The 57,671-nt window shown below is 36.5% G+C and carries 50 protein-coding genes (2 of these 50 running past the window's edge); 12 read left to right on the top strand and 38 right to left on the bottom strand.

What is annotated here, in order from left to right; genetic code table 11:
• Together KBW87_RS00835 and KBW87_RS00830 are read right to left on the bottom strand one after the other, a co-directional pair.
• Positions 1-119: the start of an SLAP domain-containing protein gene (locus KBW87_RS00835; protein ID WP_057809333.1), read on the bottom strand. Its footprint begins 982 nt before the window's first position; 119 of the gene's 1,101 nt are visible here — the first part of the coding sequence; its start codon is at positions 117-119; its stop codon lies beyond the left edge, outside the window.
• Positions 120-162: 43 nt separating this feature from the next.
• The gene (locus KBW87_RS00830) at positions 163-1,371 is read right to left on the bottom strand and encodes an SLAP domain-containing protein (RefSeq protein WP_057809331.1); all 1,209 of its coding nucleotides are present in this window, start codon (positions 1,369-1,371) and stop codon (positions 163-165) included.
• 549 nt (positions 1,372-1,920) lie between these two features.
• On the opposite strand from KBW87_RS00830, the gene KBW87_RS00825 reads away from it, so the two are divergent.
• The 3 genes from KBW87_RS00825 to KBW87_RS00815 all read left to right on the top strand — a co-directional run bounded on the left by KBW87_RS00825 (position 1,921) and on the right by KBW87_RS00815 (position 6,872).
• Entirely contained in the window at positions 1,921-3,423 is a 1,503-nt protein-coding gene (locus KBW87_RS00825; protein ID WP_255807129.1) for an SLAP domain-containing protein, read from the top strand.
• A gap of 1,153 nt (positions 3,424-4,576) precedes the next feature.
• Complete coding sequence (locus KBW87_RS00820; protein ID WP_157055121.1) at positions 4,577-4,729, top strand: hypothetical protein; 153 nt, start codon at positions 4,577-4,579, stop codon at positions 4,727-4,729.
• Between the two features lie 391 nt (positions 4,730-5,120).
• Entirely contained in the window at positions 5,121-6,872 is a 1,752-nt protein-coding gene (locus tag KBW87_RS00815; RefSeq protein WP_255807127.1) for an SLAP domain-containing protein, read from the top strand.
• A 576-nt stretch (positions 6,873-7,448) separates the two neighbouring features.
• Here the strand turns inward: KBW87_RS00815 and KBW87_RS00810 are convergent.
• The 3 genes from KBW87_RS00810 to KBW87_RS00800 form a co-directional block, all read right to left on the bottom strand.
• Positions 7,449-9,155 carry an SLAP domain-containing protein gene (locus KBW87_RS00810; RefSeq protein WP_255807126.1) on the bottom strand — a complete coding sequence of 569 codons (1,707 nt, stop codon included), beginning with the start codon at positions 9,153-9,155 and terminating at the stop codon, positions 7,449-7,451.
• 512 nt (positions 9,156-9,667) lie between these two features.
• Positions 9,668-9,916 carry a DUF2922 domain-containing protein gene (locus KBW87_RS00805; RefSeq protein WP_057810281.1) on the bottom strand — a complete coding sequence of 83 codons (249 nt, stop codon included), beginning with the start codon at positions 9,914-9,916 and terminating at the stop codon, positions 9,668-9,670.
• A 51-nt stretch (positions 9,917-9,967) separates the two neighbouring features.
• The gene (locus tag KBW87_RS00800; RefSeq protein ID WP_057810279.1) at positions 9,968-10,192 is read right to left on the bottom strand and encodes a DUF1659 domain-containing protein; all 225 of its coding nucleotides are present in this window, start codon (positions 10,190-10,192) and stop codon (positions 9,968-9,970) included.
• A gap of 186 nt (positions 10,193-10,378) precedes the next feature.
• Here KBW87_RS00800 and KBW87_RS00795 point away from each other — a divergent pair, with 186 nt between their 5' ends.
• The 4 genes from KBW87_RS00795 to KBW87_RS00780 all read left to right on the top strand — a co-directional run bounded on the left by KBW87_RS00795 (position 10,379) and on the right by KBW87_RS00780 (position 15,773).
• On the top strand, positions 10,379-10,951 hold the full coding sequence (locus KBW87_RS00795; protein ID WP_057810277.1) for a hypothetical protein: 573 nt from the start codon (positions 10,379-10,381) through the stop codon (positions 10,949-10,951).
• A gap of 246 nt (positions 10,952-11,197) precedes the next feature.
• Positions 11,198-12,352 carry an RNA-guided endonuclease InsQ/TnpB family protein gene (locus KBW87_RS00790; RefSeq protein WP_255807125.1) on the top strand — a complete coding sequence of 385 codons (1,155 nt, stop codon included), beginning with the start codon at positions 11,198-11,200 and terminating at the stop codon, positions 12,350-12,352.
• Positions 12,353-12,548: 196 nt separating this feature from the next.
• Positions 12,549-12,971 (top strand): hypothetical protein, encoded by a 423-nt coding sequence (locus tag KBW87_RS00785; RefSeq protein WP_057810203.1) that lies wholly within the window; start codon positions 12,549-12,551, stop codon positions 12,969-12,971.
• Positions 12,972-13,736: 765 nt separating this feature from the next.
• On the top strand, positions 13,737-15,773 hold the full coding sequence (locus KBW87_RS00780) for a KUP/HAK/KT family potassium transporter (protein WP_057810202.1): 2,037 nt from the start codon (positions 13,737-13,739) through the stop codon (positions 15,771-15,773).
• 147 nt (positions 15,774-15,920) lie between these two features.
• On the opposite strand, the gene tnpA is transcribed toward KBW87_RS00780, so the two are convergent.
• Positions 15,921-16,385, bottom strand: coding sequence for an IS200/IS605 family transposase (tnpA, locus tag KBW87_RS00775; protein WP_057810388.1), 465 nt, complete (start codon positions 16,383-16,385; stop codon positions 15,921-15,923).
• 99 nt (positions 16,386-16,484) lie between these two features.
• Between tnpA and KBW87_RS00770 the strand changes: the two genes are divergently transcribed.
• Positions 16,485-17,816 carry an RNA-guided endonuclease InsQ/TnpB family protein gene (locus tag KBW87_RS00770; RefSeq protein ID WP_255807124.1) on the top strand — a complete coding sequence of 444 codons (1,332 nt, stop codon included), beginning with the start codon at positions 16,485-16,487 and terminating at the stop codon, positions 17,814-17,816.
• A 182-nt stretch (positions 17,817-17,998) separates the two neighbouring features.
• On the opposite strand, the gene KBW87_RS00765 is transcribed toward KBW87_RS00770, so the two are convergent.
• From KBW87_RS00765 to KBW87_RS00690, 16 genes are all read right to left on the bottom strand, one after another.
• Complete coding sequence (locus tag KBW87_RS00765; protein ID WP_057809425.1) at positions 17,999-19,939, bottom strand: M13 family metallopeptidase; 1,941 nt, start codon at positions 19,937-19,939, stop codon at positions 17,999-18,001.
• 78 nt (positions 19,940-20,017) lie between these two features.
• Positions 20,018-21,238, bottom strand: coding sequence for an MDR family MFS transporter (locus tag KBW87_RS00760; protein ID WP_057809422.1), 1,221 nt, complete (start codon positions 21,236-21,238; stop codon positions 20,018-20,020).
• A gap of 73 nt (positions 21,239-21,311) precedes the next feature.
• A complete protein-coding gene (locus KBW87_RS00755) occupies positions 21,312-22,598 on the bottom strand; it encodes a PAS domain-containing protein (protein ID WP_057809420.1) in 1,287 nt (428 codons plus the stop codon).
• A gap of 144 nt (positions 22,599-22,742) precedes the next feature.
• Positions 22,743-23,942: a DUF438 domain-containing protein gene (locus KBW87_RS00750; RefSeq protein ID WP_057809419.1), complete on the bottom strand. Its 1,200-nt coding sequence runs from the start codon at positions 23,940-23,942 to the stop codon at positions 22,743-22,745.
• Positions 23,929-24,498, bottom strand: a complete 570-nt coding sequence (locus KBW87_RS00745; RefSeq protein WP_057809416.1) for an iron-sulfur cluster assembly protein — start codon at positions 24,496-24,498, stop codon at positions 23,929-23,931. The genes KBW87_RS00750 and KBW87_RS00745 overlap by 14 nt, the downstream gene beginning before the upstream one ends.
• Positions 24,499-24,554: 56 nt before the next feature.
• Positions 24,555-25,268: an anaerobic ribonucleoside-triphosphate reductase activating protein gene (gene nrdG / locus KBW87_RS00740; RefSeq protein WP_057809414.1), complete on the bottom strand. Its 714-nt coding sequence runs from the start codon at positions 25,266-25,268 to the stop codon at positions 24,555-24,557.
• A complete protein-coding gene (gene nrdD / locus KBW87_RS00735) occupies positions 25,268-27,469 on the bottom strand; it encodes an anaerobic ribonucleoside-triphosphate reductase (RefSeq protein WP_057809412.1) in 2,202 nt (733 codons plus the stop codon). Before nrdD ends, nrdG begins: the two co-directional genes overlap by 1 nt.
• 197 nt (positions 27,470-27,666) lie before the next feature.
• The gene (locus KBW87_RS00730) at positions 27,667-28,938 is read right to left on the bottom strand and encodes a carboxylate--amine ligase (RefSeq protein ID WP_057809410.1); all 1,272 of its coding nucleotides are present in this window, start codon (positions 28,936-28,938) and stop codon (positions 27,667-27,669) included.
• Positions 28,939-28,960: 22 nt separating this feature from the next.
• On the bottom strand, positions 28,961-30,910 hold the full coding sequence (asnB, locus tag KBW87_RS00725; RefSeq protein ID WP_057809408.1) for an asparagine synthase (glutamine-hydrolyzing): 1,950 nt from the start codon (positions 30,908-30,910) through the stop codon (positions 28,961-28,963).
• Positions 30,911-31,034: 124 nt separating this feature from the next.
• Positions 31,035-32,432, bottom strand: a complete 1,398-nt coding sequence (locus tag KBW87_RS00720) for a metallophosphoesterase family protein (protein ID WP_057809405.1) — start codon at positions 32,430-32,432, stop codon at positions 31,035-31,037.
• 54 nt (positions 32,433-32,486) lie between these two features.
• Positions 32,487-32,972 (bottom strand): hypothetical protein, encoded by a 486-nt coding sequence (locus KBW87_RS00715; RefSeq protein WP_057809403.1) that lies wholly within the window; start codon positions 32,970-32,972, stop codon positions 32,487-32,489.
• A gap of 71 nt (positions 32,973-33,043) precedes the next feature.
• Positions 33,044-33,856 (bottom strand): phosphonate ABC transporter, permease protein PhnE, encoded by an 813-nt coding sequence (gene phnE / locus KBW87_RS00710; RefSeq protein ID WP_057809401.1) that lies wholly within the window; start codon positions 33,854-33,856, stop codon positions 33,044-33,046.
• Positions 33,856-34,653, bottom strand: a complete 798-nt coding sequence (gene phnE / locus KBW87_RS00705; RefSeq protein ID WP_057809399.1) for a phosphonate ABC transporter, permease protein PhnE — start codon at positions 34,651-34,653, stop codon at positions 33,856-33,858. Before phnE (KBW87_RS00705) ends, phnE (KBW87_RS00710) begins: the two co-directional genes overlap by 1 nt.
• Positions 34,646-35,413, bottom strand: coding sequence for a phosphonate ABC transporter ATP-binding protein (gene phnC, locus KBW87_RS00700; protein ID WP_004039628.1), 768 nt, complete (start codon positions 35,411-35,413; stop codon positions 34,646-34,648). The genes phnE (KBW87_RS00705) and phnC overlap by 8 nt, the downstream gene beginning before the upstream one ends.
• A 13-nt stretch (positions 35,414-35,426) precedes the next feature.
• The gene (locus KBW87_RS00695) at positions 35,427-36,362 is read right to left on the bottom strand and encodes a phosphate/phosphite/phosphonate ABC transporter substrate-binding protein (protein WP_057809397.1); all 936 of its coding nucleotides are present in this window, start codon (positions 36,360-36,362) and stop codon (positions 35,427-35,429) included.
• A 312-nt stretch (positions 36,363-36,674) separates the two neighbouring features.
• The gene (locus KBW87_RS00690; protein WP_057809395.1) at positions 36,675-37,166 is read right to left on the bottom strand and encodes a universal stress protein; all 492 of its coding nucleotides are present in this window, start codon (positions 37,164-37,166) and stop codon (positions 36,675-36,677) included.
• Between the two features lie 140 nt (positions 37,167-37,306).
• Here KBW87_RS00690 and KBW87_RS00685 point away from each other — a divergent pair, with 140 nt between their 5' ends.
• Positions 37,307-38,110 carry a tyrosine-protein phosphatase gene (locus KBW87_RS00685; RefSeq protein ID WP_057809393.1) on the top strand — a complete coding sequence of 268 codons (804 nt, stop codon included), beginning with the start codon at positions 37,307-37,309 and terminating at the stop codon, positions 38,108-38,110.
• A gap of 30 nt (positions 38,111-38,140) precedes the next feature.
• Here KBW87_RS00685 and KBW87_RS00680 read toward each other — a convergent pair whose 3' ends face one another.
• The gene (locus KBW87_RS00680) at positions 38,141-38,620 is read right to left on the bottom strand and encodes a PTS sugar transporter subunit IIA (protein WP_057809391.1); all 480 of its coding nucleotides are present in this window, start codon (positions 38,618-38,620) and stop codon (positions 38,141-38,143) included.
• Positions 38,621-38,740: 120 nt separating this feature from the next.
• On the opposite strand from KBW87_RS00680, the gene KBW87_RS00675 reads away from it, so the two are divergent.
• Positions 38,741-39,217, top strand: a complete 477-nt coding sequence (locus KBW87_RS00675; RefSeq protein WP_004039635.1) for a nucleoside 2-deoxyribosyltransferase — start codon at positions 38,741-38,743, stop codon at positions 39,215-39,217.
• 411 nt (positions 39,218-39,628) lie between these two features.
• On the opposite strand, the gene nagA is transcribed toward KBW87_RS00675, so the two are convergent.
• The gene (gene nagA / locus KBW87_RS00670) at positions 39,629-40,783 is read right to left on the bottom strand and encodes an N-acetylglucosamine-6-phosphate deacetylase (protein ID WP_057809389.1); all 1,155 of its coding nucleotides are present in this window, start codon (positions 40,781-40,783) and stop codon (positions 39,629-39,631) included.
• Positions 40,784-40,937: 154 nt separating this feature from the next.
• Between nagA and KBW87_RS00665 the strand changes: the two genes are divergently transcribed.
• Positions 40,938-43,964, top strand: coding sequence for a glycoside hydrolase family 31 family protein (locus KBW87_RS00665; protein ID WP_057809387.1), 3,027 nt, complete (start codon positions 40,938-40,940; stop codon positions 43,962-43,964).
• Between the two features lie 29 nt (positions 43,965-43,993).
• Here the strand turns inward: KBW87_RS00665 and KBW87_RS00660 are convergent, their stop codons facing one another.
• From KBW87_RS00660 to KBW87_RS00640, 5 genes are all read right to left on the bottom strand, one after another.
• The gene (locus KBW87_RS00660) at positions 43,994-44,809 is read right to left on the bottom strand and encodes an alpha/beta hydrolase (RefSeq protein ID WP_057809385.1); all 816 of its coding nucleotides are present in this window, start codon (positions 44,807-44,809) and stop codon (positions 43,994-43,996) included.
• Positions 44,781-45,569 (bottom strand): YibE/F family protein, encoded by a 789-nt coding sequence (locus KBW87_RS00655; RefSeq protein WP_057809383.1) that lies wholly within the window; start codon positions 45,567-45,569, stop codon positions 44,781-44,783. The genes KBW87_RS00660 and KBW87_RS00655 overlap by 29 nt, the downstream gene beginning before the upstream one ends.
• The gene (locus KBW87_RS00650; RefSeq protein ID WP_057809380.1) at positions 45,566-46,675 is read right to left on the bottom strand and encodes a YibE/F family protein; all 1,110 of its coding nucleotides are present in this window, start codon (positions 46,673-46,675) and stop codon (positions 45,566-45,568) included. The genes KBW87_RS00655 and KBW87_RS00650 overlap by 4 nt, the downstream gene beginning before the upstream one ends.
• Positions 46,676-46,753: 78 nt before the next feature.
• Positions 46,754-47,494, bottom strand: coding sequence for a MerR family transcriptional regulator (locus KBW87_RS00645; protein ID WP_057809378.1), 741 nt, complete (start codon positions 47,492-47,494; stop codon positions 46,754-46,756).
• A gap of 30 nt (positions 47,495-47,524) precedes the next feature.
• Positions 47,525-48,607, bottom strand: coding sequence for a D-alanine--D-alanine ligase family protein (locus KBW87_RS00640; RefSeq protein WP_057809376.1), 1,083 nt, complete (start codon positions 48,605-48,607; stop codon positions 47,525-47,527).
• A gap of 150 nt (positions 48,608-48,757) precedes the next feature.
• Between KBW87_RS00640 and KBW87_RS00635 the strand changes: the two genes are divergently transcribed.
• Complete coding sequence (locus tag KBW87_RS00635; protein ID WP_057809374.1) at positions 48,758-50,017, top strand: CAP domain-containing protein; 1,260 nt, start codon at positions 48,758-48,760, stop codon at positions 50,015-50,017.
• 49 nt (positions 50,018-50,066) lie between these two features.
• Here the strand turns inward: KBW87_RS00635 and KBW87_RS00630 are convergent, their stop codons facing one another.
• The 9 genes from KBW87_RS00630 to KBW87_RS00590 all read right to left on the bottom strand — a co-directional run.
• A complete protein-coding gene (locus KBW87_RS00630; protein ID WP_057809372.1) occupies positions 50,067-50,804 on the bottom strand; it encodes an amino acid ABC transporter ATP-binding protein in 738 nt (245 codons plus the stop codon).
• A complete protein-coding gene (locus KBW87_RS00625) occupies positions 50,797-52,233 on the bottom strand; it encodes an ABC transporter substrate-binding protein/permease (protein ID WP_420896550.1) in 1,437 nt (478 codons plus the stop codon). The genes KBW87_RS00630 and KBW87_RS00625 overlap by 8 nt, the downstream gene beginning before the upstream one ends.
• A gap of 152 nt (positions 52,234-52,385) precedes the next feature.
• On the bottom strand, positions 52,386-53,222 hold the full coding sequence (locus KBW87_RS00620) for a hypothetical protein (protein WP_057809368.1): 837 nt from the start codon (positions 53,220-53,222) through the stop codon (positions 52,386-52,388).
• Positions 53,223-53,236: 14 nt separating this feature from the next.
• Complete coding sequence (locus KBW87_RS00615; RefSeq protein WP_057809366.1) at positions 53,237-53,923, bottom strand: TetR/AcrR family transcriptional regulator; 687 nt, start codon at positions 53,921-53,923, stop codon at positions 53,237-53,239.
• 138 nt (positions 53,924-54,061) lie between these two features.
• Positions 54,062-55,048: a ribose-phosphate diphosphokinase gene (locus KBW87_RS00610; RefSeq protein WP_004039652.1), complete on the bottom strand. Its 987-nt coding sequence runs from the start codon at positions 55,046-55,048 to the stop codon at positions 54,062-54,064.
• Positions 55,049-55,175: 127 nt separating this feature from the next.
• Positions 55,176-55,586, bottom strand: coding sequence for a hypothetical protein (locus KBW87_RS00605; RefSeq protein ID WP_057809426.1), 411 nt, complete (start codon positions 55,584-55,586; stop codon positions 55,176-55,178).
• Between the two features lie 74 nt (positions 55,587-55,660).
• Positions 55,661-56,323: a hypothetical protein gene (locus KBW87_RS00600; RefSeq protein WP_057809364.1), complete on the bottom strand. Its 663-nt coding sequence runs from the start codon at positions 56,321-56,323 to the stop codon at positions 55,661-55,663.
• A gap of 109 nt (positions 56,324-56,432) precedes the next feature.
• A complete protein-coding gene (locus KBW87_RS00595; protein WP_057809362.1) occupies positions 56,433-57,071 on the bottom strand; it encodes an NAD(P)H-binding protein in 639 nt (212 codons plus the stop codon).
• 75 nt (positions 57,072-57,146) lie between these two features.
• On the bottom strand, positions 57,147-57,671 hold the 3' portion of the coding sequence (locus KBW87_RS00590) for an alpha/beta fold hydrolase (protein ID WP_057809360.1). The gene runs 132 nt beyond the window's last position; the window shows 525 of its 657 coding nt (coding positions 133-657); the start codon falls outside the window, past its right edge; its stop codon occupies positions 57,147-57,149.

Below are 57,671 nucleotides of genomic sequence, written 5' to 3'. Positions count from 1 at the left end.
TATTGTTGTGCAATACTGTTCATGGTGGCTGCGTGCACTTTGGAAGTATTAGCTCCAAGGCCAATAGCGGTCAAACTACCAGCAGCTAACACTGCAAGCATTATTTTTTTAAATTTCATTCCATTTCTCCTTAATTCCCAACTGAGAAACTTCAATTTTTAATTAAAAGTTTGCCTTCTTAACGTATTCGTGAACACCAACCTTGTAGTATTTCTTACCTAAAATCTTTACTGCACTACCGTACGTGTTGACAGCTTGACCTTTCTTATACTTCAAATCGTTGTCGCGATTTGCGTATTGGTTGTAAACATAGGTGTTGTGTTTAAGAACTCTCATAGTTCCATCAATATTGCCAGCTGCAATGTATTGATTTTCGCCGATACGGTAGTACTTTTTGTTCTTGATAGTCTTAGTGCCATAAGTTGGAATGACATTGTCTTCTTGCAAAAGTTTAATATCTTTAATGCGTTCGCCCTTTTCATTGTAAACATAGGCATTGTGCATCAAGTTCTTTTCGACCTTAGTTGCACCCTTTGGCGCTTCTGAAGATGGAGCTGCTGGAAGTTGGCTGTCTTTTTCAAAAACAGTAGAGTTTACCCAACCCTTACCAGCAATGTGCATCCGCCGAGAACTATTGTAGTAAGTGATAGTCTTATCAACAGTTACCTTGTCGCCTTTGTTAATGGAACTTTCCTTCTTAGCCACTGAATGATCGGTTGGCCAGTTGTAAGTGTCAGCATTTTTAGAAACTGTGTAAGTTTTTGCTTCATTAGAAATCTTTGGGTCGTATTGGGTTAAGTCGTAAGTAGCAATTCTGTTATCAAGCATCTTGTTGTAATTACCGGCTGTGGCATAAGTCCCAGTCAAGGCCTTAGTTACAGCTTGATAAGAGTTAGCATTTTCAATCCAAGCACCCTTATAACGATTTGCGTCCCAACTTACGCCGTTTCTAAGCTTGTTGCCATTATCATCGAAAGATCCTTCATAAGTTGGATACTTTCTAAATGCGGCATTAATATAGTAGCTTTTACCGTTGCTTTCTTCGCGAGTTCTAGAAGTGTAGGTTTCGCCAGTCCAACCATCACCAGCTTTAATTCCGAAAAGATTATTAGCACTAGTAGCTAAACCTGAGCGACCCCAATCAGATTCAACGATTGCTTGGGCAATCATTACTGATGGGTATACACCATACTTCTTAGCTGCTTTTTGAGCTTGGCGTGAAGCTTTATCTAAAAAAGCTTGTTCAAAATCAGTAGCTGCTTTTGTTTGATGAGCATTTGCAGATTGAGCAAATGGCATCTCGTTAAGAACAGGTACAGCGGAAGTCAATAGCGCTGCTGCAGCGACACCTGCAAAAAATTTAGTCTTCATGAATTTAAAAGTCCTCCTTATAATGACAACTCTATTGTATATGCCTATTTGCACTAACACAATAGGTGCACGCTTTTTGTATCATAAAAGAAATGTATGCGCGTTCTTTTTAACAAAATTTTGTACTTCCATAATTAAATCCGCTATTTTCATTTGTGGAAATTTTAGCAAAACAAAATCGATACTTAGGGTGGAGGTCTAAGTATCGATTTTTTCTAATATAGGAAACCGTAAATACTATATTAGCTTAAGTACAGGTTCTTTCATCACCTGCTTCTTCATCTTATCACGTTTTTTCTTATTATATCCACAATCGCGCCACATTAAATTCTCGAGTACAATATTTCTCTCGCGCAACAGACCTAAAAAATCGCACCATTGTCTCTACCCACCTCCCCTCCCCACTTCAGCATGTTCAACTACCTCAGGAGAGTTATAAACTCCTGCCTCATGCTCGAATGGTTTTGTACATTATAGACCCTTTTTTTACTTGCTGAAGCCTTCTGCTCCTATTGCTAGTTTTTTGTTTTTCAAGGAGGATTTGACCACATGAAGAAAAATTTAAGAATCGTTAGCGCTGCTGCTGCTGCCCTCTTGGCTGTCGCTCCTATCGCTACTGTTGCTGTTTCAAATAACTCTGCTGTTGTTCAAGCTGCTGATGCTACTAACAGTACTTCAGACTTTTCACACATTAACTTGGGTGGCTCCCAACCTGAAAAGTACGTTGCTAACGTTAACCCAAGCTTTACCTTAAACGGTGCTACTGTAAATTCTAACAACCAAATCGTTGCTGATGGTAACCTTACTGGTAGTGTAACTGCAAATGTAGGTGGTGTTACTGCTACTGCCAACTTAGTTGATGGTGTTCACGGAAAGAGTGACGTTAAACTCTCATCTGTTAGTGCATACACTATTGGTACTCAAAGTGTAGCTGCAGGTACTACTATTTATGATGGTACTACTAGTGGCCCAGCTACTTCTCACTTCAACCTTGTAAAGGCTGGTCAAAAGTACACAATTACCATTCCTCAAGTTGGTTTTAACTTCGGTGCTAACAATGCTGGTAAGAAAGTAACTCTTGCATTACCTAAGAATATTGACGTTAAGTTTTCTAGCAACCGTTCTGGTTGGGCTGTAAGTGCAGATGGTAAAACTGCAACTGGTATTTTGGATAACAACGGTACTGTTAACGGCTTAACTATTACTGAAACTGTTACTGCATTTGATGCTTCAAATGTTAACAACCCAGTATTCTACAATGTAGCAACTGGTGAACAAGTAAATGATGGTACTGCAATGGTACTTGCAAACTACAATGGTCAACTTAACATTTCAAACCTTGTTTCAACTGTTAAGAGTAACTTTGTAGCTATTCAACGTACTACTACAACGGGTGATAACAACCAAAATGGTTCCGAAAACCAAAACCAATTTGTTTCAAGTAACGATCCTAACAGCCAACTTCCAATTGTAACTACTCAAGCTGAAGTTAAGGATCAATTAGAAAAGGCTGGTATTAAGGTTGATGCAGCTGGTAACTTTACTGCTCCTCATTCATTCAAGCTTACTGTAAAGGCAACTTCAGACATTAACGGTAAGAGTGCAGAATTACCTGTAACTTTCACTGTTGCTAACGTTGCTGCACCTAAGACTGAAGAAAAAGGTGTAGACAAGACCATTATGCACAATGCTTACTACTACGACAAAGATGGTCAACGTGTAGGTAAAGGCAAGATTACTCGTTACGAAACTGTTTCAGTTGTAGAAAAGACTGTTTCAATCAACGGTCAATCATACTACAAGTTAGCTAATACTACTATTGATGGTAAGGACGTTTACGTAAACGCTGATAACATTGATGGTACTAAGCGTACTTTGAAGCACAATGCATACGTTTACGCAACTTCAAAGAAGCGCGCTAACAAGCAAGTATTGAAGAAGGGTACTGAAGTAACTACTTACGGTGCACCTTACACATTCAAGAACGGTAAGAAGTACTACAAGATTAACAACGACAAGGTTAAGACTTACGTTAAGGCTTCAAACTTTTAATTAAGTAGTAATCTAATAAGAAACGAGACTTCGGTCTCGTTTTTTATTGCTAAAATTTCCTAGGAAATAAAAAGGCGGTGAATTTTGTTCACCGTCTTTTGCTCTCTAATTGGATAAGTTATAATAAGGATTAGGTTTTGCGAGTAATTAACGCAAAACTTAGTAACTATCATGGCTGCACACCCCTCAAAGATTTTCGAGTTACCGAGGTGAGAGCTATGACACAAATGGATAGACTGGAGGAACCCGGCTAATGATTGCTACTGCGATTGCAGTCAGTATCATTTTAGGTTCTGTTGGGAATTTGACAATTCGCTTGGCAAAAGCTTACGCGATAATCAAAAAAGCTAACCATAAAGGCTAGCTTCCCCAACATTAGTCATTCAAGTTACGCTTGGAGATAGGAAGTACCAGTTCCTATCTCCTTTTCTTTTTCATTATACTAAGAAATGAAAAATTGCGCAATTATTATTTATGACGTTTGTATTTTCAATAAAAAACTAGTAAATAAGCACTAATAAGTTTCTCTCTAAAAATCGCAAAAAAATTTTATAAAAGATAAAATCAGAAAACTGATAACAATGTTTTTTATAAAAAATCGAGACAGCTACACTAAATGTATATTGAGCTTATCGTAATTTGATACCGAAGTAGTAGATGGGATAGAAATCAAATATTTGCTAGATTAGTTGTTGGAAGAATAATTATTATTTGTTCAGAACTACTTCTAAAAATGGACAAAATAAAAACCGTTACTCTAAACGTCGAAATGAGTAACGGCTTTTTATATCTTCTAAAAGATACATTTTTGGCAAACTCTGATTGAGTTTATATTTGTGCAAATTTTGGTAAATTTAAATTCTCATGTTCGTGAGAAGCTAGCTGATCATTACCAAGCGCACAAAAAAGATAAAAGCAAAACCGTTACTTCAATTTGAGCTATATGAAGTAATGGCCTTTTAAAAATGTAAGCAAGTTCTAATACTTACATTAGTATAATACCACAGAAATTTGTGTAGATAATACAAATTTTGCCAGATTTCTAGTAGCACATGTTTCCTAGTGAAAGTAGGATATTTTTCTCAATTTTGCTATAATTATTTACGGCGTTTGTACTTCCCAATGCCATTTTCTGCATAGGGAGGTGACGAAGATGCAATTATGGCAAATTCTGATAGAACTTGTATTTGTGCCAATTTTGGTAAATTTAATTTCTCATATTCTTGAGAAATTAATTGATGAGAAGCTAGCTGATCATCACCAAGAGCACAAAAAAGATAAAAGCCACAAGCGCCACACACGCTAGCTAAGTCAACTCGCATTAATTTAATGTTTTAAAGTTGATGAAACAAAAACCGTTACTCATTTCGACGTTTAGAGTAACGGTTTTTTATATTTTCTAAAAGATGCAAGCAAATTCTGATACTTACATCAGTATAATACCACAAAAGTTTATTTTTTCAAAAGCTAAAAATCCACGGTACAATATAAAGCCCTCGTCCTGGAACTTTCAAGAATCCGCACCATGTCCTTTACCCACCTCCCCTCCCCACTTCAGCATGTTCAACTACCTCAGGAGAGTTATAAACTCCTGCCTCATGCTCGAATGGTTTTGTACATTATAGACCCTTTTTTTACTTGCTGAAGCCTTCTGCTCCTATTGCTAGTTTTTTGTTTTTCAAGGAGGATTTGACCACATGAAGAAAAATTTAAGAATCGTTAGCGCTGCTGCTGCCCTCTTGGCTGTCGCTCCTATCGCTGCTTCTTCCGTTACTGCTAATGCCGCTGTTACTGTTAACAACGCACCAGCTACTAATACTAACAATGAAAAACCAGCTGCCGGAACTGTAACTGTTAATGTTGCTTTGAACGCAAGTGCTGGTACTACTGCTGATGCTGCTGCAAAGAGTGTTAAAGTTACTGTAGCCGGCGCTTCACTTGCTGCTCAAGTTAACTCAGACTCAGTTAAGATCGTTAACGCTTCTGACAACAAAGTAGTTACCGGTGAACTTAAAGCAGGTGAGTCATACAAGGTTCAAGTTAGTGACTTGAAGCTTCAAGGCTTAACCACTGGTAACAATTATGCAATTGCTGGTGGTACTGTAGATGGAAAGACTTCTGCAAGTGCTTCCACTTTATTAAACGGCACTACTTTTGTTAGTGACGCATTTACTATCTACGACAAGAACTTCACTGGCACTCCAGTTGTTACTAACAACGGTCAACTTGTAACTAGTGGTTCTATTGAATTAAGTAATTCAACTGCTACGGTTTCAGGCTTAAGAGACCAAATCGACAACAACTATAAAGTAGTCAACTCAGACAGTTCAGCAAGTGCTAAACCAGTTGGATTTGAAAATCTTGAAACTGCAATTAGAACTGCTTTGAAGGATAGCAAGATTTCATTGAGACAGGACAAGAACACTTTTGATGTTCCAGCTGCTAGCTTCACAATTAATGCTGTTGGTTACCTTAACAACGGTCAATCAGTAAAATTCCCAATTACTGTTAAGGTTCCAAACAGACCTCAACCAACTAATGTTCCAGAACTTAAGCTTTCAAGTAGCGCTGCTAAGGAATACGCTAACGGTACTACTGTAAATACTTACACTCGTAAAGTTGCTGTTGGTTCAAACGTAACTGCAGATTCAATTGCTAGTGACTTTAGCGCAACTCTTCCTAACAACAAGAACGTTAGCTTGAAGATCAATGTTAAATCAAGCAACTTAAACACTGCTGTTGCTGGTAACTACACTGTAGTACTTGAAGCTACTGACAATGCAGGTAAGACTGGTACTGCTACTGTTAACGTACAAGTAGGTAATCCAGGTGTTACTAAGACTGTTTCAGCAGGTTCTGAAACTGCTAAGATTGTAACTATTAATGGTAACAACGTAACTACTACTAACGACACTTTAGAAAATGGTGCTAAGGTTAATACCTTCGGTACTACATATGTTGACGGCGTTTCATACACTCGTCTTAACAGCGAAAATTCTAACCAATACGTTGAAACTAAATACGTAGATGGTTCAATTAAGAATGAAACTGGTGTTGAAAAGACCATTATGCACAACGCATACTACTACACTAAGGCTCAAGCTGAAGCTGGTAAGGGTGCTGCTGGTGAACATGGTGATCTTGTAAAGCGTTACAACAAGGTAACTGTTGTAGAAAAGACTGTTTCAATTAACGGTAAGACTTACTACAAGGTTCCTAACAAGGATCAATACATTAACGCTGATAACATTTCTGGTACTCCACGTACTTTGAAGCACAACGCATACGTATATGCAACTTCAAAGAAGCGTGCAAACAAGAAAGTTCTTAAGAAGGGTACTAAGTTAAACACTTACGGTGCTCCATACAAGTTCAAGAACGGTAAGTCATACTACAAGGTATTTGACAATACTGACAAGACTTACGTAAAGGTTGCTAACTTCGAATAATTTAAGCAATTAAATTTTTCAGAATCAGTTCTTAATAAAAACGAGGCTTTGGTCCAATGTCTTAACTTAATGACATTTGGCATTAGCCTCGTTTTTTTGCTATTCTAAATTAAAATTTGAATTATTCTTAACTTATAAAGAGAAGCAAATGTTGCTATTTCCGATATTCAATAATGATTTTGGAACTAAAGATTAGGGAGCTCGAATAGTTATGGTAATTTTTTAATCAGGGTTGAAATTTTTACTCGATTAATGTTCAAATCAAGCATAGTATTATGATACGTTTTTTATGGTAATTAGGGATAAAATTTTATCTTTCTTCGATCTTCTACAGTTTCATAACCTCCACCTTTATGATTTTAAATTTTGATCTGGCTAAAATGGTGTACATCCATGGAAGCTATTAAGTGTATCACTACTTGTAGAATTTAGACATTTCCTTAGCCTATTTATAAAGCAAAAGGTGATCCAAAAGGACCACCTTTTTTATTTCCCGGGAAATTTAAGTACACAAAAAACAGGACCCGAGAGCCCTGTTTTTCGAAGAACTGATTCTGAAAAATTTAATTGCTTAAATTATTCGAAGTTAGCAACCTTTACGTAAGTCTTATCAGTGTTGTTACCGATCTTGTAGTATTGCTTACCGTTCTTGAACTTGTATGAAGCACCGTAAGTGGTTACCTTAGTACCCTTCTTCAATACTTGTTTGTTAGCACGCTTAGTTGAAGTCTTGTAGATGTAAGCATTGTGCTTCAAAGTACGTGAAGTACCATCGATGTTGTCAGCGTTGATGTAAAGGTTCTTGTTAGCAACCTTGTAGTAGCTCTTACCGTCAATTGAAACAAGCTTATCTACAACTGAGATCTTGTTGTAACGAGTAATCTTATCAGTACCAACACGCTTGCCGTCCTTACCGTAGTAGTAAGCGTTGTGCATAATGGTCTTTTCAACACCAGTTTCAGCAGTGAATACTGAAGTTTCTACGAATTGGTTTGAAGTCTTTGAGTTGATGCGAGTGTATGATACACCGTCAACAGTTACAGTACCAAAGGTTGCAACATTTGCGCCAGCCTTAACAGTGTCGTTAGTCTTAGTTGCAGTGTTACCGTTGATAGTGTAGATGTTACCTTCTTGAGCAACAGTCTTGTATGAAGCATCCTTAGCACCAACAGTTAAGTTGAAAGTAAGAACAACTGACTTACCGTTAGGGTTCTTAGCAGTTACAGTAACTGGGTAGTTACCTGCAACAGCAGTGTTAACCTTTGAAGTATCTACTGAAACGCTCAAGTTGTTTGAGTCAGTTGATGAAACAACAGCCTTGAATGCATCTTCGATAGCCTTAGTGTTTACAGTACCGTTAACAGCTACGTTGTTGAAGCTTTCGTTTGGCTTCAAAGTAATAGCTTGTGAGTGATCGTACTTAGTACCATTGTAAGTAATTACTGGGTTTTCACTGTAGTTAGCAGCTTCTTGGTATGCGTTAACAAGAACTGGGAAGCTAGTAGTCTTACCGTTGTTAGCCTTAACATTTACATTAACAGTGAATGCATTTGCAGGAGCAGTGAACTTACCGTTGTTCAACTTGATGCCTGCAGTGTTAAGTGATGATTCAACATCAGCAGTAAGGTTGCTCCAGCTAGCCTTTGCAGTACCATCGATTGCAGGTGCATACTTGCTTTCGATTGCATTAACGATAGCTGATACAGTGTTTTCCTTTAATGAAACAGCACCAGTTGAAACAACATTGTTACCTTCCTTAACGTAAGGAGTACCAGTTAATGAAGCATCAGTTAATTGGAATGCGTCACTAGTAAAGGTTACGTTTGAAGCAAGTGCACTTGCGCTGTAGTGCTTGTTAGCGTTTGCAGTAGCATTTACAGTACCACCAGCGATTGAGTAGTTAGTACCGTTTACTAAGCCGTTGAAGCCTAAGCCGCTAACTTCAACTTGGTAGCTGTCAGTAGCGTTTAATTTAGTTGAAAGATCAGTGATCTTCTTACCGTTAGCTAATAAGCTTACATTAGCAGTCTTGAAACCAACGAGGCTTGCACCAGTTGCTGATAACTTAACACTGTTGATTGCATCTTGGGCAGTAGTCTTGCCAGCAGTAGCAGTTAAATCAACGTTTACAGTAACAGCGTTTGCAGCTTCAGTTGGGTTTTGAGTTGCTGGTGCGTTGTTAACAGTAACAGCGGCATTAGCAGTAACGGAAGAAGCAGCGATAGGAGCGACAGCCAAGAGGGCAGCAGCAGCAGCGCTAACGATTCTTAAATTTTTCTTCATGTGGTCAAATCCTCCTTGAAAAACAAAAAACTAGCAATAGGAGCAGAAGGCTTCAGCAAGTAAAAAAAGGGTCTATAATGTACAAAACCATTCGAGCATGAGGCAGGAGTTTATAACTCTCCTGAGGTAGTTGAACATGCTGAAGGGTCAGCATGCGTACAGACCACCTGCCTACAAGCCGTCCTATTACTTACCACGCTTCATATTGTACTAACCTGAAAGCAAAAACGCAAGCGCAAATACCCCTCAAAACACATTTGTAATAATACTTTGGGCCTAAAAATAACGATCTAAATTTTCATAATTAGGCGCAAAGGCAGATATATCAGTAAAAAGCGAGGGTCTCCCCTCGCCTTAAAAATCTTAAATTCTTTTATTACAGATTTTAAAAATTTTACAAAATATTAACAAAATTTGCTCATTTAGTAACATTTCGAGTTCTTCATTTACGCATTCTTAATCTGACTTTGAGAACTTTTATTAATTCTATGATCTGCAACAATAACTCAATACTAATCTTGCTTGTCCTCAGCATCGTTAAACACATCAGTAACCACACGTTCAACATATTGAGCAGACTGAGGAGTCTTATACATATCCACTTCTTCCTTTTCGAAGATATTTGCCCCGCTAATCACATCCATTGCCTTACGTACTGCTTGTTCATCCAAGTTTTCTAATGGATTAGCCACAGACAAGTTAGTCTTTTTGTTTTTACTATTTAAAAATGTTAACTTCAAAGTTTTAGTAGTTTCTGCCATGATGATTCTCCTTAAATTTGCTTTAGTTCTTTATTTTCATTAAATAGATAATTAATTTGCGCTATCGCTCACAAGCGCCACGCCATGCTTTTGAATTAAGACTGCGGCGCCCAACTTATCACCTTGTAAGCCAGAGATTGCATCCCCCACCTTACTAATTCCTTCCGCAGTCGCATCTTTTCTCACATTTTTCAAAATGCGCTTCTTAAATCCGTCGGTGTATTTTTCATTGTTGAAAGTGTATTGCACTAATTGTTCAATTAGTTCCATGTTCATGTTGTTTTTCCGTCCTTCATTTTTTTGGAATATAGATGAATTTTCATAAGAATCACGCGCGAGATATCTTACACCACTAATAACGTCTGAAGGCTGTAATCTGTAACCAAGAATTTTATTTTTCTAAAATTGGTTGAATTTCGAATCTGTTATAATAAGGTAAAAACAAAAAAGGAGGCCGCTATAATGAAACGGGCCACCATTATCATTGCTAGTATTTTGGTAATTTTAGGAGCGGGCGGATTATTCTACACCAAGCAATTTTCCCAGAATTCGGAATCCACTCCTCAAAAAGCCACATATAATAGTAAAAATAAGAAAAAAACTGCTCAATCTACTTCCAATTCTCAAAGCTCTGAATCTAGTTCAAGCAAGAGTCTAGACTCAAGGTCTGCTGAATCAGGGTCAACGTCAAGTGAGGAACATTCTTCTGCTTCCCAATCTAGCTCAAAGACTGCTAGCTCTGCTTCTTCCAGCTCTAGTTCAGAAGAAAAAACTCCATCTTCTAAGCAATCGACCGGTAACGCTGGCAAAGTTAAGAACGGCGCTGGCGCCATGGGCGACCACAAGATTAAAGGCGAAGAAGTGACTAAGCCAACCATTGACGCGATCAAGAAGCGCATGGATTCTTTAGGCTACAATTCCAGCGCATGGAGTCCACAAGACGTGATCAACATGTACCGCAAGGCTACTGATAATGGTCACGATTCTGTTGATTCAATCACTAAAGAAGACATCCAATCCTACCTGAAGAAGTAGACAACAGTTGCTTTTATCTGTTAAACTAGGTAGAATTACAGTTGGCTTTTTAGTATTTTTTATTTTACTTAAAGGAGCTGATTAACTGTTAACAAAAATCTGGAAAATATAGAGATTTGTAGATAAAAACAAAAGATTAAGCTTATTTAGAAAGTTAAACATGGAAAATAGGCTTTGATTCAATTTTTACTTGTTTTGCTTTATCTCTTTAGATAAACTTATGTTTGTATTTAAGGAGGTGAAGCAATGATTAAAACACAAGTAGTTAAGCTAAAAGTTAATAAGACCATGCAAAAGCATCTTGATGCTTTGTGCGATTATCGCAGATACTGCTGGAATAAAGGCTTAGAAACTTGGCAATTAATGTATGAAGCTCATACATTAAACAAAAAAGACAATCCCAGTCCTAACGAACGCAGAGTTCGCGATGAATTAGTGGCTAATAAAGCCGATTGGCAATATGATTTGTCAGCTCGATGCTTACAATTAGCTGTTAAAGATCTAGCTAATGCTTGGAAGAACTTCTTTGATAAAGCTCAGCCTGATTGGGGCAAGCCTAGATTTAGATCTAAGAAGGCACTTAGACAAGGCTTTAAAACTGATCGTGCCAAGATTGTGAACGGCAAGCTCCGTCTTGATCGTCCAAGAAGCATTTCAAAAAATAGTTGGTTTGATTTGTCTAGTTATGAAGCCTTAAAGATGGATGAAGTTAAGGTAGTAAGCATCTTCAAAGAAAAAGATAGTTATTACGCAGCTCTTCCTTATGAAGAAGAGATTTCAGCTAAGACTAAAACTCATCAAAAAACGGCAGTTGATATCAATGTTGGTCATTTCAACTATACCGAGGGGCAAATCATTGTTTTGCCTGCTAAATTGCAAAAGCTGTATAAGCGGATTAAACATTATCAAAGAGTCTTAGCACGCAAAAGAAAGGTTAACGGTAAGTTGGCTGCTAAATCCAATAATTACTTTGCAGTGAGAACCAAATTGCAAAGAGATTATCGCAGAGTAGCTAATGTCCAAAATGATCTTTTACAGAAGTTTACTACTAAGCTTGTTAATGATTACGACCAAATTGTAATTGAAGACTTAGCAATAAAGCAAATGATGATGACACATGTAGCTTCCAAAGGTATGCACAGATCGTCGTTTGGCAAGTTTAGACAAATCTTGACATATAAGTGTGATTGGTATGGCAAAGAATTGATCTTAGCCGATAAAACCTACCCATCAACACAAAGGTGTGCTCAGTGCGGTTATGTTAAAAAAGGTGACGAGAAGATCACTTTGCAAGGCAATAAAAAATACGGCACAAAGCATAATGAGTATATCTGCTATGAATGTGGCTACAATAATAATCGAGATGAAAATGCAGTATTAAATCTTTTAGCTTTAGCATAATAAAAAAATAAACGGGGCTGGCTAGGCCCTTAAGCTGGAGGAGCTGGTTAATGTGATTACTCCTATATTGGAATATCAGAATACTAGTGAAGACGACAGCAAATGAAACAAAGAAAGGAAAAAATATATCTTTCTGATATGTAGAAAATTCGCATTCTTCTACATATTTCTATGTTTTATATAGCAGTGCGGCACTTTGACTGAAGAAGAAAAAAACACTAATACAAACGAAGAAGAAAACGATGAATTAAAGGTTGTTATGCCTGAACCAAATCGTGTTGTTATGACCCCTGAAGTGTTCAAGGAACAACCTGATTACTTGAAGGTTTTCGCTAACTTCTACATTGCACAATTCGATCAACGCGACTTGGAAATCATGAACTTGTACGACACTGATCATAATGTTGTGGACATCAACCACTACTTGATGGTGAACATTCACTTCCCACGCAAGACTTTGATCAAGAATGTTTTGCAATATCATGATTACAACTTCAAGAGCATCTTAGAAGAAATCAAGAAGGACGAAGACATCGATCCAGAAAGCATGACTACTTATGAATCATGGGCAGACTGGTACGAAGCTCGTCGTAAGAAGATTCCTGGTTCTTTATCATAATTGAAGACCATATTGAGACACCTGCATTTTGCGGGTGTTTTTTGTACAAAAAAGGCTTCACAAAATATGATGTCTTTTCTGCTATACTATAATTACCTTGTAAAGAAAGAATTATATTCAAATCTTGACGGCTGATAAACAGGCATACCGTTGGCACTCGATGCAGTGTATTGGTAGTACACCCCAGCCAAGCACCTTAACAAAAAGTTTCTATGTTTATCATCTTCTTGAAAATTAAGCTCTTGGTGTGTGGGCTTCCCATACACCTTTTTTATTATATCCAGATTTTCACTTCATGCAGAAAAAAGACGGTCATTACGACCGCCAGCTTTTAGTGAAATTAAAAAACCGCTATAACGTTTTTGGATGAACTGTAGCGGTTTTTTACACCATTACTAATCCACCGTTAAATTAACAGCTCTGTTTCTAAAGAAGTGCTATTCCCGTAGCGCTTCTTTTTTATTTCATATATATTTTACCCTAAAAAAGCCAAACAATAGAACAAATCTACTTCTATACAGTGCAGAAATAGCCTCTTCCTACTTTCCATCCCTCAACCCATTTTCCTTGTCTCTCTCACCTAGCAACTTTTCTTCAAATTTGTCAAGCAATAAATCCTATGAGAATATAGTAAAAAAATCCCCATTTAGGGGTTGAAACATTAGGTTAAATAGACGAAAATAGATATGTTTTAGAATTGGAATGTCTCTTAGGCATTCCTTTTTTACAAACGGGAGTAATATTTTCGTTCGAGGAAGTACTAATATGACACAGAATACACAAAAAAAGATGTCTGCTGCTGGATTATTAATCGCGGTCGGCATCGTTTATGGTGATATTGGGACAAGTCCTTTATACGTTATGAAATCCATCGTTGCCGGAAACGGCGGGATTGGTAACGTGAACCGCGATTTTATCGTCGGTTCAATTTCATTAGTATTATGGACTGTCACTTTATTGACGACCCTTCAAACTGTGATTATTGCTTTGAAAGCAACCAACCACGGTGAAGGTGGGATCTTTGCTTTATATGCATTGATCAGAAAGCGTGCTAAATGGTTAGTCCTACCAGCTCTGATTGGGGGAGCGGCCATTTTAGCCGATGGTACATTAACGCCCGCCGTTACTGTTACTACTGCCATTGAAGGGCTGAAGGGGATGGAATTTGGTAAAGGTAACATCCCCGTAAACACGCAATCGATGGTTATTACAATCACGATTATCATCTTGCTGTTCCTCTTCTTAATTCAGCGCATGGGAACCAGCATTATTGGTAAAGCCTTTGGACCAATTATGTTCGTTTGGTTCACATTCCTTGGAATTGTCGGCTTTATGAATATGGCTGGAGACTGGTCAATTTTACAAGCTATCAACCCATACTACGCAATTAAGTTGTTGTTTAGTCCATATAATAAAGCTGGGCTTTTCATTTTAGGATCGATCTTCCTGGCAACTACTGGTGCCGAAGCTCTTTATTCTGACGTAGGTCACGTTGGTAAGAGTAACATCATCGGCTCTTGGCCATATGTCTTTGTTTGTTTATCACTCAACTACTTTGGTCAAGGGGTTTGGATTTTACAAAACCCTAACTACCACACTACTGGTGACTTCAATCCATTCTTTGAAATCATCCCAAGCAATATTCGTTTAGCTGCCATTGGACTTGCAACTATCGCAGCCGTTATTGCTTCACAAGCTTTAATTACTGGTTCATTTACCTTGGTCGCTGAAGCCAGTGGACTTAAGTTCTTACCTAGAATGAACATCCTTTATCCATCAACCGAAAAAGGACAAATTTATATTCCATCTGTGAACAAAATGCTTTGTGCAGCTACCATTGCACTTGTTTTGTTCTTCAGAACTTCGGCTCACATGGAAGCAGCCTATGGTTTATCAATCACTATTTCAATGTTGATGACGACCATCATGCTTTATGAATGGTTGAGAATGCGTGGAAAAGGCGTCCAAAGATTAATTTGGGATTGGGCATTCTTGATTTTCTTTGGTTTCTTGGATGTCATGTTCATGATTTCAAGTTTGAGTAAGTTTACTCACGGTGGTTACGTTTCATTAGTTATTGCTGGCTTTATCTTGGCAATTATGTATGTTTGGTATTACGGAAACAAGATCCGCGACAAGCGCGAATCACGTAACGCCTACGTACGACTTGATGAATACACCAGCATGTTGACGAACTTGAGCCATGATGAAGATTACCCAACTTACGCAACTAACTTGGTTTACATGGCTAAGGTTAAGTACAACAAGTTTATCAAGCGTGAAATTTTGTATTCAATTTTGGATAAACGACCAAAACGTGCCAAGGCATACTGGTTTGTAACTGTTAACGTCACTAATGAACCGTTCACCGCTGAATATGCGGTTAATACTTACGGAACTAAAAACGTAATTAACGTTCAGCTATATCTTGGATTCAAGAAGCAAACTAGCGTAAATGTTTACATTCGTCAGATTGTCCATGATTTGATCGCTGATGGCACCATTGAACCACAGCCACAGGAATACACAACCACTCCTGGACGTGATGTAGGGGACTTCTCATTCGTTATCGTGAACGATGTTATCAGTCCACAAACTCAATTAACAGGTTGGGAAAAATGGATGGTAGAAGCTCGTGTTTGGCTTCAAAACTTATCCTCCAACCCAGCTAGCTGGTTTGGCCTGGAATATGCGGATACCGTGGTTGAACGTGTTCCATTAATCTTAGGTCAACCACATCCTTCATACATTAAACGAATTGCCCCTAAGGACTTTTCAAATATGAAGAAAAATAACGACTAATCAAAAATCCCATCAAACTGAAATTAGTTTGGTGGGATTTTGTTATAATGTGATAAGTAGAACTTAGCTAAGGCAGTGACTATCCATTCAAAAGGAAGGGATGCCTACGGGACAATTTAATGAAAACAGCCCGGAAATCCCCTTACTTTAGTGAGGGGATGGATAGGGCTTGCCATCTCTGACGGCATTGTAAATCTGATCATTGATATACTTTTCTACTACTTCTTTAGACATATTTCCTACACTGCCAAAATAATAACTTGGTGACCATAAATGACCGCCCCACATCTTGCTTTGTTTGATTTCGGGATGATTCTGGAAGAATAAAAAAGCGCTTCTTCCTTTGAGTGCTTTGACCACGCTTGAGCCTGATTTTGATGGCCTAAAGCTAATAAGCAAATGAATATGCTCAGACATTATTTCCATTTTTTCGATTTTGATTTGATTATCTGCGGCTACTTGTTTGAGCAGCCCTTGCATTTCTTGTGCCAGGTTTTGATTAGTAAAGATTGGATTGCGATATTTAGTACACCAAATTAAATGATAGTGTGCATTATAGACGTAGTGTTTTTCATAGCCTGCGTCTTTTATTTTGTCTCTCTTCTTATTCATAGTCTAATATCCTTTCGTCTATTATATATCTATTTACTGTTGATTATAAGATATACATAGGATATAATCAAATTACAATAATACAAGGAGGTGAAATACATGAAAAGAATGAGCAGTTTAGCCTATCATTTTGGCGTTAAGCTTCGCTTTTATCCTAGTTCTAAGCAAAAGAAAATCATTAAACTAAACTATGATGCGCAGCGCTTTGTCTACAACTCTTATGTAGGACGCAATCGGACTAGTTATCATGCTAAACGCTATTTAGCTGTTAAGCAAAGTAATGCAATGCCATTTGCTTTTTCTGCTCTTAATAGCTATGAAGTCCAACTGGCAGAAACAGTAGTCATCAATCATGAATTATTGGCTAAGCCTAAGAATATTCGTGATGCTTATAGCTTTTTACGTGTTAAAGAAATCGATAGTCTCGCTCTTGCCAATGCGATTCAAAACTATCACAAGGCTTGGAAAAATTATCGCAAGATGGGACACGGAATTCCGACTTTTCACAAAAAACGCAGCGACTGGTCATATCAGACCAACTGTCAATATCCTAAGCAGTCAGAAGCCTATCTTGATAACGGGACAGCTAGATTTATTGATGCTAAACATATTAAATTGCCTAAGCTGGGAATTGTCCGCATTGCTGGTTTTAGAAAACTGATTAAAGAGCGCTTGCTTAAGCAGATTCCAACTAGAATTGGCACAGTCACGATAAAAAAGACCGCTGATGACCAGTTCTACCTGTCTATGCAATTAGGCAGCGATACTGCTTTTGTTAAGCCTTATGCCAAAACCAGCAGTCAAATTGGGATTGACCTTAATCTGGATAATTTCTTAACGGAATCCAATGGATCAATGGTGGCCAATCCACGTTTCTATCGTAAAGCTAAAAAACAGCTTGCTCACGCTCAACGTGTGCTTTCTCGCAGACAAAGACGTGCTAAGCAAGAAGGACGAAATTTGGGGACGGCAAGGAATTATCAAAAACAGCGACTAGCAGTCGCTAAACTGCACGATAAGATCAGAAGACAGCGTAATGACTTTTTACAAGTACTCTCAACTGCACTAATCAAAAGCCACGATTTAGTAGTTGCCGAGGAATTAAGAAGCAAGAACCTGTTAAAGAATCATGCCTTGTCGCAATCAATTTCTGATGTCGGCTGGCGTAGTTTCCTTAGTATGCTGGCTTATAAGGCAGATCTATATGGTAAAGAGTTCAAAACAATTGATCCTAAATATACCACTCAACGCTGTCATGCTTGTGGCAGTATTATGGGCCAAAACGGTTATAAGAAGTTAACGCTTAAAGATCGGGAGTGGACTTGTCCAATTTGTCGAATGCCCCATATTCGTGATTGGAATGCGGCAGTGAACATCTTAGAAAAAGGATTAAGCAAGTGGCAAAATCCTAAAATAAAAAAAGCAGCCTAGAAAGGCTGCAGTCCGTTAGCAACTCGCGGACTTAAAAGGCTTTGGTAATTAGACGACCTCTATCGGCAATAGTCAAAAGACTATTGCTGGTAAGTCAAGTCCGTATCTAAGCAAGTTGGTGTTCTGGTTAGCGCAAGCTAACGAGCCACTAAGCCCTAGACTTCAGTCTAGGGTAGTTGACATTACCAAATCACAACACGCTTATCAGGATCAAGCCACATACCATCTTCTGGCTTCACATCAAATGCCTTGTAGAATTCCTCTTGGCATTGTGATTGAACATTAGCTCTTTCTGGACCCGGTGCGTGCACATCAATCGAAACTTGCGTCTTGATACTTTCTGGCAATTGTTTAGTTGCCCAAACACGAGCAAAGTTTTCAAAGACTTCCTTCATATTGCCGTTCTCGCCCTTATTAGCTTCAACTGCAGCAGTTAAGCCACCTTGGTCCGCAATATTTTCAGAAACGATTTGCTTACCATTCAAAACCACTGGACCATATTTAATACCATCGAAAAGTTTAACCTCAGCTTGAGTCCGCTTTTCAAATTCCGCAAAGTCTTCATCAGTCCACCAATTCTTCAAGTTACCAAATTCATCAAACTTGGCACCATTATTATCAAAGGCGTGAGAAATTTCGTGCGCGATAACTACACCAATTCCACCATAGTTCAAACTACGTGATTGATGTAAGTCGTAGAATGGCTTTTGCAAAATGGCAGCTGGGAAGGTAATATCGTTTCTTTGAGGATCGTAGCACGCATTTACCAAGTTTCCTGGCATAAGCCATACGCTGCGGTCAACTGGCTTGTAAAGTTTGTCTAAATTGTATTGAACAAGAACGCGACCAGCTTCAGCTTCATTTGAGTAAAGACTACCTTCAGGATCAACTTGCAAAAGATCATATACTTCTTCGATCTTTTCTGGGTAACCAATCTTCAAGATCAAAGCACGTAGCTTAACAATTGCCTTCTTTTTAGTATCTTCTGAAAGCCAGTCATTTTCACTGATTCGCTTTTCATAAACATCAATCATTCGATGAATCATGTCTTCAACGTCAGCCTTGGCTTCAGAACCAAAATAAGTTTGACCGTAGTAAACACCTACTACTTCACTGAACAAGCCGTTAGCGATGTAGTAAGCTTGTTTAACACCCTTTGAGAGTTCTGGTTGACCAGATAAAGCTTGAGAAAATGGAAAGGCAGCTTCACGAAATTCTTGAGACAAAAGACTCGCAGCTCCATTAATAAACTTAGCAAGCATCCAACCCTTAATTTCTTCAAAAGTATCTTCGTTAACAAGTTCTTCAAAGTGATCTAAGAAGCGTGGTTCAATGACAATAATTCTGTCAGGCTTCTTATCAAAGAGTTCACCCAAAAGGTGATCAAAATCAAATGAAGTTATCTTTTCTTCAAAGTCTTCAATTGACATTGGATTGTACATTGCTGGATAATCTGCACGCTCTTCTGAAGACTTAGCCACTTTTGAAAGACGCTCATCAAACTTCAAAGCATTTTGAGCATACTTTTCTGCATCTTCTTCACTGATTCCAGCCATCGTCAAAAGCTTCACAGTTTGCTTCTTATAAATGTCAAGCAACTTCTTAGCATCAGGACTTTTATAAGTTGTCGTATCTGGCAAAATCAAGTTTGGACGGTCGAATTGAAGGACATTAACCTTAGTATTCTTCATATCGGCATCAACGTCTAATGTGAATGGGACAGCGAAGTTTCTAAATAATTCACCAGCCTGTTCATTAAGATCAGCTAAGCTATTAAGACTAGTCAAAGTCTTTAAGTCGGCCTGAATCGGCTTGGCACCATCCGCATTTCTCTTGTCGAAATCACGAGCGAGCTTGTAAAGTTCTACAGCCTTTTTAAGATTTGGCACATTAGGAATCTCTTTTTTACCATCAGCAAAATCAGCAAAATCGCTCATCAATTCCTTTTCAATGTTCAAATCAATTCCATCAAAACTACTGATTCGAGAACGATCAGATGGAATTTCAGTGTTTTCGAGCCATTTAGAGTTAACAGCTAAATATAAATTATCTTGTGGACGGGCATTCACATCAGCTTTGGTAATGTCACCAGCGCCACCGCGAACCATCATTTTATTATTCATGCAGGAAAATCCTCCTTAATATTAAAATCAAAATTGTCATAGTTTAATAATATCATTTTTATTTCAAAATTACTGCCCTTACTTATAAATTGTTAGTTTCTTATGCAATTTTGCATAAAGTGGCACCATTAAGGCGATCATTAAGGCAATTACAATCGCTGCTACCCAGAAAAATGGAATATAACCTGCACGATCAATTACTAAACCACCAAACAATGGCCCAAAGGCACGTCCTACACCACTAGCAACCATAATTGATCCTTGGTATTTTCCCTTGCTGGATTTAGGTGACAAATCGTTTACATAGGCAGGAATAGCTGGAAACGCAGTTGATTCACCCAAAGTTAAGATAATCATTGACAAGGCAAAGTGAGCAAAGTCTTTGGCAAAAACCAAGGTGATGAATGAAATTGAAAACATACAAATTCCAAAAATAATTTGTTGGAAAATATTTTTGAAAATTTTAGGAAAACGCGCCAAAATTCCTTGCATAACCACAATAATTCCAGCATTAAGTGTCCACAATAAACTGTAAAGGTGGAATGGAATTCCCAGTGAAACCATATAAACGGACAAGTTAGATTCCCAGTTCATGTACATTAGCCAAGTCACTGCCAAAGTAGTGAAGAAGGCCATCGACATAATAAAATTACATTTTGGCATTGGTTCAGCCTTTTGACTGACTCCACTTTGGCCTTTTTTAACTCGCTCTTGATGAAAGGCAATGATTGGTTTGTAGTTGAAGATCGCATTAACCAAAGCCACCACAAATAATGACGCCGCTATAATGAACAACACGGTTACAGAATAATCATAAAGATACCCTACAATCAAAGTTCCTGTTACTACTCCTAAATTTTGTGAAAAATACAAAATGTTAAAAACATATCGTCCGGGATATTTCTTTAAACTAGTCGCAATCGAATTAATTAAGGTACCATTCCATCCCCCTAAAAATCCGGTCAATGTTAGCCATACCCAATATTCCGGCCAACCATGAAACGCAGCCATCAAAAATAGCACCACTGCATCCAGTCCTAATCCCCACAAAACAAGTGGATAAGGATTTAATTTATCATAAAGTCGTCCTGCAATAATTGAACCTAGGATATTAGCCGCACAATTGAAAAATAGTACGACACCAATCATCGAAAGACTAACATGCAATTGCTTATTTAAATAAACAGAAGTCAACGGCCAAATAAAACTAGCTCCAATCCACGTAACTAATTCTCCTAAAATTAGCCAGTGCAATTTAACTTCTGTATCTGAATTAAAATTCCCCCGCTCAGTTTTCATTCAAATTCTCCTTTCGTTAATTGCCTAAGTGTAACAAAAAATAGTGGCTCAAGTGAAGAGTCACCATTTTACTTTAATCTGACTTTTTATCAAATTTATCTTTATTTTCTAGTGTCTTGGTACCAGTAATATTCTTAAATTTAGTAATATCTTGAACAGTTTCTAGACAACCTAAGTAGTTATCTTGGGCATCCCGCACAGCAAAGAAAGATAGATAAATAATTCGACCTCTTACATTTACCCAAAAGTCTTCACTATCTGAATATCCTTTGTGAAAATCATTCAAAATTTTCAACACTTTATCAATACTTTTCGGTGGGTGACAACGAATAACCGGACGCCCAATTACTGATCTTGTTCTTGGAAATACTCTATCGGAATTAGAAAACCATTTTACTCGATCATGTGCGTCCACAAATGTTAGATCAATTGGCAACACATTGAAAATCGCCGGAATCTCTTTCAAACTAAGTGATCCCACTTCCAATTTAACCACAATATCTTCCATATTCGGTACAATTAAACTTGGGCCGGTGTTCGAATCACCAATTGGATAACTTTCATCACCCTTTAAAATATCCGATGATTTAATATTTGTATCAATATGAGATAGTTGACTAACATATTTATGAAAAGCCTGGACTATCTGTTTATTCAGATCGGATTTTTGATCCAAATATAGCTGATTTTCTTCAATTTCTTCCTTAGTTGGATCCCAGCGTGGAGGAGTATCAATTAAACAATATCCAACTTCAACTTCATCTTGTTTAACAATATGCCAATCCTTAGTAGAAACAACATCTTCCAAAAGTGGCATACAAACAGCTTCTTCTTGAAAAACGAGTCTTAATACCTGATATGCCATTTTTTCTACCAAAGCTTCTATAAAATATTTATCTGGCATTGGATCTTGACGAATTACAGATGCGACTTTTTTAACTAAATCACGAACATCATCATCCATTTGCCACAATTTTGAAGTTTGCTCTTCACTAGCGAGCCCATTTTTAACAAGAAGCGGATAAATTGAAATTTCTTTACGTGAATAATGATTTTTCAAATCATGTAAACGATCAACACCATTTTGAAGTCTAGCTAAAGCTGCACTATCTTTACCATCTTGTTGCCAAATTTTTAATTGAGGTAAAATTTCATTTTGAATCAAATTAGTGATTTGATCATTTTCTTGTCTAAAAGTATAGAGCGGATGGCCAGGAACCATACATGCCGCTGCTTGATACTGCTTTGCTTTTTCTAAAAAAGAGGAGCCTTTAGAATAGTCGCCACCATCAATCAGAAATTGCAAAGTCTCTAGCAGATTTTTCTCTCTTTTTATACCTATATCCTTTGAATTCACCATTGTCCGATCGTACCCTCTCTTCTACTGAAAGCTGTTAATAACTAGTATAACTCATTATTCGCTTAGTATGAAAATAGTATTAACTTTTGCTGTTCTCCTCGAAATAATATCATTAGCCTTCAATAAAAGTAAAGCCGAAAAAAGCTATATTTTTCGTTTTTCCGTCTTTTTTGCACGAATTTCTGTTACATCTTCAGCTACTTCAAGACAACCCAAGTATTTTCCTTCTTCATCCCTTACTGCGTAATAGCGCAAGTAAAGATAGCGCCCCATCTTTCGTGGTTCAAACCAAAATTCGTATTTATCTTTCTTTCCAGTATGAAATTCATCAAAAATACGGTGAATAATTGGGCGACTTTTTGCTGGGTGACAGGAAAAAACTGAATTTCCTAATACATTTTTTGAATGGGGATAAATAGATGCACCCCCTCCAAAATATGTCACCTTATCGTTTTCATCGATAAAAGTTAAAGCAAATGGCAAAATATCTAAAATCGCCTCTAATTGCTTCAAGTTTAAGCTTCCTTCTTTAAAATTAATTGCCAAAGAGGTCAATTTATCAATCGAAATCGCACCTGAAGTAGTTTCCGGCATTTTAGGCTTCCAATTCATCGGTGTAGCGATCAAAGTATAGCCGATTTGTTTTTCCTCAAGTTTCACGTTATACCAATCTTGAGAAGTGGCGACCTCATCAAGCATGGGAATCATAATCTCTTCTTCTTTAAAGATCATCTCTAACACTTCATGACTCGCCTTTTTTATTGCTTCTGCTAAAGAGTGTTCTTCTGGATGAGCTTGATTTGCTAGATGTTGTGCATTTTTAATTAAGTTGCGAATATCATCATCCACTCCCCACATCACTTCCGGTGGAGCTGTAATTCCATATTTATTCATTATTGGAAAAATAGAAGTTTCTTTTCGCCTATAATGCTTATCAATTGTCGCTAAATCTGAAAGTGCTTTTTGAATTTTAGTGATGGACTCAGGATTTGGATCTTCTTCCCATTTTTCTAAATTAGGTAAGAGATAGTCATTAATTAACGATTTAATTACGATATTTTCTAGTTTTAACGTATTTACTGGGTGGCCTGGTTTTTCAAAATCAGAATTTAGTTCATTTTGCTTAATATTCCCCTTAAATACTTCCGCATGAACATTACATAAATATTGAATTTGACTAGGATCTAGACCCCCAGCAATCAATTCACACTCAGCTTCTGTAATTTCAGAGACATCCACTTGATCAAAACGATCCTGAAACATCTTTTTAGCTGTATCAAAATCACCACCATCATGAATGTAATGCAAAATTTCTAAAATTGCTTTTTGTCTATCTTCCTTCATCAAATTTATATCCCTTCTCCTCAAGCTTCTTCTTAACGTCCTCAATATCAAAACCCATAGCTTTAGATCCTAATTCCAAATTCATCACCCGGCCAACGGTATTGAGCATCCCTGGAATTTTGATTCTAGTAAATCCAATATCATACATATCTTGGACAAAGTCAGGATACTCTTGGGCAAAAGTTTTAATTGAAGTATAGAAATCTAAGAGTTTTTCGTCAGAATAGGACTTCTCAGATTTAACTTCCCCAACTCCTAACGCTTTTTTGGCTGCATCGCTCATCCGATCCGTTGACCAAACTGGATACCAAACCAATTTAACATCTACACTTTCAATACCTGGAGTTTTCAAAACAGCTTTTTTAATTTCTTGATCTAAATACTCGTTTAAGGGACATCCCATAGTAGTGAGCGTCATTGTCACTGTGCAATGGCTATCTTCAATATCCACTCCATAAATTAACCCCAAATTAACAATATCCACAAACAATTCCGGATCTTCTACATCTTGCAAATTACGAATAATTTGATCTGCGATTTTTACTTTATCTTGCATCTTTACCTAAAAAAATAAGGAGAAAACAAGCATGTCTCCCCTTACTTTCCTTTCAATTATCTTTCTAATTTATCCCAAATAATGACTTTATCAGCTTTAAGCGACTTTTGAACGTCAATAATCCGCTGATTGCTGGAACCTCTAAACTGCAGCGTTAAATCTTTCTTACTTTCCAAAAATCGACCATCTACTAAAATATCAATCTTTGAAAGCATTTCTTTTTTGTCAGGAGTTTCTTGCATTAATTCATCCCAAGTATAACCTGACCAAGACCAAATGTCTTTTTTATTTCCAAATTCTTTACGAACTCGATTAATTAACTTTAAACAAACCCAGGTATTAAGAAATGGTTCTCCGCCAAGGAGCGTCAAGCCTTGTACATAACTTTGTGAAAGATCATCAATAATCTTATCTTCAAGCTCTTGTGTATAAACTTTACCATAATTAAAGTTTTGAGCTGCTAAGTTATAACACCCAGGACAATCAAACAAACATCCTGATACATAAAGACTACAACGAACTCCTTCACCATCTACAAAATTGAAAGGCTTATAGTCAGCTATTTTATGCAAACTATAATCTTCTGTTTTCCATTCGCCCGGTTTAGGATCTTTTGGCATTTTTTGAGTCAATCGTTTTTTAGGTTTAATATCCTTTTTAGGCTTATATTGATTTGAATTAACAAAAACCGTATCTCCACCCACATTAATTTTTATCAAATTATTGCGAGTATCAGGTCCTTCTTGATTATTCTGATCTTTTTCTGGCATTAGTATTGCTCATTTCTTCTAGTTTCGTCATTTGCCATTTGAGTTTCTAAACCTTGATTCATGTGTTTTACACGATGAGCAATTTCCTCATGACGACCATGAACCATTGGCCGCTTCAAAGGATTTCCTAAATAACCACAAGTTCTTTTCACACAATCACAAGTTTTAGGATCATGATTTCCACATTCAGGACATTGAAAACCTTTTGCCGTAGCTTTAAACTCCCCGGCAAAACCACACTTGTAACATTTATCAATTGGCGTGTTAGTACCCAGGTACCCAACCTTGTCATATGCCCAGTCCCAAACAGCTTCTAAAGCTGCCGGATTTTGCTTAAGATTAGGATATTCACAATAATGAATAAAACCACCTGCTGCATATTTTGGATAATCCATTTCAAAACTTAGTTTTTCAAATGGAGTTGGATGCTTACGCACATCATAGTGGAAAGAGTTTGTATAGTAATCCTTATCAGTAATATCTTTAATCTTGCCAAACTTATTTGTATCTAAACGGCAAAAACGGTCCGTTAAACTTTCACTTGGAGTGGAATAGAGACTGTAATGATAATGGTTTGGATCTTCTTTTTCCCATTTAGCACATAATCCATGCATCTTTTTGACAATTTGGACGGTAAAATCATGGGCGTCCTTATTCTTTTCCCAATCAGGTCCATAAAATACAGTTCCTACTTCATAAAGACCAATGTACCCTAAAGAAATAGTTGCACGACCATTCTTAAATAGGTCGTTTACATTTCCATCTTCACTCAATCTCTTGCCAAAGGCGCCAAATTGATAAAGAATTGGCGCATTTACTGGAACAGCCTCAGTTACGCGATGAGCTTTAAATTTTAATGCTTCATGGGCTGTTCTCATTCGTACATTAAAGATTTTCCAGAATAAGTCCATATCCCCGTGTGATTCAATGGCAATGCGTGGCAAGTTAACCGTCACTACTCCGAGGTTCATGCGTCCAGAGTTAACCTCTTTACCATTTTTATCTTTCCATCCTTGCAAAAAGGATCGGCAACCCATTGGACACTTAAATGATCCAGTAATTTCTTTGATCTTGTCATACATCAATACATCAGGATACATTCTCTTAGTTGAACATTCAATGGCCAGCTTTTTAACATCATAGTTAGGATCGCCTGGATGTAAGTTAAGACCCTTTTTGATAGTAAAAAGCAATTTAGGGAAAATCGCAGTTCGATGTTCCTTGCCCAAGCCAGCAATTCGAATACGTAGAATATCTTTTTGGATTTCTTTTTCAATCCAAGAAGTTCCTAAGCCATATCCCAAACTAGTAAAGGGAGTTTGACCTTGGCTAGAAAACATCGTGTTGATCTCATATTCTAGGCTTTGCATTGCATCATAAATATCTTTCTTAGTGCGTTTTTTAGCAAATGCTTCCGCCTTATCCTTATCATCAATTAATTCATAGGCAGCTTTTAAGTGCTTCTCATAATTCTTTTGAGCAAATGGAGCTAAAACTTGATCCGCTCTATCAAAAGAACATCCTCCATACTGACTAGATGCGACATTAGTGATGATTTGCGCAACTTGACTAGTAGCTACTCCAATTGAATTTGGACTTTCCATAAACGCATTTCCAATCTTAAAACCATTGGTAAGCATTTCCTTAAAATCAATCAAGCAACAGTTTGACATCGGTGAAAGAGGGGTGTAATCAAGATCGTGCCAGTGAATATCACCACGCAAGTGAGCCTTTGCAATATGTTCAGGCATCATAGTTAAACCAACCGTTTTTCCTACCACACCCGCAGTTAAATCCCGTTGAGTACTAAAGACATCACTATCTTTATTAGCATTTTCGTTGACGATAGTGGGATCTTTATGAACTAATCTTTCTAGTCGATTCTTAGTATCGGTTTGCTTTTCCCATTCTTCTTGATCTTTTTGGCGGTATGTCACATATTTCTTAGCTTCATCTAAGTAACCCAAAGAATTTAAACTATCATGAAAAGCTTGAGCTACTTCTTCTGCTTTTACATTTTGTGAAGACAAACGAGAAATAATTTCTGCCAAGAGAGGTACTTTGACATCATCAAGATCTAAATTGTGAAGTACCATTTCCAATTTAAAAATCTCAAAAGGATATTTAGCACCATCCCGTTTGATGAAGGTTTTCAGCATTGTTAAATCTTCCAAGCGTGTGTTAATTTCTTGTTTTAGCATTTTGTTCACTACTCCTTAAGACGTAGCTAAATCATATCATAACTACAAGATATTGTATCCTATATAAACTTTGCTATCTATAAGTTGTATTAGGCAAAATTGCGATGTGAACGACCTTCAGCAAATAAAAATTATTTTTTAAAAAATTTGCACAAAAAAGTAGGATATTCTTTGAATACCCTACTTCAATTAGTTTATTAATTATTCTTCTTTTCGAAGTATTGTCCTTTGTTAACTTCAAAATATTGCTTGTATCTTGAGTAGTAATTATGGAACATGTATTTCATTAAAAGCCAACGTTTAAAGTTGCGATCTTTATCATAAAAGACAGTTGTACCATAGCGACCTTCATGAATTAATTCTTCTGCTGTACGTTTTGCTTCGTTATCAACAGCATATTCCTTAAAGATCTTGTTTGGTACTCCAAGCCAAAGAACGTGCTTAGACTTTAATTTATTACCATATACAGTCTTCTTATCCTTCAAATTATCTTCTACGTAGTCATCAATATACCACTTAGCTAAATTGTAACCATTTAAAGTTACATAAAAACTTGAACGACCTTGACGCAAGTTAATTTCGAAGAACTTGTACTCCCCGTCACGTTCATCATACTTAATATCAAAGTTAGCCATACCAGTGTAGTTCAATTTTTCAAGGAAAGTTTGAACTTGTTCGTATAACTTTTCATCATATTCTGGCAAGATGGTCATGTAGTTACCAATTGATTGAGGAGTTGGATCTTCAAGAAGTGGGTGACCTAAACACATCATCTTTACTTGGTGATTCTTATCAACATATGCATTCAAAGTACGCATATTAGAGTCATCCCCTGGAATAAAGTCTTGCAAGATCAAGTCTTCTTTATATCCATGAGTGTAGATCTTATTTACGATATCAGCAAGTTCTGCTTCATCATGAATTGTAAAAGTCTTCTTACGACCTTCAAATTGACAATTAAGCCAAGAAACAGGATCTTCTGGCTTTAATTCGACTGGATAATCAAATGGAATATCTAAGTGCTTCTTAGCCTTGTATTCATCCATAGTAATGATCTTAGTCTTTGGATATGGCAAGCCATACTTTTCTGCAGTTTCGTAAAAGCCTTCTTTTGAAATAAGGACTTCCAACAAATCATAGTCAATGTAGGGAACGATGAATACTTCACTTAATTCATCCTTATGCTTTGCCAATAGTTCTGCATAACCATCACCACAAGCAATCAAAATTACAGGTTCCTTGTGATTCTTGTAAATTTCCATCTTCTTGTGCATTACATCCATGAAAGTTGGATCAGCACTAAAACCATGGTGGATTTCAACATCCACAATTTTTGAATAACGAGTAGCAGCAAGTTGAATATCAGCTAGTGCTTTAACCTTAATTCCATAAGCTTCGTTAAATGAACGAGCCATTCCATACACATTAATATCACTGCCAAGTAAAATTGGCGTAAACTTCTTAGTCATTATTCTCAAAAAAACTCCCTAATTAAAGTAACTTACCTTGTGAGATCAAACTTGCAACTTCTGGTTGAACATGTTGGTATTTCTTAACAGTATTCTTGTAATCTACAAAGAATAACTTGTACCAAACAAGGAAGGTATAAATTGCCCAAATCTGACGACGATGTGAACCGTCACCCTTGTAGTTATCATCCAATAAAGCAATGATCTTCTTTTGATCGAAGATATCATTTACAAAATCAGCTTGGAAGAGTTCACGTACTTGCTTGTAGAAACGTGGTTCTTGAAGCCATTGCTTAATTGGAGTTGGGAAGCCTAATTTTGGACGCTTTGCCCATTCATCAGGCAATACCTTTTCTGAAGCCTTACGAAGAGCATACTTAGTATCATGGCGGTTAACCAAATACTTAGTAGGAATACTATTTGCAAGTTCTGCAATCTTCTTATCAAGGTAAGGAACTCTAAGTTCAAGTGAGTGAGCCATTGAAATCTTATCGGCTTTTTGTTCAATATCGTTAAGCATAAAGTGGTGCAAGTCAATGTATTGCATTTGCTTAACGTTATCAATATTTTTAACTTTCTTGAAGTCCTTTTGGTAGATGCCGTTAACCGTTAACTTGTTACGGTAACTTGGTTGCAAGATGTCGTTCGCATCTTTGGAAGTGAAGATAGTTGGGTAATCCATATCGTAGATAACTGATTGACCAACGTAGAATTCACTAGGTTCTGCTAAGTTAGTATACATGTGAACTTTTCCTGGGAAATTAGGCATCTTCTTAATCTTATGCGCAAGTTTAACCTTACTCTTCTTAGGAAGTTTCTTAAGCTCTGAAGTAAAGACCTTAATCACATCGTTATGAGTGTGCATCCCATAGTTAACATATCCTGCAAAAAGTTCATCGGCACCTTCACCAGAAAGAGCAACAGTAACATGCTTACGAGCTAATTTACATAAGTACCACAATGGAATAATTGATGGGTTAGCATCAGGTTCATCCATATGATATTGCATTTCCGGAAAGTCATGCATGGCTTCATCTGCATCTACCTTATCACTGAAGAAGTTCCAGCCATTAATGTCAGACAATGCCTTTGCCTTTGAAGCTTCATCATAAGTAGAATCATCAAATGAAATAGAGAAAACGTCATCTGGATTAAGAAGTGAAGTCAAGAAACTTGAGTCCACACCTTCGGATAAGAATGCACCAACTGGCACATCAGCGTTACGGTACAAATCAACTGTTTCCTTAAGATCTTCGTTGATCTTTTCTACAGTAGCTTCAAAGCTTAAATTATTTTCTTTGTATTCTGCATCCCAGTATTGGTGAGTCTTCATTTCACCATCTTTATATTCAAACCAATGCCCAGCTGGGAAACGGTAAACTCCCTTAAAGAAAGTTTCATCAAGGTCATTATATTGGTTCATAAGATATGGTTTAACTGCTTCAACGTTTAATTCGCGCTTAAATTTTGGATATTCCAAAAAGCTCTTAAGCTCTGAACCTACAAGCAAATGACCATTTTGGTTGCTGTAGTACATTGGCTTAATACCAAAGAAGTCACGCGCACCATAAAGAGTTTTGTTATTATCGTCCCAAATAAGGAAGGCAAACATACCTCTTACACGCTTGAGCAAGCCATCCATACCCCATTCTTCATAACCGTGCAAAAGAACTTCAGTATCTGCCTTAGTAGTAAAAGTGTGGCCTGCATCAATTAATTCTTTTCTCAAAGGCTTAAAGTTGTAAATTTCACCATTAAAGATGATTGCACGTGTTTTATCTTCATTATAAATTGGTTGACTACCGCCACGAAGATCAATAATAGATAATCTTCTAAAGCCTAGTGCAACTTCGTTATTAGTGTAGTAACCGTCAGAACTTGGTCCACGGTGTTTGATAGTAGCCATCATTTTTCCAATAACGGCTTGCTTATCATTTATTTCTGGATCATAAAAAGCAACAATTCCGCACATATTTATCTTTCCCTTAAATTTACCTTTTTATATTTTATTATCAATCTCTTTTTAAATATTAATCGAACCTTTTTATTATAAGCTAAAGAAGACTAATAGCCAAATGCTCTAGTCTTTCTTTAAACTAAATAAAAAATATTCTTCTCTTGGAAGCGGCACCATAACCAAAGACTTGTAAACGATGGCGATTTAGATCGACATTTACTACATATCCAGCAAATTCATTATTATAATCCATCTTCCGATTCCAATTTTTATTATATTTTGTAGTTAAGGAATGGTTGGGTCCCATTAAAGCAGAACAGTTAAACAAAATATATTGAATACCATTGATGCGGTATTGATCTTCTCGATGGCGATGCCCACAGAAGTAAGCAATAATTCGAGCGTCTTTAATATTGGTGAAATCAAAATCATTAGACAATCTAAATTCTGGTGGAACGCCTGCACTTGAATGCATGCGGCCTTTTTCTTTTTGATTAAAAGCAACCAGTAATTCATGAAGAGAGCGGCCATTGTATTTCAACGCATTGGATCCTTTACGGTTAATTGGGTTAGCATGGCTCATAAAGATAATCTTTTTGCCCGAGGACTTAGATAAGATCTCAATGATTTCCTCCATCTGATCTTCTCTAACCGCTAAAGTAATTTTAGTATCATATTTCTTTTGGCCTTTGCTGTCTAACTCATAAGGAAGATCAGACGTATTAACAGAGATAATTCTGACATCATCAAAATCATAATATCCTACCCCATGTTGACGTGAAATATAGTGAATCCGCGCTTGTTTATACATATCTGGCCACATGATATTTTCAAATTCATTTTCAGGAAAAGATGCTTTTAAATCATGGTGTTCATCGAACTTATCATTTTCATCATGATTTCCCTTAATCATCATGTAGGGAATTTTATCAGATTTAAATGCTTCTTTTAACTTATAAAGTTCACTTTCACTTACAAGTCCGGCATCGGAACCATCAATCCAATCCCCTAAGTGAGCCTTCAAATTAAGCAAGCCTGATTCATCTAAATATGAAAATTCGCGCACATGGGTTAAACCATTCCAGCCATAAAAATCAGAACTATTTTTATCCTTGAAGTGAGTATCAGTAATCACACTAATATTAACTGAATTTTCTCCTTCACGAATATGGCTTTTTACCTCGTCAGTAAACTGATCCAAGTAGCGTTCTACTTGATAACGACGACCGGTTTCGGTATTTTTAAAAGCACGGAAATGCCCTAAATCTTCATCAAACATTCTAACATATTCAGGTGCGAGTTTCTGCGTACTCTCAGGACTTAATGCTTGATGCAATACCCCTTTTTCGTCTTTATAAACTGTTAATACATAGGGCTTGCCCCCTGGAGTATCCTCTTTTTGATCAACATGATACTCCCCAATCGTGGTAAAACTTTGCATGGGATCGATCATTTTACTATCACGGTGTAAAGATGATCGCTTTTTTGCTCCCATCATTTTGTCAACTAAGCCTCTAGTTTGTCTAAATATCTTCATATCATTCGCCTCAAAGACAAAGAAAAAGTCGGTCATATTACCGACTTGAAAAAACTATGCATTATGTTCTAAAGCGTAAGTCGCAAGTCCTAGTGATAAGACAGCATCTTTAGATAGTACTTCCTCTAAATCTTTTGCCGCAATGGATTGAACGGCACCAATAACCTTAAGACTGTAGATGATAACATGATAATCAATTTCAGGATTATAAATATCATCTTCATAAGGATTTTCATGATTATAAGTCAAATTGATTTCATCTTTATCAACATAGCCATCTACATGATTAGTCAAAATACGATCATGTAAGTCTACAAGTTTGTTTGAAAGTTTAATCAAAGTAAGCTTGTGATCACTTTCTGCTTCGTAATATTGTTCTTCAGTCATATTGAAGTAATCCTTAATTGGATTGTTAAGGACATTCAAGCCATCGATTACTTTATAAACTGCATCTGCATCAAAGTGTTGTTCGCCGCTTAAGATTTTATCTTGCGATAAAGCTAAATCATCGGCAAGCATCATGGTATCTAGTTTTTCCATAAAACCCTCCTCGAAATTCATCCTATATTATAACAAAAAATCGCTAAGGGACTACTCCTTAGCGATTAATTTTAAACAAGTTTCTTACGGATCCAACCTGAAATCCAGTCAATGATGACTACCATTACAATAATTCCAAGTAAGATAATGCCCACCCGATTCCAATCACGCGTGTTTAAAGCAAACATCAATGGCGTACCGATACCACCAGCACCTACCAAACCAAGAATTGATGCAGAACGAACCGAAACATCAAAACGGTAAAGCGTATTTGAAATTAAAGCTGGCATTAAGTTTGGCATCGTCGCAAACATGGCAATATTAAATTTAGAACCACCAACTGCAGTAATGGCTTCGTTGGCACCATCACCCAAGTTTTCAATTGCTTCTGAGAACAATTTAGCTAGCATCCCTACTGAGTGGAATCCTAATGCCAAGACACCAGCTGCCGCACCAGGTCCAACTGCTTTAATAAACATTAACGCCAAAACAATTTCAGGGAATGATCTGATTGCTGTCAAAATGAAGTGGCCTGACCGACTCACAAACCATTTCTTGTGCTTAGTATTAGCTGCCCAAAAGGCAAATGGAATTGAAATAATTGCGGAAATAAATGTTCCTAAAAAGGCAATACAAAGGGTTTGCCATAATTGAGTAATTAAATCTTCGCCAGTTCCGTTATAAACATATTTCCATTCTGGATGGAAAAGACCAGAAAAGATTGATCCAATCAACTTGTAAAAGTTGGGACTAAGTTTCATTGGCATCCCTGTAAAGGACCAAATGATTAGCAAAGCGGTAATTATAAATGTTGCCCAGTAGCCAACGCGTTTTTTCATGTTAACGGGCTTGACTGGCAATTTCTTTACTGCGTTAGTATCCATTATTTCATAACCGCCTCTCTAAATTTAGATGAAATGTAGTCAATAATGAAGACTACTAAGAAGATGACAAGGATGATTAAGCCTGTTTGGGCATAGTTGAATCTTCCCAAACTAATTTGAAGAAGAACACCAATACCACCAGCTCCTACATAACCTAAAACAGTTGATGCACGGACATTAATTTCAAATGCGTATAAAACATAAGAAATAAAGTAAGTAATAACTTGTGGCAACACTGCTTCACAAATAATTTGAAGCTTATTTGCCCCAACGGCCACCATAGCTTCGATAGGACCGGGATCAATAGTTTCAATTGCTTCATAGAAGAGCTTAACTACTACTCCAAAAGTAAATACTGTTAAAGCTAAAACACCGGCCAATGGTCCAATACCTACAATTGCAGCGAAAATCGCACCAAGTAAAAGATCAGGCACAGTTCTAATGATGTTCATAATGATCTTTAATACCCCAACTACAATTTTGTTTTTAACAATGTTTCTTGCAATTGCAAATGAATAAACAAAAGCGATGATTGAACCCGAAAATGTACCTAAGATCGCCATTTTAATGGTTTCAATTAATGGATTTAATACAGTGGAAAAGTAGTTCCAATCTGGATGGCACATTTCAACAAAAATATCGCTAAATTGGCCAAAATTTTTAAACAAATCACTAATGTGAGTATCGGTATCTTGGACAGATAAGAAGAAGCCTGCAACTAACACCACAATCCAAACCAAATTCATGATTTGGAATTTTCTTTTTGGGAGTTGTAAATTCTTGTCAGAATTAGTCATTCTTCTTCTCCTTGTCTACATAAATATCCTTAAAGACGGATTCTGGAGTTTCGCTCATCTTGCCGTCATAAACAATCTCACCCTTACGTACCCCAATCACACGGTCACCGAATTCTCTGGCAAGTTCCACACTGTGCAAATTAGCAATTACAGTCATGCCATATTCTTGATTTAACATCTTGAGATCCTTCATAACATGCTTTGAAGTACGTGGGTCAAGAGACGCAGTTGGCTCATCAGCTAAAATGATTTTAGGATCTTGAGTTAAAACACGCGCAATTGCAACACGCTGTTGTTGACCACCAGACAATTGATCCGCGCGAGTATAAACCTTATCAGCTAAATCTACACGTTGAAGTGCTTCATAGGCCTTTTGTTTATCTTCCTTTGAGAAAAGATTAAAGGTCGTCTTCCAAGTTGGATAATATGCAATTCGTCCCGCTAAAACATTTCTTAAAACACTGGAGCGTTTTACCAAATTAAAGCTTTGGAAAATCATCCCAATTCCGCGACGGATTAATCTAAGTTCTTTCCCTTTGGCTTTAGTAATTGATTTACCATCAATGATAATATCCCCGCTAGTAATGTCTTGTAGACGATTAATTGAGCGCAAAAGTGTTGATTTACCAGCACCTGATAACCCTACGATTACTACAAATTCACCCTTGTTAACTTTAAGATTAATATCGTTAAGGCCTACGGTCCCATTATCATAAACCTTACGGACATCTCGTAATTCAATCATTGGCTTATCTGCCATTTTTTCATACCCCTTACTTTCCATCTTCTTCTTTTTCAATAATCTTGTCGTATTTACGTACAACGTCAAAGTCTGAATCCTTAACTGGTACATAACCTTGGTGAGTGTAAAGTGAAGAAATCATTGCTTTTCCTTCTTTAGATTCACCAATTTCAATAAACGCTTTAGCAAGTTTCTTCTTGAATTTTGGACTCATATCACTTCTAACGGCAATCGTGTCATTTGGGATTGGCTTAGTGAAGTAAATTGGTACAACTCTCTTCATGATGTCTGGCACATCGCCTTTAACCAAGTTACGTGCATCTTCAAATACAAATGCCGCATCAGTATCCCCATTTAAGACATCCAAAACAGCTTGATCGTGACCCGTAACAGTTACTAATTTACAATCTTTTAAAACATTCAAGCCCTTTTCTTGCAATTCAGCCACTGGATAAACATAACCAGCTGAAGAAGTTGGCGTTTGAACCGCAATCTTTTTACCCTTCAAGTCTTTCCAGCTCTTAATCTTAGAATTTTTACGTACTACAATTTCTGCACGATATGAATTAACCAAATTCTTAGTAGCTTCCCCACCTGGTTGCTTAACGCCAAATCTTAAAGCTTGCAAAAGGACATCGGCAGCTCCTTGCTTATGAGCTAAAACATATCCATCTGGTGGCAAGAAACCAACATCAACTTTTCTAGATTTCATGGCTTCTACCACAGTCGTATAGTCAATTGACATTGTCACATGAACCGGAATTCCTAGCTTCTTAGATAGCATTTTTTCCATTGGCTTAGCTCTAGCTTCGAGCTTATTCGCTGCCTGACTTGGAACAAAAGCCACAGTTAAAGTTTTGGGAGTAAAATCCTTTTTTTCGCTCTTTTGTTTATTAGAGCAAGCTGAAAGGACAACCGCCAAAACAATAGGAATTATGGTAAACAGTACCTTTTTTAGTTTTCTCATTCTATCCCCCTACGACAGAAAAATGGCAACAAAAAAGACTCAACATGACACAAATAGTGTCATATCAAGCCTATCTTCAACTTTCTATTAAAAAACGAACAAAAATGCCGTCTTCAAAAAAAGGGACCACTGTGCCCACAGAAATGCAATTCACTCCAATTGTATTTCTTTTGATGTGCACAACTAATTCCCCCTTTTTCTTTTATCAACGTTCATTTGTAATGATGATAACAGAAACATTCGGATTTTAGCAAGTACTATTTTAAAAAAATTTCCAATCAAAAAAGTCTGAGCACGCTCAGACTAAAAAAACTAATTTTTTCTCATAGTTGGCTTAATTGGATTATTGTCAATATCTGTTCTAACAATTAATACATCTGCCAATGCATGTTGGTTTACATATTCAGTAACTGAACCCATCAACATTCTTTCAACAGCGTTCAAACCAGTTGCACCCATCACAATTAAGTCGTCATGGTGGTCTTTGATAAAGTCATATGAAATAATACGTTTAGGACTACCATAACAAATGTGGTAATCAATATCATCAAAGTTGAAATTATCGTGAGCCCACTTCTTCAAACTCTTCAAGTATTCTTCTGCATCTTGAGTCATTTGATAGATAGTGTCGCCAGAAATTAATGTGTCTTGCATTTCACCCATAAATTGACGAGTATCAATGACATTTAACACATCAACGTGAGCATTATCAGCAATCGCAATTTTAACTGCTTTATCAAAGGCTCTTTCAGCTGATTCAGAACCATCAACAGGTACTAAGATACTTTCTTTCTTTTCTGCCATACTCTTCATCTCCTAGATAAGCTTCCATTTACTTTATTTTAGCATAATTTTGAAAGCTGTTACTTTTAGATAATTGTTTCTTTCAATATTTGCTGTTAGAATTAAGGACAATGTTTTTACTTTGGAAGGGGGATTTTTTTATGTCCGAAAAATTAACTAATCAATTAATTGGTGTTACTAGTGGCCGCAATTTCCGTGAATTAGGCGGCTATCAAACTATGTCTGGTAAAAAGATCAAAAACCACAAACTTTTAAGAACTGGAAATTTAGCCGATCTTTCTCCATTTGACTTAGATTTTTTAAAAGATTACGGAGTTAAATACGTAGTTGACTTTAGAAGTCAAGCTGAAGTTGATAAGCAACCTGATCGAGTTCCAGAAGGCGCAAAGTATGAATTTGATCCTGTTTTTAGTGAAGACTTAACCAATTCATCAAAGAGCATCAATGATCTTGAAACTCAATCAAAAGATGACGCGAACTTCGGTTTTAATCATATGCTTTACGCTTATGAAGACATGATCGAAAGTGACTCTGCTAAAAAAGCTTACCGTAAATTCTTTGATGCACTTTTGGCTAATGATAAAGATGGTGACGCACTTATTTTCCACTGTACTGCTGGAAAAGATAGAACTGGTTTTGGAGCTCTTTTAGCTTTAACAGCTCTTGGTGTACCACTTAGAGATATTAAGAAAGATTACTTACTTACCAATATCACTACTAAAGACTTTATCGATGGTTTAATTGCTCGAGAAAAATCTAAAGGTAAGAATGATAATATTCTACAATCTATTCGCGATATTCAAAGTGTTCATCCTGAATATCTTGATCACGCTATTAAAATCATCAATGACGATTACGGTAGTATTAACAATTACTTGCGCGATGTGATGCATCTTTCAAGTAGCGATATCATGGATCTGCGCCGAATTTATTTGGAAAAATAATAAGAGTTGTCCTCCGGGGCAACTTTTCTTTTAGAATTTTTGAAGTAAAAATTCGTAAATTGTATCAGGATCTTTAAAGCTAAACAAATTTTGTAACTCTTTTTCTGGAGTTTTTGCTAAAAAATCCATCACTTGACTTAATAGTTCAGCTTGACCATCTGGATGAGTATCCAAAAGCATAAATAAAAACTTTACCTCTAGTTTTTCTTGAGGTTTGATCATATTATTAAAAACTACTGGATTTTTCAAGCTTACTGGCACAATTAAACGCTTGTTGACAAATTCGCCTTCAGTGTGAGGAATTGCAATATTAGGCAAGTTTTTACCTAAAGTCTTGGTGCTTAATCCAGTGGGAAAGTTATGCTCACGCTCAATAATATGTCCCAAGAAATTTCCTTTAACATATCCATTTTTTAGAAGTTCATCATAAGTATCTTTTAAAACTAAGTCTTGCGTATCTTGATTGCTAATAAAAATTGTGTCCCGCGCAAAAATTTTTGAATTCGTCATTTACTTTCCCCTTTTTTGTCTTTACTATTTCAACGGTAAAAGATCAAGACGTTTTTTTCAACTAAAAACATGATAAAGTTTAATTAATACGTAATTTTACTTTTATTTAAGGAGATACAAATGGCAAAAACGAAAACTGTTTACTTTGGCGCAGGTTGGTTCAACGAAAAGCAAAACAAAGCTTATAAAGAAGCTATGGAAGCTTTAAAGGAAAATCCTACTGTTGATCTTGAAAACAGTTATGTTCCTCTTCAAAACCAATACAAGGGTATCCGCGTTGATGAACATCCGGAATACCTTCATGATATTGAATGGGCTTCTGCAACTTATCACAATGATTTAGTAGGTATTAAAACTAGCGACATTATGTTGGGCGTTTATTTACCTGATGAAGAAGATGTTGGTCTCGGAATGGAACTAGGATATGCATTAAGCCGCGGTAAATTCATTTTACTTGTTATTCCAGACGAATATTATGGCAAGCCAATCAACTTAATGAGCTGGGGCGTTTGTGACAATGCGATTAAGATGAGCGACTTAAAGGATTATGACTTCAACAATCCTCGTTTTGGCTTCTATGACGGTGCAGTTTATTAATTAGAAAAAATTGACCTCTTACTATTGTGCTTTAGTAAGAGGTCATTTTTGTATTCTATTATTTATCATGAAAGTTGATCTTTCTATTTATATTTTTAATAATTGTTAGCGAAGTGAGTTAACTGTTATTAATTATTTCACCCTCATTTATACGAGGCTCTTATATAAATTGTCACTTCTTTGACTGCATTGCTTTAGTTAGCCCATTGGTATCACGAAGCCTTTCACAATCTCTTCTAACTATACTTCTCAGCCCATCGGAATCACCTTTTCTTTATGTATTTCTTTCATTCTTTACACTTATAATATACCTAATTTTCTTCAAAAAGTAAAGCGCTTTCAATAAAATGTTGCACTAAAAAAGTCCTATCTGTTTTCAGCAGATAAGACTTTTATTTTGCTTTTTCTGGATTAAGCTTTGTATCTTGAAACACCATCTAAGTAAGTTTCTGACAAGGTCATATCTGGATTCAAAATCAAGAAGTCCGCATCTTTATCTGGCATAATTGAACCACAGTTAGCCAAAATGTGACTGCTCTTAGCAGGAACATAACTAGCCATCATTACAGCCTCTTCTGGAGTTACAATGTTCCAGTCAACGATATTCTTAACTCCATCTTTCAATTGTAAAATACTACCGGCTAAATTATCGCCATCCTTCAAACGAGCCATCCCATCTTTTACATAAACTGGCAATTCACCTAACATGTAATCCCCATCAGGCATCATCCCAGCTTCCATACAGTCTGTAATTAACGCAATATGTTCTGGACCAACTGCCTTAATTAAAGCGCGTACCATTGGCACTTGAACATGATGACCATCACAGATTAATTCATCAGTTACATTATTTAAAGCCATCGCAGCATTAGAAATTGAAGCTGAATGGTGGCTTGGATCTGGCATTCCATTAAATGTATGAGTAAAAATACTTGCTCCAGCTTCAATACCTTCAACAGCTTGTTCAAAAGTTGCACTTGAGTGGCCTAAAGCAACCACAATGCCTTCTTTAACGGCTTCACGAATAAATTCCTTAGCGCCTTTTCTTTCAGGAGCCATCGAAATCTTTTTAAGCATCCCCTCAGAAGCAGTAAGCCATTTATTGAACTCTTCAATACTTGGATCTGTCATGTATTTAGGATTTTCTGCACCGGCATGTTCTTCAGTAAAGAAGGGTCCTTCAAAATGAAGTCCTTGAATTTTGGCACCGCTTTCTTGACCACGATAATTTGCAAACATTTCACAAATCTTGGTCAAGGTCTTGCTTGAAGCAGTAATAGTAGTAGGCATCCATGAAGTTACTCCCGCACTTAATAAGCCGTTAGAAATCTTATCAATTCCTTCCCAACCGCTCTTCATCACGTCTTCTTTTAAAGAGCCATGAATGTGTGTGTCAACATATCCGGGAGCAACCCATTTTCCACTATAATCAACAATTTTTCCATCTGGCTTTTTATTTTCTGGATAGTAAAAACCAAACTTACCATTATCTTGAATTTCTAAATAACCGCCATTTTCAGTGCGATTTTCTAAAAAGAACTTATCAGCATGAATATAGTATGTCATATTTTTGCTTCTTTCTATGTATTATTAATCTGATCTTCCATCTTCATTTTAGCTTATCCCATTGGTACTTACCAGTTTTAAGATATTTGATCAAAAAAATCTTCATTTTTTGGTTATAATGGGACTAGCAAAGTTTTTATAGGAAGAAAGAAATATGACACAAGATACGCAAATGAATAGACATCAATTAGGTCAACTGATCGGTGCAAATAAACGTGATCATTATTATGAATTACATTATGCGACCGGAGAAGTTGCGCGTCTTTATATTCTGAGTGACGGGATTTTTCGTTATTTCCTTGATCCGGACAATAATTTTGACGAATCGCATACTTCATTTGTTGATCTTTCTAAATTTGACAACCATCTTTTTGAAAAATCTAGCCCTCGTGCTACAAGCGACTCTTTAATTATTCAAACTGGTAACTATCAACTAATTTTCCAGCAAAAGCCAGCGATTATGAGTGTTTTTGATGAAACTCTCCACCATACTCGTTTAGTACAAGCCAGTCCACTTGAAATCGGTAATACAGATTCTGTAGAAATTCTTCATCAAAATAAGAATGAGTTCTACTTTGGTGGTGGATTGCAAAATGGTTATTTCAGCCATAAAGGTAAAGAAATCGAAATTAAGCGCGATCAGATTAAAGGAAAAGGCGGAGTTTTAACTCAAGTTCCTTTCTTCTGGTCTAATGCTGGATTTGGTGAATTAAGAAACACAACTACTCTTGGTCATTACGATTTTGGTAGTAAACAAAATGATGTGACAATTTTAAGCCATAACACTCGAGTTTTTGATAATTTCTATATTATTGGAAATTCTCCAAGCGATATCCTTAACAAGTACTACATTTTAACAGGTAGACCGCTAATGCCACCTAAGTATGCCTTTAAGTTAGGATATGCTGGTAACTTTTTGTCTACCCTTTGGCAACCAAGCGAAGCTAAGCAACGTAACGCCGAAATGTACGAAGATGAAACTTATTATGTTACTACTGACAATCCTGAAAATGCCAGGGGTAAAGCATCCCTCAATGGCGAAGATCAATATCAATTTTCGGCTCGCGCAATGCTTGATCGTTTTAAAAAAGAACGCTTCGACCTTGGGTGGTTTATTCCAAATTACGGTGTAGAAAAGGTTGATCCACAAGCTCTTTCTAGTTTTAACAATTATGCAAATTCTCAAAAGGTCGATCCTGGCATTTGGACAACTGAAAGTGACAACATTCCTAATAACTCCTCATTTGTTGCTACAAATACTAGTGATGCCCAATTATTAAACAAGGATAAGCAGATTTTAAGAGAGAACTTGAAGAAAAAGCGTCCATTTATTCTCTCAAATACTGGCATTGCTGGGAGTCAAAAAAATTCCGCTTTGGCCTTTGGCGATATTGGGGGTAATTGGGAAAACATTGCAACTCAAGTAGCCGGCTTTTTAGGTTCAAATCTTTCTGGAGAACCCATCTTAGGAAGTGCGGTGGATGGTACCGCTGGTGGTGGAAATGCCCAAATTTCAATTCGTGATTTTGAATGGAAATCTTTTACCCCACTTTTATTTAGTATCGATAATCAAGGAAAATTCAGCAAAACTCCATTTGCTTATAACGCCAAAATGACCCGCATCAATCGAGCTTATCTCAACTTAAGAGAACAGTTAAAGCATTATCTCTACACTTTAACTTACCAAGCACAATTAGGGGAACCAATTATGCGAGCTTTGTTTATTGAATTTCCACATGAACAAGTTAACTACACTCCTCAAGTAGGTCATGAATTCATGCTAGGGCCAAATTTGTTAATTGCTCCAATTACTAATGGTCGTGAAGATGGTAATGGCAACAGTCGCAAGGACAATCTTTATTTACCAAATCATAGAACTATGTGGGTAGATCTTTTTACAGGAAAGAAATACCTCGGGGGCCGCGTCTTTAACAAATTATCCTACCCTATCTGGCATTTACCAGTATTCGTACGGGGTGGTTCTATTTTCGAACTTGGTAATCGCAACTATTTACTTTATCCTCAAGGTAAGAGCGAGATCACATTTTATGATGACAATGGTTTTAATGATTTTAGCCACAATCATACTGAAACTCACCTTACTTCAAATCTTGAATCAAGTAAGTTAAAAGTCACCATCGATCCAGTTCAAGGCAGTTATACTGGCATGGAAACCAATAATACTACTAACTTGAACATTATGTGTGACACTTATCCTGATCGCGTAACGGTTAGAATTAATGATCAAGAAATCAACATGCAAGAATACGGCACAGTTGATACTTTTGGACATGCTAAAGAAGGTTATTTCTACAACACTAACTTTAGTTGGACCCCTCAATTTGATCAGTATCAAGATCCTAAGCATAAGCAAACTGCTTTACAAATTAAGCTTGCAAACCGGGATGTAACTGATTCAAAAATTGAAATTGAAATTCAAAACTTTAATTACGGCAATGAAACTTTAGTGCACGCAATTACAGATTCACTTTTACGTTCACCTAAGCAACCAATCATTGATCCTGAAAAGATTACCGCTCATTCTTTAACTGTTTCATGGCCTCAGCTGACTGATAAAGTTCAAATTGAAGTTAACGGCATTTTATATGATGGAATTGATGGAGACTCATTTACTTTCCATGAACTAGAACCACATACTCGCTACATCATGCGTCTTCGTTATGTTTCAGGAAATAAAGTCTCTGAATGGTCAGACCCATTTGGTGCAATTACTAAACGTTCTGCGCTTGATTACGCAATTAAAAACGTTCAAGTAAATAGTAACTTAGAAAGTGATGCCCACCATCCTCTGAACTACTTAACTGATCTTAAACTTGCTAGTGAATGGGAAACTACTGAAAGCGTTAGTGAAGATCATCCACTTACCTTAACCTTTACTTTTGGTCAGCCAGAAAAATTAAGTCGAATGACTTATGTCCCACGCAATATTGATCACAAATCCGATCCAATTGAAGTTGGGGTTGAAATTTCTATCGATGGTGAAAACTTTACCTCTTATGGAGAACGTTTAACTTGGAAGGCAGATAGTAAAAATAAGGTTGTTGGCTTAAGAGACGTAACTGCCAAAGCCATTCGCTTAACAGTTTACAAATCTTCTGGGGACAAGGTAGCCGGAAAAGAAGTTCTCTTTTTCAGAAACAAAAATTCAATCAATGATTAACAAAAAACGATCCATTTGGATCGTTTTTTTTATCTCAATTCTTCTGTCAACCACTCAATACTTAAATTAAACCATTTTGCAGCATGAGGATTGTCTTGCCAACTTTGCCCTTCTTCCATCGTGGAATAACGGCCTAATGAAAAACCATGTTTTCCTTTTTCAAAAATATGAGCTTCACATCTCACATCGTGATCATTTAAAGATTTTATATATTCAATTGAATTTGAAATAAGAACAATTGGATCATCCCATGCTTGGAAAACAAAAGTTGCCGGTGTTTCACGTGTTACACCTAAAGCTGTATCACGCAATTTAGGATCATTCGGTAAATATTGCTCCGCACCTTGAGGCAAAGGAAAGCCAATATGTTCAATATTTACCAATGGATAACCCAGAATAGTTTTATTAGGTAAAACTTCTTTAACGTGATATCCATATTTTTCACTATATTCTTTACTATTAGCCATATAATTGGCACTTCCTGCCACATGTCCGCCAGCCGAAAAACCAATCGTTACAATTTTTTCAGGATCAATATTATAGTCTTGCGCATGATCACGATAATATTTAACTGTTGTCAAAACATCCAAAGCAGCATCAGGATAAATTGGGCCTTCTTGGATTAAGTTATAATCCATAATTACACTATTGAAGCCATAAGCATTATAACTCAATGCCACTGGCTCACCTTCTCTTTGTGATAAATGATCAAAACTCCCCCCTGGGATCACGATCATCAAAGGTCGCTTTTTTTCTGCTAAATTTGGATTATTTTCCAAAGTATAAGTATGAATATTGAATTTGCGATTATTAAAGTTAGTTAGTGTTAGATTTTCGACTTTCATTTTTCACCTCATTATGGTCACTCATCCCTCTACTTAAGAAAAAGGTAGAGAGTGGGACCGTCAAAATGACACCAATTAAGGAGTAAAGAATAATCAATGCCTCATTAACAAATAGCTTTTCATTTAAAACTTCTCCTAATGAATAGTGTAACCGAAAATACCACAAAAATAATGACAAAAAACTACCAAACATCCCAAATAAAATTGTATTCATGGATGTTCCTAACACATCATTACCAATTGCATTCCCACTGACCATTAAGTTTTTACGACTAATTTCAGGATTATGTTTCTTAATTTCAAGTAAGCCTGAACTCATCGCAACTGCTGCTTCTGCAATTGCTCCAAGTGCTGAAAAAATAGCCACTGCTACTGCAATCAGCGGATAGCTTAACCCAGGCATCTGAGAAAGTCCGACTAAAACTTCCCCTGCTTCTGGTCCAAGACCGGCTGCTTGTGCCATCCATTGAAAGGCCAAGATGATCACACTTACAATCAAACATACTAAAAATGAGGAATAAAAAGAGTTTTTGGCTACGGTATAGTCATGCGTCCCTAAATATATGATTGTCACCAATTTAAGCGGAATAAAGATTAAAATCAAAATCGGGATATTTATTCCCCAAGAAATAAGCATCGCCACTAGAATTAATAAAATAGTATTAATTAACACACTAAAGAAACTTCTAATACCAGTTTCTCCCCCCACAATTGCCATCAAGATCGCTAATACAATAATTAAAGTCGTTAATGTGCTCATTCTAATTCGCCTCGTTTTTTATCTTTTAAGAACAACAAACTACATCCCGTTGCAAAAATAACCGTTAACACAATCCCAATCGCTGAAATTACGCTTTGAGTAGCTCCTAAGGATAAAGTAAAACCAAATGCTGAGCCAATAGTATTATTGTCTCGCAAGTAAATGATTGTCATTGGCAATTCTTCCGCAATAAAAATTAAGACTAAAACATTAATCAACGGTCCCATGATTTCTTGACCCATTGTGCGGCCACTAGTGATTAACTGCTTTGGAGTAATATCCTTCTTGGTTTGAACTAATTCATAAAGACTAGAAACAATGTCAGTTGCTTCATCCATTACAGCTCCCAAAATGCCCAAAAGAGTTTGCGCTAAGAACAGCCCGCGCGGATCCTGCGTAGCATAATCACCAGTTTCATATTTCATTTCCGATTCACCAGTTAATTTCATAATTAAATAGCAAAGTGCAAATGAAATAAATACCCCTAGTAAAGTTGCTAACCAAGTTGCCATCATCTTTTTATTTATACCTTGAACAATCGCCAAACTTATAAATGAAAAAACCACATCAGCTAAGCCAAACAACAGAATGATTTGAGTCCCATTCATTTTTACATCAAGTAAAATGACGCCATAGAATATTACCCAGCTGATCGCCATTGAAATAAGTAGAACTATAGTATGCTTACCGGCCATTAAAATCATCAAGGCAACTGTAATTGTTACTAAAAGTGCCAAAACCCAATCTCTTTTGGGATTAACTAAAGCTAAGTCACCTTTTCTAAAATGAACAAAAATTCTCTGCTTGGCACGATACTTTTGGGTAACAAGCTGAGATGGATAATAGACATTTTTAACGGTATATGTTTTACCCTTATTTTCCCCGGATAAAATCTTCAAATGCAGAGTTTGTTCCCGAGTTTGATCGATATTGTTATAAACATCTTTATTAGTTTCGACCAAACGATCATGAATATGAGTGTCTGTAATCAGCGCCACGTCATCCTTAGCATAAATATCGGTTGCAAAATAGGTACATACCGTCAAGACCAACCCGATCACTAAAACCCCTAGCGCAATTAAATAGCGCCATTTCTTTTTTTTCATTTTTTTGGTTCTCCCTTACTAAATTCCTATTCCTATTAAAAACAAAAGACGACCTTTTTTACAGTCGTCTTCAAAATCTTAAGAATTTAGAAACCTTTGCCACCAATGCTTTTTTCTTTTCATTGGTATTTGCATATCTTCAAGGGTACGATGCACATTTGCTGTAGCACGCTTTTTAGCATTCTCTTTAGCTTTAGTGATAATTTCATCGTGAACTTGATCTTCATCTTCGTCTTCATTTTCACTTTCAATCTCGCGTTCTTCTTCACGAGTTTGTGGAATTTCTACATTTTTTTCTTCTGGTGCCGCCAAGGCCGGCTTTTCTTGTGGATCTGCTGGTGCTGCAAGTTCCTTTTGCTTTTCTAATAGCTCTTGATTTTGCTTTTCCACTCTAGTTAATTGCTTTTGTAAAGTATCAATCGCTTGATTTTGATTAGCAATTGTTTGTTGTAAAGTATTAAGCAATTTTACAACTTCTTGGGTATCCATCAGATCCGTAGCAATTGCCTGACTTTTCTCTTTTTCTGCGCGCTTTTTGTCTTCAGTTTTTTTATCACTAACCGCATAAATTTGTCTGGCAGCTTCTTGAAGAGTTAAATTGCTCTTTTTTGAAAGTTGTTGAAAAGCGTCTAAATCACTAATATCTTGCTTACGATATAAACGTGCTTTTTGCTTAGTTCTCTCATAATAATCACTATTGCCCGTAACTTTTTCTACAATTAATGAATACTTTCTCAGCGTAGCAACACTAATTCCTAGTTCTTTTGCAGCAACAGAAGGTGTTGCAAGTTCCTCAAAATCATGTTTGTTACTTGTCATGTCATCATACCCCTAACACTTTTTTAGAATTTAATCATGCTTGTGAAGCAAATTCTTCTTATGGTCAAATCTTTCTTGACCTGCTTCTATTAAGCGAGTAATTAATTCTGTGTAAGGGATACCTGCTTCTTCAAAAAGCTTTGGATACATACTAATATTAGTAAATCCTGGCAAAGCATTAACCTCAGTCAATACCACCTTACCATCTGGAGTAAGCATGGAATCAATTCTTGCCAAGCCTGAACATTCAGTTGCTTGGTAAACCTTTAAAGCATTTGAACGAACAGTTTCTACAATATCATCAGGCAAGTCTGCAGGAATTTGAAGCTTAGAAGTTGAATCATCCTCATATTTATTTTCATAAGTATAAAATGAGCCTTTTGCATTGGTAATTTGTCCAACGCCTGCTACAATTGGATTATCATTTCCTAAAACTGCAGTTTCAACTTCAGTACCAGGAACAGTTTCTTCAACTAAGACTTTGTCATCATATTTAAAGGCTTCTTCAAGAGCAGCTTCATATTCAGCTGCATTAGTTACATGACTAACTCCAACTGAAGAACCTTGGTTTGAAGGCTTAACAAATAAGTCAGTACCCAATTTTTCGGCTACCTTATCATAGTTAAGCTTGTCATTTGACTTATCGTCAAATTCAAATCGTTTTACGGCAATCCAATTAGCCACTGGAACTCCAACACGTTGAGACAAAATCTTAGTGAATTCCTTGTCCATAGTTACAGCAGCTGCCAAGACATCATCACCAACAAATGGCTTGTTTAAAATTCTAAATAAACCTTGTAAACTTCCGTCTTCACCTAAGTTTCCGTGAACAATTGGGAAAAAGATGTCAATTTCTGGTAAATTAGCAAGTTCAACCAAGTTGGAAATGTTGTTTACTTTATATGGATTCTTTACTTGATAAGTTGGATCTTCTAAAACTTTAAAAGATTCTTCCTCGTTAGCAAAATATCCATCATTAGTAATCCAGATTGGATGTACATCAAATTTATCTTTGTCAATTGCTTTATAAATGTTGTGACCTGAAACGATAGATACTTCATATTCTGATGAGTTTCCACCGAAAATTAGTCCGACTTGTGTTTTTTTAGTCATTTTGTTTTCTACCTCTTAATAATAGTTACCATTTCTTAATTATACGCAATAATGACCAGAAATGATGAAAAAGTAGGAACATTTTTTACTAAAGCCCTTTCACGATGGGTTATAATTAATTTGAATAGAAAAAAGAAAGGATGAATGATTATGCTTCTACATAAGTTTTCATTGCTTGCAGCTTGCTTATTGATAACCACGCCAGCACTTTCAGCTAGTACAACTGCCCAAGCTGCAACATTCAGCACAACTGAAATAAAACAAGTTCACCACTTTCAACAAGAATACGCCGATTTAAATAAAACTAACTATGATAGTTCTACCCTTTATTCAAAAACCCCGCATTTAAGCCGAAAGTTTAACGCTGGTCAAATCACAGATAAATATGCGGATAGTCAACTTCAATATATTAACTACTATCGTAGCTTGTTTGGACTGCCTCCAGTTAGTGAAAATAAAACAGCACAAAAAAATGCCCAAAAAACGGCCGCTGTTATGGCAGCTATTAATGCAAATCCGTTTGTTAATCAACATGGATTGCCAACTGAAACTCGTCCAGCTTATGTAAGTAAGTCAATGTGGAAGGTCGCTCAAGATACTTCTGAGACTTCTAATTTAAACTTTAACGTAAGTAACCAATCTGCTGGGGATGTGATTACAGATTTACTTACAGATCACTACAATCTTTCAGGATCTGACACAGGTCACCGGGCATGGATTTTATCTACGCGTCTTTCTTCAACTGGAGTTGGAGCTGCCTACGGTACAAACGGTTATCGTTACTCCGTTCAAAAAGTTCTCAATGTTGATGATCTTTTCCGCGAATCCAGTCAACCTGTTGTAGCTTACCCAAGTACTGGAGTATTTCCAATTGAATTAACCAAAGGTAAGAACATTGCTTGGTCCCTTTATTTATCCGACAAAGGGATTAAGAATGATCCTAAGATCACTATCACTGATAAGGATTTAGATCAAACTTACACAGCTACTAACGTTAAGAATTACAGTAAATCAGGATATGGTAATTTCAAGAGCGTAATAACTTATTCCCCAGGCAAAACTCCTATTGTGGCGGGTCATGAATATGAAGTCAAAATCGGGGATACTTATACATACACTTTCAAACTCTTCAAGCAAGATACCAATACCAATGCACTGACTACCACAACGGCAGCCGTTGCTACACCAAAGCCACGGACATATCAATATGTATCATCGCAACAACATGATACTAATTTGAAATCTCCACTTTTAGTCCAAGGCGAAAAGTATTGGGCTACAACTTTGTCTCCCAAAAGCAAGTCAAATACACAAACTCCAAACTACTTTGACACACTGAAAAAGGGCCAATGGCACCGGAACTTTTTCGCGAGGCAAGCTTTTCTCAGCAAACAATTTTTACAAAATTAATTGACTGAATATAAAAAAACGAAGGATTAATAAAATCCTTCGTTTTTCTTTACAATACTTTTGATAAGAAATCTTTAGCACGCTCACTTGTAGGATGTTCAAATACTTCTGCAGGAGTACCTTTTTCTTGTAAATAGCCATCCGCCATAAACCAAATTTTATCAGCTACTTCACGTGCAAAACCCATTTCATGAGTAACAACTACCATCGTCATCCCCGAATTAGCCAAATCCTGCATTGTCTTAAGAACCTCACCAACCATTTCTGGATCTAGTGCACTTGTTGGCTCATCAAAAAGCATCATTTCTGGTTCCATTGCTAAAGCTCTAGCAATTGCAACACGTTGCTGCTGGCCACCCGAAAGGCTAGTTGGATACTGCTGAGCACGATCTTTCAAGCCAACCTTATCTAAAAGTTCTAAGCCTAACTTTTCAGCATCCGCATCGCTCATTCCCTTAACCTTCATTGGAGCCAACTTGATATTTTCAATCACGTTCATATTAGGAAATAAGTTAAAGTTTTGAAATACCATTCCCATTTTTTCACGCAATTCATCGAGTTCTTTTCCGTCATTCAACTTAGCCAAGTCAGTTCCATCAAAAATAATCTTTCCAGCAGTTGGAGTTTCTAGCACATTTAAACAACGTAAGAAAGTACTTTTACCTGAACCTGAAGGCCCAATAATACAAATCACTTGACCTTTATTAACTGTTGCCGAAATATCCTTTAAGACTTCGTTCTTACCAAAATTTTTCTTAAGATGTTCGATTTCAATCATTTTAGTCATTGTGTTTCATCCGTTTCTCGAAGTAATTCAAAATTCTAGATAATGTGAACGTCATAATGAAGTAAATAATCATCGCAATAAATAATGGCAATACTCCACGATAAGTAGAAGTTTGAATCAATTCAGTTTGATACATTAATTCAGTTACCCCAATTACAGAAACTAACGAACTATCTTTTAACAAAGTAATAAATTCGTTGCCTAGAGCAGGCCAAATATTCTTAAGTGCCTGTGGAATAATTACATAGCGATATGTTTTATTTTGGCTTAATCCTAAAGATCTAGCTGCTTCAGTTTGACCTTTGGCAATTGAACTAATTCCTGACCGAATGTCTTCTGCAACATAGGCTCCTGAGTTAAGTCCAATCGCAATAATACCTGCAACAACAGCTGACAAGTTTGAAATTAAGGCACCTACTCCAAAGTACACAAACAAAATTTGTACCATTTGCGGGGTCCCTCGAATAAATTCGATATAAGCAACTGCAATTCCATGAGCTACTTTATTCTTAGACAATCTCATTAAAGCTAATAAAGTACCTAAGATTACCCCAATCAAAACGGAAAAGATAGTAATAACAATAGTGTAACCCACGCCTTTAACAAAGTAAGGTGCGTATTTCATCATCGTATTAGTTTTTCGTGCGGTTTGCATATACTTAGCTGCTTGAGGAAGATATTCTTTTTCAATCAAGCCTTCTTTTTGCACACGATCAATAGTTTTATTAACTGCTTTAACTAAACCAGTTTGTCCCTTAGCAATTGCAACGGCATTTCCGGCTTGTTGTTCTCTCAAATCACTTCTTACAGCGATTAAATTTTTATTGTTTTGTGCATATGCCTTAGCAGTCAATTCTTCCATCACAACGCCGGACATTTTACCGGATTGAAGTGCCAAAACCAAGTTATTAATCTTACCTAAACCCTTAACTTTGGATTTCTTCATTTGCTTCTGGATAAGTTGGTATTGCATACTACCGGTTTGAGCACCAACAGTTTGACCCGCAAAGTCTTTGATCTTTCTGTATTTATTTTGATCACGCTTATTAATTAAGAAATATTCACCACTTGGTTTGTAGTAAATCTTAGAAAAATCTACACTTTGCTTTCTTTCTGGACTTGGAGTCATGGCTGAAATAACCATGTCTACTTTTCCAGTTTCTAGTGCAACTAATAAAGAATCGAAGCTCATATTCTTAATTACGAGCTTAGCATGCAAATCTTTAGCAATATCCTTGGCAAGTTCAATATCTACCCCAACATACTTTGTCTTGCCATCAACACTAGTTGTAAATTCCAATGGTGGATAATCTGCCGATGTACCAACCACTAACTCCTTTGATTTTTCCACTTTTTTCAACACAGAATTATCTGCCACTTTATCAGCAGCATAACTTTTAGTATTCAATGTAAAAAAAGTAGAGATCATTATTACCATAGAAATAATGATCTTAATCGCTTTTTCCTTTCTCAAAATCCTCACCCATTACTATGATTAAAAAATAATTAAACGATCCATTAAGTATATAAGGATTCTATATTTTTTGCAAGCAAAAACTAGAGCACAATAGCTCTAGTTTATTAACTATTATTGGCTGTAGCTTGCCATGGAATAGCACATAAGACATAAATAACTACCCCAACGATTACATATTCTAAAAAGATACTACTACTAATTTCCATTAAGTATCCTAATCCAGCTAGTGGTAAAGTTTCAATATTAAAGAGAACAGGAATGATGGCTAAAATTCCAAAAATCAAAATCATCCAGAATCCAGCCCACATCCCCGCAGCCGTGGCAATATGAATCACCATTTTAGTGTTAGTTCTTGAATGCAGATCGCTCAGTAAAGAAAATAAAGTGATTATAGTAACTATAACAATTACGATATTTACCAAAAGTAAAATAATAGCGATATTTGCACCTAAAGTAACAATATTTAAATCAAAAGCTTGAATAACTGCATAAACAGCATTATCCCCTTGCTTTTTAAGTTTACTTTGGACTCGCTGCGCCTCACTTGAAGAACCTTTATCAATATTCAAATTAATATCATGCAGGACTTGGTTGGCTAATTTAGTATTATTCACTTTAAACCAGTGAAAGCCTAAAGAGTAATCAATTATATGATCTGCAATAGGTTGTGTTTGTTGGATAGTTAGTAGATTTGCGTTATCTTCATGTTCTGCTCCGATAAGATCAGCCAAAGTATCAAAATGACTGTTAATTTGGCGTACAACAATTGCTCGATTATTGCTCATTCTAATTTGTCGTCTCATAAAAATTGGATTGAGAAATGTTGTCGTAATCATAGTTAGAATAGCTATCAAAAAGACTACAAAAATTAAATTACGTTTGTAGCTCTTTAGTTGCTCATAACCTACTCTGCGCAAATCAGCTCGTGATCCATCCGCCATTAAAAAATTCCCCTTTAACTGATAATGTCTTTTCCTTCATCAAACATTGAATCAATAGCTTGATGAACTACTTGCATATCAGCTGATTCAATAATCTCATGACCTTCCTCTAAGGCCTCTTTAATTTCATCTTCTGAGCAATGTAAAAAGCTATACATAAGTGCACTAGTTGCATAATTTGCAAGGTCTTCTGCAGATAAATGATGCTTCTTTCTATCATGGTACAAACGGCCAATTCCAGTAGTTACAAAAGCAATTCCGGCCTCAAGTTCATCATTATCAAGATCCAACCCTTCAAATAACTTATTAGTCTTGATCCATTCATTAAGCATTGCACCCCAACTATCCAAAGTTGAATTATTGGTAAATGCTTCGGAAATGATTCGATCTAAGCCCTCATCGTGCATCCCAAGCACTGCAATTGTATAAATAAATGCTTTAGTTTGCGCATAAGGTGCCTTACCATCCTTTGGAGGATTGTAGTTATTTACTTGTTCACCTAAGGTATTAAATAAGTTGTGTACTATATCATTGGTCAACTTTGCTTTATGTGGATAATATGATTGCAGCAATGATTTAGAAATGCCTGATTTCTCAGCAATCATTTGCAATGAAACTTTATCCATCCCGTTTTCTCTAACAAGACGAAAAGTATTACCTAAGATAATTCTTCGTCTCTTCATATTCTTTCTTCTTGCCATAATCTATCCTCATTCCTCTGTCTATATTTATTTCATTATATCAATTTAGATACATATATGAATAGAAAAAAGCACAAAATCAAAAAATAATCCCAAAAATTAGGGATTATTTTTAATATCTATTCTATTAGAAATTATTTACTTTAAACGATTTTGTTCATCAAAAATTTGGTGAATTGAACGATCGTTGTAAACATAATCAATACCGCGTGCAAGCAATTGATCAACTGAAATACGAACCATTCGATCTGGGTAACGGCTGTGCTTGATAGTATCAGTGACTACGATTTGCTCAATTGGTAATTCGTTAAGTACTTCAGTAGCGTCCTTTGATAAAAGAGCATGAGTAGCTGCAACGTATACCTTTTTAGCACCAGCTGCTAAAACTGACTTAGTTGATGCAGCAATTCTTGAACCAGTATCAATCAAATCGTCAACAATAATACATTTCTTGCCCTTCACGTCCCCAATCATGTCGTGAACTTCAGTATCGTAACGAGCACCACGTTGGTCAACAATAGCAATTGGTGCATCGAAGTATTGACCAAAGTTACGAGCAAGCTTTGCACCTGAGTGATCTGGTGAAACTACTACTACATCATCGTCTTCCTTAACAGCAATACCATTGTCTAAGAAGTATTGTGCAAGAAGTGGCATTGCGTGCAAGTGATCAACTGGAACGTTGTAGAATCCTTGAATTTGTGAAGCGTGCAAGTCAACTGCAATTAAACGATCCATGCCAGTCAATTGAAGCAAGTTAGCGATCAACTTAGCAGTAATTGGTTCACGAGAACGAGTCTTAGTATCTGAACGTGAATATGCTAAATATGGAATTACTACATTAACATTATGTGCTGAAGCACGATGAAGTGCATCGAGCACGATTTCAAGTTCCATAAAGTTTTCGTTAACTGGATCTTGAATTGATTGAATTACGAATACATCGCACCCTCTGACAGATTCACCGATGTTAACTTGAATTTCCCCGTCACTAAAGTGGTGGACAGCAGTTTCAATTAAAGGTTGATCTAAAATTGACGCAATCTTTTCATTTAATGCAGGGTTACCGCCTAACCCAATTAATTTCATTGGGTGCAATAATTGATGGAGTTCTTCCTTCTTCATAGCTACCTCTTTTTAATAAAAATTACATTCAGATCTATTATAACTAAAAAGTGGCCTAATTGCTTGAAAAACAACAAATCTAAGAAAAAATCCAAAATTCTCGCTAGTGAGAATTTTGGAAATATTTTTAGTTCAATTTTGATTTAATCATTAATCCCAAGCCAATAATCAAAGAAAATTCAGGGATTACGATTGCAATTAAAGAATTATTCTGGTCATGAAGCAACACTAACACACAAAGAGCCGCGGTTAAAAATGCAATTGCGATATCTTGAAGATTAAACTGCTTGCTTTGCTTAGTAATGCGACTAATAACTAAAAAGACAATTCCAAGAATTAATAAGATCATCCCTAACCACATCAACAAAGAAGATGTTTCAAAATTATTCATCACTGGAATTGATGACAGTAATAATACACTTGCAAAAATCACAAAAACTATTCCGGCGCTAAAGAAGCTAAATTTTTCCTCGCGCCTTTTGAAACCAAATATGATTGCCAAAATTGCAATGAATAAGTTGATTAATGTTGTCATCATTACACCTCTTTTATAATTTTTACCATTATACAAAAAAGCCGCCTCTTTACGAAGTGACTTTTAGCAAATTACATTTAATAAAATATCTGTGTCACAGATCCTACTTTTACAATTGGTGCTTTCACAGCAGGACTTGCCTTTTTACCGGTTTGGAAATATCTCACAGTAAAATTGCCCTTTTTACCTTTCAATTGATCTTGAGTAAAGGAAATTCGGGTCTTAGTTGACTTAACTTTTTGAGAATAAAACTTTTTACCTTGATAGTAAAATACCAAGCTACCCTTATTCTTAGTTGTTGTTAAGTCATAATTAATAGCTTTGGAAGTTCGATGAGACTTTTCAACAGTAGGATTTGGTGTTGCATAACGATTTGCAGTTAACTTAACAATTGGCGTAACGCGCTTGTTAGCTTTATTAACCGCATATAAGGAAATTGTCTTGTAGCCAGTAAACTTCACATTGGCATCAAATTCATGCTTGGCGTTGATATTAGTTGTTGCGATCTTTTTGATACCATACTTTACTACAATTTTATTTCCTTGAGTAGCGAATCCTGAAATGTAGAGAGATTTAGCTTTAGAGTTGTAGTGGGTTGATACTTTTTGCAAGACAGCTTTAGTTTGAGCTTTTTGTATTGTTTTAACTGAAGCGGCACTTGCAGTGGTAGAACTTAGATTGCTTAATCCCATCAATGACACAGATAATCCTGCGATTACCATTAATTTTGTTGTTTTCATGTTTAATCCCCTTTTCTTACCCAAATTTTACTCTTTCTGCTCAACGTTGAAGCATTTTCCTTACAAAAAAGCCATCTCATTTCGAAGTGGCTTTTACTTATTCGATTTATTAATACCAACTTGGCTTATCGCCTTCAGTACCAGGTTTACCAAGGCCAATTGATTCTCTTACATCTTCTTTTGGATTTTTAATCAAATGATAAATGTAAGCTGCAACAGACTTTCTTGAAACTTCAGTATCCTTGATTTCTTCACCCTTCTTGGACTTTTCATAATCGACTTCATTCTTGTCAGTCATCCAAGTTGGACGAATAATCGTGTAATCAAGACCAGAATCTTCAATTCGCTTCGCAGCCTTGGCATATTCAGTGATGTAATCACCTAAGGTTTCCCTGTTCCATTCGCCAAACTTGCCTGGAACTTCGTCATAAATGCCTAAAGTTGAAACCCAGATCAGACGCTTTACATTTGCATTGTGCATTGCTTCAATGGTAGCTTCGGCTTCAAGATCGATATCATCCTTACCACCCAAATTAGCATAAACAATATCTTGACCCTTCATTGCCTTTTCAAGTTGAGCTGCATCTATCGCACTACCTTCAAAGATAGTAGCTTCATTAGCTTTATCAGCCATTCTTTTTGCATCCCTCAAAAATAATGAAGTCTTAACATCCTTATCTGCAAACATAAATCTTTCTGCAATCTGTGCAACTTGTCCGTGAGCACCAAGTACAACAACTTTAACCATATTTTTCTCCTTTTTTGTAAACACCTTTAACTGTATTTTAGCGCAAGTTTGTCAAAAAGGTAGACCAATTACTAATTATCTGCAAAAATCTTTAATCAAATCTAGTAATTTCAAACTTTTAACAGCATAACTATTGTGGGTTTGGCGTGGCATTAAAATCAAACGCCCATTTGGAATAATCTGACTATACCAACGAACATGTTCAACTTTAACCCAGTCTTTTTCACCAACTACACACAAAGTTGGAATCTCGATTTTCTTCATAGCATCTTCAGACATGAAACTTTCCGTAAGCTCCACTCGACTATCGCGATCAAGTCTAAGAAAACGGTGAAATCCTTCCGTTAAATAGTGATATGGGCGAATTCCTGCCCCATTGACAAAGACTCCTGCAACAATCATCTTCTTAAAAATTTGAGAATGTTGACTGGCCAGCATCATGGCAACTAATCCGCCCGCATCAAAACCAAAACAATAGCATCCCTCAAGGTGAAGTTGCTTGATAAAGGTGTAGACATCTTCAACTTCAGTTTGATAATGTTCTGCGCTATCTCCTTGACTAAGACCATGTCCTCTCATATCTAGTACATAAACCGTGTA

This window comes from Lactobacillus intestinalis (assembly GCF_024397795.1).
Lineage (GTDB): Bacteria > Bacillota > Bacilli > Lactobacillales > Lactobacillaceae > Lactobacillus > Lactobacillus intestinalis.
The sequence above is the reverse complement of the archived record's forward strand: the minus strand, read 5'-3'. Positions and strand labels throughout refer to the sequence as shown.

What these genes read in the sequence shown, in the direction of transcription:
- KBW87_RS00830 (WP_057809331.1), bottom strand. Translation starts at nt 1,371, where the DNA reads ATGAAGACTAAATTTTTTGCAGGTGTCGCTGCAGCAGCGCTATTGACT.
- KBW87_RS00825 (WP_255807129.1), top strand. Translation starts at nt 1,921, where the DNA reads ATGAAGAAAAATTTAAGAATCGTTAGCGCTGCTGCTGCTGCCCTCTTG.
- KBW87_RS00820 (WP_157055121.1), top strand. Translation starts at nt 4,577, where the DNA reads ATGCAATTATGGCAAATTCTGATAGAACTTGTATTTGTGCCAATTTTG.
- KBW87_RS00815 (WP_255807127.1), top strand. Translation starts at nt 5,121, where the DNA reads ATGAAGAAAAATTTAAGAATCGTTAGCGCTGCTGCTGCCCTCTTGGCT.
- KBW87_RS00810 (WP_255807126.1), bottom strand. Translation starts at nt 9,155, where the DNA reads ATGAAGAAAAATTTAAGAATCGTTAGCGCTGCTGCTGCTGCCCTCTTG.
- KBW87_RS00805 (WP_057810281.1), bottom strand. Translation starts at nt 9,916, where the DNA reads ATGGCAGAAACTACTAAAACTTTGAAGTTAACATTTTTAAATAGTAAA.
- KBW87_RS00800 (WP_057810279.1), bottom strand. Translation starts at nt 10,192, where the DNA reads ATGAACATGGAACTAATTGAACAATTAGTGCAATACACTTTCAACAAT.
- KBW87_RS00795 (WP_057810277.1), top strand. Translation starts at nt 10,379, where the DNA reads ATGAAACGGGCCACCATTATCATTGCTAGTATTTTGGTAATTTTAGGA.
- KBW87_RS00790 (WP_255807125.1), top strand. Translation starts at nt 11,198, where the DNA reads ATGATTAAAACACAAGTAGTTAAGCTAAAAGTTAATAAGACCATGCAA.
- KBW87_RS00780 (WP_057810202.1), top strand. Translation starts at nt 13,737, where the DNA reads ATGACACAGAATACACAAAAAAAGATGTCTGCTGCTGGATTATTAATC.
- tnpA (WP_057810388.1), bottom strand. Translation starts at nt 16,385, where the DNA reads ATGAATAAGAAGAGAGACAAAATAAAAGACGCAGGCTATGAAAAACAC.
- KBW87_RS00770 (WP_255807124.1), top strand. Translation starts at nt 16,485, where the DNA reads ATGAAAAGAATGAGCAGTTTAGCCTATCATTTTGGCGTTAAGCTTCGC.
- KBW87_RS00765 (WP_057809425.1), bottom strand. Translation starts at nt 19,939, where the DNA reads ATGAATAATAAAATGATGGTTCGCGGTGGCGCTGGTGACATTACCAAA.
- KBW87_RS00760 (WP_057809422.1), bottom strand. Translation starts at nt 21,238, where the DNA reads ATGAAAACTGAGCGGGGGAATTTTAATTCAGATACAGAAGTTAAATTG.
- KBW87_RS00755 (WP_057809420.1), bottom strand. Translation starts at nt 22,598, where the DNA reads ATGGTGAATTCAAAGGATATAGGTATAAAAAGAGAGAAAAATCTGCTA.
- KBW87_RS00750 (WP_057809419.1), bottom strand. Translation starts at nt 23,942, where the DNA reads ATGAAGGAAGATAGACAAAAAGCAATTTTAGAAATTTTGCATTACATT.
- KBW87_RS00745 (WP_057809416.1), bottom strand. Translation starts at nt 24,498, where the DNA reads ATGCAAGATAAAGTAAAAATCGCAGATCAAATTATTCGTAATTTGCAA.
- nrdG (WP_057809414.1), bottom strand. Translation starts at nt 25,268, where the DNA reads ATGCCAGAAAAAGATCAGAATAATCAAGAAGGACCTGATACTCGCAAT.
- nrdD (WP_057809412.1), bottom strand. Translation starts at nt 27,469, where the DNA reads ATGCTAAAACAAGAAATTAACACACGCTTGGAAGATTTAACAATGCTG.
- KBW87_RS00730 (WP_057809410.1), bottom strand. Translation starts at nt 28,938, where the DNA reads ATGACTAAGAAGTTTACGCCAATTTTACTTGGCAGTGATATTAATGTG.
- asnB (WP_057809408.1), bottom strand. Translation starts at nt 30,910, where the DNA reads ATGTGCGGAATTGTTGCTTTTTATGATCCAGAAATAAATGATAAGCAA.
- KBW87_RS00720 (WP_057809405.1), bottom strand. Translation starts at nt 32,432, where the DNA reads ATGAAGATATTTAGACAAACTAGAGGCTTAGTTGACAAAATGATGGGA.
- KBW87_RS00715 (WP_057809403.1), bottom strand. Translation starts at nt 32,972, where the DNA reads ATGGAAAAACTAGATACCATGATGCTTGCCGATGATTTAGCTTTATCG.
- phnE (WP_057809401.1), bottom strand. Translation starts at nt 33,856, where the DNA reads ATGGATACTAACGCAGTAAAGAAATTGCCAGTCAAGCCCGTTAACATG.
- phnE (WP_057809399.1), bottom strand. Translation starts at nt 34,653, where the DNA reads ATGACTAATTCTGACAAGAATTTACAACTCCCAAAAAGAAAATTCCAA.
- phnC (WP_004039628.1), bottom strand. Translation starts at nt 35,413, where the DNA reads ATGGCAGATAAGCCAATGATTGAATTACGAGATGTCCGTAAGGTTTAT.
- KBW87_RS00695 (WP_057809397.1), bottom strand. Translation starts at nt 36,362, where the DNA reads ATGAGAAAACTAAAAAAGGTACTGTTTACCATAATTCCTATTGTTTTG.
- KBW87_RS00690 (WP_057809395.1), bottom strand. Translation starts at nt 37,166, where the DNA reads ATGGCAGAAAAGAAAGAAAGTATCTTAGTACCTGTTGATGGTTCTGAA.
- KBW87_RS00685 (WP_057809393.1), top strand. Translation starts at nt 37,307, where the DNA reads ATGTCCGAAAAATTAACTAATCAATTAATTGGTGTTACTAGTGGCCGC.
- KBW87_RS00680 (WP_057809391.1), bottom strand. Translation starts at nt 38,620, where the DNA reads ATGACGAATTCAAAAATTTTTGCGCGGGACACAATTTTTATTAGCAAT.
- KBW87_RS00675 (WP_004039635.1), top strand. Translation starts at nt 38,741, where the DNA reads ATGGCAAAAACGAAAACTGTTTACTTTGGCGCAGGTTGGTTCAACGAA.
- nagA (WP_057809389.1), bottom strand. Translation starts at nt 40,783, where the DNA reads ATGACATACTATATTCATGCTGATAAGTTCTTTTTAGAAAATCGCACT.
- KBW87_RS00665 (WP_057809387.1), top strand. Translation starts at nt 40,938, where the DNA reads ATGACACAAGATACGCAAATGAATAGACATCAATTAGGTCAACTGATC.
- KBW87_RS00660 (WP_057809385.1), bottom strand. Translation starts at nt 44,809, where the DNA reads ATGAAAGTCGAAAATCTAACACTAACTAACTTTAATAATCGCAAATTC.
- KBW87_RS00655 (WP_057809383.1), bottom strand. Translation starts at nt 45,569, where the DNA reads ATGAGCACATTAACGACTTTAATTATTGTATTAGCGATCTTGATGGCA.
- KBW87_RS00650 (WP_057809380.1), bottom strand. Translation starts at nt 46,675, where the DNA reads ATGAAAAAAAAGAAATGGCGCTATTTAATTGCGCTAGGGGTTTTAGTG.
- KBW87_RS00645 (WP_057809378.1), bottom strand. Translation starts at nt 47,494, where the DNA reads ATGACAAGTAACAAACATGATTTTGAGGAACTTGCAACACCTTCTGTT.
- KBW87_RS00640 (WP_057809376.1), bottom strand. Translation starts at nt 48,607, where the DNA reads ATGACTAAAAAAACACAAGTCGGACTAATTTTCGGTGGAAACTCATCA.
- KBW87_RS00635 (WP_057809374.1), top strand. Translation starts at nt 48,758, where the DNA reads ATGCTTCTACATAAGTTTTCATTGCTTGCAGCTTGCTTATTGATAACC.
- KBW87_RS00630 (WP_057809372.1), bottom strand. Translation starts at nt 50,804, where the DNA reads ATGACTAAAATGATTGAAATCGAACATCTTAAGAAAAATTTTGGTAAG.
- KBW87_RS00625 (WP_420896550.1), bottom strand. Translation starts at nt 52,233, where the DNA reads ATGATCTCTACTTTTTTTACATTGAATACTAAAAGTTATGCTGCTGAT.
- KBW87_RS00620 (WP_057809368.1), bottom strand. Translation starts at nt 53,222, where the DNA reads ATGGCGGATGGATCACGAGCTGATTTGCGCAGAGTAGGTTATGAGCAA.
- KBW87_RS00615 (WP_057809366.1), bottom strand. Translation starts at nt 53,923, where the DNA reads ATGGCAAGAAGAAAGAATATGAAGAGACGAAGAATTATCTTAGGTAAT.
- KBW87_RS00610 (WP_004039652.1), bottom strand. Translation starts at nt 55,048, where the DNA reads ATGAAGAAGGAAGAACTCCATCAATTATTGCACCCAATGAAATTAATT.
- KBW87_RS00605 (WP_057809426.1), bottom strand. Translation starts at nt 55,586, where the DNA reads ATGATGACAACATTAATCAACTTATTCATTGCAATTTTGGCAATCATA.
- KBW87_RS00600 (WP_057809364.1), bottom strand. Translation starts at nt 56,323, where the DNA reads ATGAAAACAACAAAATTAATGGTAATCGCAGGATTATCTGTGTCATTG.
- KBW87_RS00595 (WP_057809362.1), bottom strand. Translation starts at nt 57,071, where the DNA reads ATGGTTAAAGTTGTTGTACTTGGTGCTCACGGACAAGTTGCACAGATT.